Annotated in this window: 58 protein-coding genes and 2 pseudogenes (1 of these 60 only partly in view); 29 read left to right on the plus strand and 31 right to left on the minus strand. The window is 64.5% G+C overall.

The annotated features are described in order from the left end of the window. Positions 1–297: pseudogene (locus tag QJT78_RS08910) on the plus strand (hypothetical protein); the annotation flags it as partial. A 48-nt stretch (positions 298–345) separates the two neighbouring features. On the opposite strand, the gene QJT78_RS08915 reads toward QJT78_RS08910, so the two are convergent. The 6 genes from QJT78_RS08915 to QJT78_RS08940 all read right to left on the minus strand — a co-directional run bounded on the left by QJT78_RS08915 (position 346) and on the right by QJT78_RS08940 (position 5,316). Then, positions 346–720 carry a winged helix-turn-helix domain-containing protein gene (locus tag QJT78_RS08915; protein ID WP_028146721.1) on the minus strand — a complete coding sequence of 125 codons (375 nt, stop codon included), beginning with the start codon at positions 718–720 and terminating at the stop codon, positions 346–348. Between the two features lie 145 nt (positions 721–865). Further along, positions 866–2,077, minus strand: coding sequence for an MFS transporter (locus QJT78_RS08920; RefSeq protein WP_038952592.1), 1,212 nt, complete (start codon positions 2,075–2,077; stop codon positions 866–868). Between the two features lie 118 nt (positions 2,078–2,195). Beyond that, a complete protein-coding gene (locus QJT78_RS08925) occupies positions 2,196–2,639 on the minus strand; it encodes a cupin domain-containing protein (RefSeq protein WP_028159377.1) in 444 nt (147 codons plus the stop codon). 25 nt (positions 2,640–2,664) lie between these two features. Continuing rightward, positions 2,665–3,465, minus strand: a complete 801-nt coding sequence (locus QJT78_RS08930; protein ID WP_049807480.1) for an alpha/beta fold hydrolase — start codon at positions 3,463–3,465, stop codon at positions 2,665–2,667. 42 nt (positions 3,466–3,507) lie between these two features. Continuing rightward, on the minus strand, positions 3,508–4,056 hold the full coding sequence (locus QJT78_RS08935) for an NAD(P)H-dependent oxidoreductase (RefSeq protein WP_281460215.1): 549 nt from the start codon (positions 4,054–4,056) through the stop codon (positions 3,508–3,510). Positions 4,057–4,083: 27 nt separating this feature from the next. After that, a complete protein-coding gene (locus QJT78_RS08940) occupies positions 4,084–5,316 on the minus strand; it encodes an acyl-CoA dehydrogenase family protein (protein ID WP_038952593.1) in 1,233 nt (410 codons plus the stop codon). A 420-nt stretch (positions 5,317–5,736) separates the two neighbouring features. Here QJT78_RS08940 and QJT78_RS08945 point away from each other — a divergent pair, with 420 nt between their 5' ends. Then, the gene (locus QJT78_RS08945; RefSeq protein WP_135214413.1) at positions 5,737–6,528 is read left to right on the plus strand and encodes a LuxR C-terminal-related transcriptional regulator; all 792 of its coding nucleotides are present in this window, start codon (positions 5,737–5,739) and stop codon (positions 6,526–6,528) included. A gap of 14 nt (positions 6,529–6,542) precedes the next feature. Here QJT78_RS08945 and QJT78_RS08950 read toward each other — a convergent pair whose 3' ends face one another. The 4 genes from QJT78_RS08950 to QJT78_RS08965 all read right to left on the minus strand — a co-directional run bounded on the left by QJT78_RS08950 (position 6,543) and on the right by QJT78_RS08965 (position 10,734). Next, complete coding sequence (locus QJT78_RS08950) at positions 6,543–7,328, minus strand: methyltransferase domain-containing protein (protein WP_028146714.1); 786 nt, start codon at positions 7,326–7,328, stop codon at positions 6,543–6,545. Between the two features lie 8 nt (positions 7,329–7,336). Then, positions 7,337–8,764: an NAD-dependent succinate-semialdehyde dehydrogenase gene (locus QJT78_RS08955; protein WP_028146713.1), complete on the minus strand. Its 1,428-nt coding sequence runs from the start codon at positions 8,762–8,764 to the stop codon at positions 7,337–7,339. A gap of 6 nt (positions 8,765–8,770) precedes the next feature. Further along, the gene (locus QJT78_RS08960; protein WP_028146712.1) at positions 8,771–9,517 is read right to left on the minus strand and encodes a glutamine amidotransferase; all 747 of its coding nucleotides are present in this window, start codon (positions 9,515–9,517) and stop codon (positions 8,771–8,773) included. 134 nt (positions 9,518–9,651) lie between these two features. Continuing rightward, entirely contained in the window at positions 9,652–10,734 is a 1,083-nt protein-coding gene (locus QJT78_RS08965; RefSeq protein ID WP_028146711.1) for a substrate-binding domain-containing protein, read from the minus strand. A gap of 113 nt (positions 10,735–10,847) precedes the next feature. Between QJT78_RS08965 and QJT78_RS08970 the strand changes: the two genes are divergently transcribed. Together QJT78_RS08970 and QJT78_RS08975 are read left to right on the plus strand one after the other, a co-directional pair. Then, the gene (locus QJT78_RS08970) at positions 10,848–12,332 is read left to right on the plus strand and encodes an aldehyde dehydrogenase family protein (protein WP_028146710.1); all 1,485 of its coding nucleotides are present in this window, start codon (positions 10,848–10,850) and stop codon (positions 12,330–12,332) included. Between the two features lie 188 nt (positions 12,333–12,520). After that, positions 12,521–12,784 (plus strand): hypothetical protein, encoded by a 264-nt coding sequence (locus QJT78_RS08975; RefSeq protein ID WP_028146709.1) that lies wholly within the window; start codon positions 12,521–12,523, stop codon positions 12,782–12,784. Between the two features lie 4 nt (positions 12,785–12,788). Here the strand turns inward: QJT78_RS08975 and QJT78_RS08980 are convergent, their stop codons facing one another. After that, complete coding sequence (locus QJT78_RS08980) at positions 12,789–13,685, minus strand: alpha/beta fold hydrolase (RefSeq protein WP_028146708.1); 897 nt, start codon at positions 13,683–13,685, stop codon at positions 12,789–12,791. Positions 13,686–13,867: 182 nt separating this feature from the next. On the opposite strand from QJT78_RS08980, the gene QJT78_RS08985 reads away from it, so the two are divergent. The 3 genes from QJT78_RS08985 to QJT78_RS08995 are packed head-to-tail and all read left to right on the plus strand — an operon-like array spanning position 13,868 to position 17,389. Continuing rightward, on the plus strand, positions 13,868–15,256 hold the full coding sequence (locus tag QJT78_RS08985) for a 3-deoxy-7-phosphoheptulonate synthase class II (protein ID WP_028146707.1): 1,389 nt from the start codon (positions 13,868–13,870) through the stop codon (positions 15,254–15,256). A 4-nt stretch (positions 15,257–15,260) separates the two neighbouring features. Next, positions 15,261–15,614 (plus strand): diacylglycerol kinase, encoded by a 354-nt coding sequence (locus QJT78_RS08990; protein WP_014496149.1) that lies wholly within the window; start codon positions 15,261–15,263, stop codon positions 15,612–15,614. Between the two features lie 17 nt (positions 15,615–15,631). Beyond that, a complete protein-coding gene (locus tag QJT78_RS08995; RefSeq protein ID WP_028146706.1) occupies positions 15,632–17,389 on the plus strand; it encodes an NAD+ synthase in 1,758 nt (585 codons plus the stop codon). A 164-nt stretch (positions 17,390–17,553) separates the two neighbouring features. On the opposite strand, the gene QJT78_RS09000 is transcribed toward QJT78_RS08995, so the two are convergent. The 5 genes from QJT78_RS09000 to QJT78_RS09020 form a co-directional block, all read right to left on the minus strand. Beyond that, positions 17,554–17,946: a cytochrome C oxidase subunit IV family protein gene (locus QJT78_RS09000; RefSeq protein WP_028146705.1), complete on the minus strand. Its 393-nt coding sequence runs from the start codon at positions 17,944–17,946 to the stop codon at positions 17,554–17,556. Between the two features lie 9 nt (positions 17,947–17,955). Continuing rightward, a complete protein-coding gene (locus QJT78_RS09005; protein WP_028146704.1) occupies positions 17,956–18,678 on the minus strand; it encodes a heme-copper oxidase subunit III family protein in 723 nt (240 codons plus the stop codon). A 14-nt stretch (positions 18,679–18,692) separates the two neighbouring features. After that, on the minus strand, positions 18,693–19,397 hold the full coding sequence (locus QJT78_RS09010) for a cytochrome c oxidase subunit 3 (protein ID WP_028146703.1): 705 nt from the start codon (positions 19,395–19,397) through the stop codon (positions 18,693–18,695). Next, complete coding sequence (locus tag QJT78_RS09015) at positions 19,394–21,172, minus strand: cbb3-type cytochrome c oxidase subunit I (protein WP_028146702.1); 1,779 nt, start codon at positions 21,170–21,172, stop codon at positions 19,394–19,396. The genes QJT78_RS09010 and QJT78_RS09015 overlap by 4 nt, the downstream gene beginning before the upstream one ends. Before the next feature lie 78 nt (positions 21,173–21,250). Continuing rightward, the gene (locus tag QJT78_RS09020) at positions 21,251–22,084 is read right to left on the minus strand and encodes a cytochrome c oxidase subunit II (RefSeq protein WP_028146701.1); all 834 of its coding nucleotides are present in this window, start codon (positions 22,082–22,084) and stop codon (positions 21,251–21,253) included. A gap of 53 nt (positions 22,085–22,137) precedes the next feature. Between QJT78_RS09020 and QJT78_RS09025 the strand changes: the two genes are divergently transcribed. Continuing rightward, positions 22,138–22,389, plus strand: a complete 252-nt coding sequence (locus QJT78_RS09025; protein WP_028146700.1) for a hypothetical protein — start codon at positions 22,138–22,140, stop codon at positions 22,387–22,389. Positions 22,390–22,629: 240 nt separating this feature from the next. Then, positions 22,630–23,538, plus strand: coding sequence for a DUF2189 domain-containing protein (locus QJT78_RS09030; protein WP_028146699.1), 909 nt, complete (start codon positions 22,630–22,632; stop codon positions 23,536–23,538). A 54-nt stretch (positions 23,539–23,592) separates the two neighbouring features. Here the strand turns inward: QJT78_RS09030 and QJT78_RS09035 are convergent, their stop codons facing one another. Then, complete coding sequence (locus QJT78_RS09035) at positions 23,593–24,792, minus strand: DUF2865 domain-containing protein (RefSeq protein WP_028146698.1); 1,200 nt, start codon at positions 24,790–24,792, stop codon at positions 23,593–23,595. A 130-nt stretch (positions 24,793–24,922) separates the two neighbouring features. Beyond that, positions 24,923–25,228 carry a hypothetical protein gene (locus QJT78_RS09040; protein WP_028146697.1) on the minus strand — a complete coding sequence of 102 codons (306 nt, stop codon included), beginning with the start codon at positions 25,226–25,228 and terminating at the stop codon, positions 24,923–24,925. Between the two features lie 289 nt (positions 25,229–25,517). Here QJT78_RS09040 and cysS point away from each other — a divergent pair, with 289 nt between their 5' ends. The 4 genes from cysS to QJT78_RS09060 all read left to right on the plus strand — a co-directional run bounded on the left by cysS (position 25,518) and on the right by QJT78_RS09060 (position 29,638). Then, a complete protein-coding gene (gene cysS, locus QJT78_RS09045; RefSeq protein WP_028146696.1) occupies positions 25,518–26,900 on the plus strand; it encodes a cysteine--tRNA ligase in 1,383 nt (460 codons plus the stop codon). A gap of 115 nt (positions 26,901–27,015) precedes the next feature. After that, positions 27,016–27,507: a GNAT family N-acetyltransferase gene (locus tag QJT78_RS09050; RefSeq protein WP_028146695.1), complete on the plus strand. Its 492-nt coding sequence runs from the start codon at positions 27,016–27,018 to the stop codon at positions 27,505–27,507. Beyond that, positions 27,504–29,102: a citramalate synthase gene (gene cimA, locus QJT78_RS09055; RefSeq protein WP_028146694.1), complete on the plus strand. Its 1,599-nt coding sequence runs from the start codon at positions 27,504–27,506 to the stop codon at positions 29,100–29,102. Before QJT78_RS09050 ends, cimA begins: the two co-directional genes overlap by 4 nt. 158 nt (positions 29,103–29,260) lie before the next feature. After that, positions 29,261–29,638 (plus strand): VOC family protein, encoded by a 378-nt coding sequence (locus QJT78_RS09060; RefSeq protein WP_028146693.1) that lies wholly within the window; start codon positions 29,261–29,263, stop codon positions 29,636–29,638. Positions 29,639–29,642: 4 nt separating this feature from the next. Here QJT78_RS09060 and QJT78_RS09065 read toward each other — a convergent pair whose 3' ends face one another. Further along, on the minus strand, positions 29,643–30,248 hold the full coding sequence (locus tag QJT78_RS09065; RefSeq protein ID WP_028146692.1) for a TIGR00730 family Rossman fold protein: 606 nt from the start codon (positions 30,246–30,248) through the stop codon (positions 29,643–29,645). 201 nt (positions 30,249–30,449) lie between these two features. On the opposite strand from QJT78_RS09065, the gene QJT78_RS09070 reads away from it, so the two are divergent. The 4 genes and pseudogenes from QJT78_RS09070 (at position 30,450) to QJT78_RS09085 (ending at position 35,096) form a co-directional block, all read left to right on the plus strand. After that, positions 30,450–32,408: an ABC transporter ATP-binding protein/permease gene (locus QJT78_RS09070; protein WP_028146691.1), complete on the plus strand. Its 1,959-nt coding sequence runs from the start codon at positions 30,450–30,452 to the stop codon at positions 32,406–32,408. 77 nt (positions 32,409–32,485) lie between these two features. Then, positions 32,486–33,193: pseudogene (locus tag QJT78_RS09075) on the plus strand (phosphatidylserine decarboxylase); the annotation flags it as partial. Between the two features lie 80 nt (positions 33,194–33,273). Beyond that, a complete protein-coding gene (locus QJT78_RS09080) occupies positions 33,274–34,155 on the plus strand; it encodes a phosphatidylcholine/phosphatidylserine synthase (protein WP_028146689.1) in 882 nt (293 codons plus the stop codon). Positions 34,156–34,376: 221 nt separating this feature from the next. Further along, positions 34,377–35,096 (plus strand): RraA family protein, encoded by a 720-nt coding sequence (locus QJT78_RS09085; protein WP_028146688.1) that lies wholly within the window; start codon positions 34,377–34,379, stop codon positions 35,094–35,096. A gap of 16 nt (positions 35,097–35,112) precedes the next feature. Here the strand turns inward: QJT78_RS09085 and QJT78_RS09090 are convergent, their stop codons facing one another. Further along, entirely contained in the window at positions 35,113–35,406 is a 294-nt protein-coding gene (locus QJT78_RS09090) for a hypothetical protein (protein WP_028146687.1), read from the minus strand. A gap of 100 nt (positions 35,407–35,506) precedes the next feature. Here QJT78_RS09090 and QJT78_RS09095 point away from each other — a divergent pair, with 100 nt between their 5' ends. The 8 genes from QJT78_RS09095 to QJT78_RS09130 all read left to right on the plus strand — a co-directional run bounded on the left by QJT78_RS09095 (position 35,507) and on the right by QJT78_RS09130 (position 45,343). Further along, positions 35,507–36,292 carry an SDR family NAD(P)-dependent oxidoreductase gene (locus QJT78_RS09095; protein WP_049807478.1) on the plus strand — a complete coding sequence of 262 codons (786 nt, stop codon included), beginning with the start codon at positions 35,507–35,509 and terminating at the stop codon, positions 36,290–36,292. A 243-nt stretch (positions 36,293–36,535) separates the two neighbouring features. Next, positions 36,536–37,309, plus strand: a complete 774-nt coding sequence (locus QJT78_RS09100) for a MotA/TolQ/ExbB proton channel family protein (RefSeq protein WP_028146686.1) — start codon at positions 36,536–36,538, stop codon at positions 37,307–37,309. A 25-nt stretch (positions 37,310–37,334) separates the two neighbouring features. Continuing rightward, entirely contained in the window at positions 37,335–38,165 is an 831-nt protein-coding gene (locus QJT78_RS09105) for a flagellar motor protein MotB (RefSeq protein ID WP_014496126.1), read from the plus strand. Between the two features lie 273 nt (positions 38,166–38,438). Continuing rightward, positions 38,439–40,337, plus strand: coding sequence for a potassium transporter Kup (locus QJT78_RS09110; RefSeq protein ID WP_028146685.1), 1,899 nt, complete (start codon positions 38,439–38,441; stop codon positions 40,335–40,337). 140 nt (positions 40,338–40,477) lie between these two features. Then, positions 40,478–42,406 carry a potassium transporter Kup gene (locus QJT78_RS09115; protein WP_028146684.1) on the plus strand — a complete coding sequence of 643 codons (1,929 nt, stop codon included), beginning with the start codon at positions 40,478–40,480 and terminating at the stop codon, positions 42,404–42,406. A gap of 303 nt (positions 42,407–42,709) precedes the next feature. Further along, complete coding sequence (locus QJT78_RS09120) at positions 42,710–43,036, plus strand: rhodanese-like domain-containing protein (protein ID WP_008139644.1); 327 nt, start codon at positions 42,710–42,712, stop codon at positions 43,034–43,036. A gap of 7 nt (positions 43,037–43,043) precedes the next feature. Then, positions 43,044–44,225: an aminotransferase gene (locus QJT78_RS09125; protein ID WP_281460216.1), complete on the plus strand. Its 1,182-nt coding sequence runs from the start codon at positions 43,044–43,046 to the stop codon at positions 44,223–44,225. Positions 44,226–44,230: 5 nt separating this feature from the next. Beyond that, positions 44,231–45,343, plus strand: a complete 1,113-nt coding sequence (locus tag QJT78_RS09130) for a polyamine ABC transporter substrate-binding protein (protein ID WP_028146682.1) — start codon at positions 44,231–44,233, stop codon at positions 45,341–45,343. 101 nt (positions 45,344–45,444) lie between these two features. On the opposite strand, the gene QJT78_RS09135 is transcribed toward QJT78_RS09130, so the two are convergent. From QJT78_RS09135 to QJT78_RS09160, 6 genes are all read right to left on the minus strand, one after another. Further along, positions 45,445–46,377, minus strand: a complete 933-nt coding sequence (locus QJT78_RS09135) for a lipid A biosynthesis lauroyl acyltransferase (protein ID WP_028146681.1) — start codon at positions 46,375–46,377, stop codon at positions 45,445–45,447. A gap of 8 nt (positions 46,378–46,385) precedes the next feature. Then, the gene (locus tag QJT78_RS09140) at positions 46,386–47,663 is read right to left on the minus strand and encodes a beta-ketoacyl-ACP synthase (protein ID WP_028146680.1); all 1,278 of its coding nucleotides are present in this window, start codon (positions 47,661–47,663) and stop codon (positions 46,386–46,388) included. 47 nt (positions 47,664–47,710) lie between these two features. Further along, entirely contained in the window at positions 47,711–48,916 is a 1,206-nt protein-coding gene (locus QJT78_RS09145) for a beta-ketoacyl-ACP synthase (protein WP_028146679.1), read from the minus strand. Next, positions 48,913–49,383, minus strand: coding sequence for a 3-hydroxyacyl-ACP dehydratase FabZ family protein (locus QJT78_RS09150; RefSeq protein ID WP_028146678.1), 471 nt, complete (start codon positions 49,381–49,383; stop codon positions 48,913–48,915). Before QJT78_RS09150 ends, QJT78_RS09145 begins: the two co-directional genes overlap by 4 nt. 10 nt (positions 49,384–49,393) lie before the next feature. After that, complete coding sequence (locus tag QJT78_RS09155) at positions 49,394–49,681, minus strand: acyl carrier protein (protein ID WP_007592476.1); 288 nt, start codon at positions 49,679–49,681, stop codon at positions 49,394–49,396. Positions 49,682–49,890: 209 nt separating this feature from the next. Next, the gene (locus QJT78_RS09160) at positions 49,891–50,232 is read right to left on the minus strand and encodes a hypothetical protein (protein WP_028146677.1); all 342 of its coding nucleotides are present in this window, start codon (positions 50,230–50,232) and stop codon (positions 49,891–49,893) included. A gap of 338 nt (positions 50,233–50,570) precedes the next feature. Here QJT78_RS09160 and QJT78_RS09165 point away from each other — a divergent pair, with 338 nt between their 5' ends. After that, positions 50,571–51,200 (plus strand): ParB-like protein, encoded by a 630-nt coding sequence (locus tag QJT78_RS09165; RefSeq protein ID WP_028146676.1) that lies wholly within the window; start codon positions 50,571–50,573, stop codon positions 51,198–51,200. Positions 51,201–51,215: 15 nt separating this feature from the next. Here QJT78_RS09165 and QJT78_RS09170 read toward each other — a convergent pair whose 3' ends face one another. Beyond that, a complete protein-coding gene (locus QJT78_RS09170) occupies positions 51,216–51,371 on the minus strand; it encodes a hypothetical protein (RefSeq protein WP_193375912.1) in 156 nt (51 codons plus the stop codon). Between the two features lie 276 nt (positions 51,372–51,647). On the opposite strand from QJT78_RS09170, the gene QJT78_RS09175 reads away from it, so the two are divergent. Next, the gene (locus QJT78_RS09175; RefSeq protein WP_166094525.1) at positions 51,648–51,791 is read left to right on the plus strand and encodes a hypothetical protein; all 144 of its coding nucleotides are present in this window, start codon (positions 51,648–51,650) and stop codon (positions 51,789–51,791) included. Between the two features lie 43 nt (positions 51,792–51,834). Here QJT78_RS09175 and QJT78_RS09180 read toward each other — a convergent pair whose 3' ends face one another. Continuing rightward, entirely contained in the window at positions 51,835–52,038 is a 204-nt protein-coding gene (locus QJT78_RS09180; protein WP_028146675.1) for a hypothetical protein, read from the minus strand. 163 nt (positions 52,039–52,201) lie between these two features. Between QJT78_RS09180 and QJT78_RS09185 the strand changes: the two genes are divergently transcribed. Together QJT78_RS09185 and QJT78_RS09190 are read left to right on the plus strand one after the other, a co-directional pair. Continuing rightward, on the plus strand, positions 52,202–52,933 hold the full coding sequence (locus tag QJT78_RS09185; RefSeq protein ID WP_038942396.1) for a Crp/Fnr family transcriptional regulator: 732 nt from the start codon (positions 52,202–52,204) through the stop codon (positions 52,931–52,933). Between the two features lie 139 nt (positions 52,934–53,072). Further along, positions 53,073–53,240 (plus strand): hypothetical protein, encoded by a 168-nt coding sequence (locus tag QJT78_RS09190; protein ID WP_193375911.1) that lies wholly within the window; start codon positions 53,073–53,075, stop codon positions 53,238–53,240. A 32-nt stretch (positions 53,241–53,272) separates the two neighbouring features. Here the strand turns inward: QJT78_RS09190 and QJT78_RS09195 are convergent, their stop codons facing one another. The 3 genes from QJT78_RS09195 to QJT78_RS09205 all read right to left on the minus strand — a co-directional run. Further along, positions 53,273–53,770 carry an MgtC/SapB family protein gene (locus QJT78_RS09195; RefSeq protein WP_038952598.1) on the minus strand — a complete coding sequence of 166 codons (498 nt, stop codon included), beginning with the start codon at positions 53,768–53,770 and terminating at the stop codon, positions 53,273–53,275. Then, the gene (locus tag QJT78_RS09200) at positions 53,767–54,348 is read right to left on the minus strand and encodes a peroxidase-related enzyme (RefSeq protein ID WP_038942394.1); all 582 of its coding nucleotides are present in this window, start codon (positions 54,346–54,348) and stop codon (positions 53,767–53,769) included. The genes QJT78_RS09195 and QJT78_RS09200 overlap by 4 nt, the downstream gene beginning before the upstream one ends. A 114-nt stretch (positions 54,349–54,462) precedes the next feature. Then, on the minus strand, positions 54,463–55,236 hold the 3' end of the coding sequence (locus QJT78_RS09205) for a di-heme-cytochrome C peroxidase (RefSeq protein WP_281460217.1). 1,005 nt of this gene lie beyond the right edge of the window; the window shows 774 of its 1,779 coding nt (coding positions 1,006–1,779); its start codon lies beyond the right edge, outside the window; its stop codon occupies positions 54,463–54,465.

Here is a 55,236-nt window from a genome sequence, read left to right on the forward strand (position 1 = left end):
GTCCGGCGGCTCTTCTTCGTCATCTTCGCTCCTGATTCGCAGCAAGAATCCTCGCCGCTGTCAGGCAGAAAATCCACTCAAGCTACTGTCCGAATTTGCGGGGCCAGCTCTGGACTGGTGTTGGGAGGCTCAAGCGCGATCAATATCGTTGGAGCCATGCGACTTGCGCGCGACCTCGGTCCAGGCAAAACCATCGTGACCATCCTCGCGGATGGCGGACAGCGCTATCAATCCAAGCTGTTCAACCCGGAGTTCCTGCGCCAGAAAAATCTGCCCCTGCCACGCTGGATGCGCTAGCGAGCCGCCGGCGGCCGGGTTGCGACCCGTCCACGCGCGCTCGCTCGTTCACGATTTCCGCGAACGGCCGATGTCGCTCCTGAGCGCTTCCAGCTCCTTGTGCACCGCGCGGGCGGCGTCGCGCTCGATCTTGCGGTAGCGCGCAACAAGTTTCTCGCCGAAAGGCGTCAGCATCGCGCCGCCGCCGTTCTTGCCGCCAGCCTGCGGCTCGACCACGGGATGTCCGCAGATGCGGTTGATCTCGTCCACAAGATCCCAGGCGCGCTTGTAGGACATGTCCATGGCCCGGCCCGCCCCCGAGATCGAGCCTTGCTCGCGAATCTGCTCCAACAGCTCGATCTTGCCGGGCCCGATCCGATCCTCGCCGTCGAGGTCGATGCGAAGGCTCAGTTGGGGAAGGGATTTGGCGCTCACGCGCGACATGATGGGGTCTCTTGGGGCACTTGCATGCGAGATTGCCACTCTTGCCCGTCGCGGACAAGGTGAGGGCGCCTGATTTCCCAAAAGATGGACCTTTGTCGAGGTCCCCAGGGCACGGGCTTCAGCCCGTGCCCTTGATCGCTGCATCTTATTCCGCGGGGCTTCCGACCACCGCGCCTTGACTGACGTCCTCGCGGGCGAGGATCATCAAAAGGCCGACGATGATGAGCTCGACCACCGCGAAAGCAATGAAGGCGCCGGTGAACGAGCCGGCCGAGGCGTTGATGATGGCGCCCATCATCCAGGGCGCCACGAAGGCCGAGAAGATGCCAAATACCTCGGCGTATCCAATCGCGGCCGGTGCGAGCGCGTCGGAGTATTTTTCGCTGAGCAGGGCGAAGATAGCGCCGCCGCCGAGCAGCGCGATACCGCTGAGTGCTGCAAACAGCACCAGCATCGAGAACGACATCGGTGTGACCACGCTCCACAGGAACATCAGCGCGGTCAGGAAAGCGAGACATGCGGTGAGTTTGATCATGAAGGGCTTGCCGAGCCGATCGGACATGTAGCCGCCAATTACCAGGAACAGCACCTGCGACAACCCCATGACGGTGCCGATGACAGCGCCGGCTTCCGGCTGCATGTGCTGTACTGTGATGAAGGCCGGCACCACCCAGGTGGCGGTGCCGGCGATCGCGAAGGTGCAGGCCACGATGCCGAAGCCGCCGACCGCGATCCATTTCGAGCGGAAGATCTCGCCGAGCGGCAGGTGCTCCTGCGGTGTTTCGTTGCCCCAGGTGAAACCGTCGATACCGAGCTCGCGCGGATTGTTGCGGACGACGAGTGCGTCGACCGCCGCGACGAACAGCGTGCCGATTGCCAGCACGGCGAAGAAGGTCCGCCAACCGGTCGCAATCGTCAGGGGAATGCCGAGCGCGAAATCCATGGTGATGGCGAGGCTGTAGGCGGCGAGGATGATGCCTACCACCGAGCCACGCCGACTTTGCGGAAACCAGCCGAAGATCAGCTTCATGTTGCCGATGAAGATGCCGGCGTCGAAGAAGCCGATCACGAGCCGGAGCATCACGAGCTGCGTGTAACTTTGCACGAACACCTGGAGCACCATGCCAATACCAGTGCCCGCAAGCCCGATCAGCAGCATATTGCGCGCCGTCATCGACCGGCTGACCGGAGACCACACCACCATGCCGATGCCGTAGGTCAGCGCAAAGATGCCTTGGGCGAGTCCCGCCTCGGCGGGATTGAGCTTGAGGCTCTCGGAGACGAATGGCAGTACGGCCGCGAAGGCATACCAGTCGGCGGCGAGAAAGATCTCGCAGAGGATGGCGAGCGCCAGCATCCCTTTTTGCCACCGGGCTATCCGACGGCGGTCGTTCTCGGAGATGGACGTCCAAGTTATTGTCAGCATGGTCATCATCGGTTCTCGCGGTTTGCGTGTCGACGGAATCGGCGTGGCCTCAGGCGGGCGGCGGCAGGAAGTTGACCTCGTGTTCGGCGGCACGTCGCACGACCTCCTGCGGATCGGGGAGATTGTGGATGCGCTCGAACAGCTCTTTCAGCGACCGCGTCGGTGCGACCCAGAACAGGCTGGTGGCGGTTTCACCCGACTTGTTGAAAATGCCGTGGGGGATGCCCTTGGGCATGCGGACGAGGTCGCCGGCCTTGGCGACAAAGTCCTTGCCGTCGAGCCAGAGGTCGTAGCGGCCGCTCAGCACATAGACGAATTCATCCTGGGTCGGATGCACGTGCGGCGGCACGAAGGTGCCATCCGGAAACACGGCATGCCAGGCCATCGACGCCTCGGAATGCTGCTTCAGCGTGTAGGTCTGGCCCAGAATGTTCCAGATGACGTTGCCAAAGCCTTCTTTGGCAGGGGTCACGCCCGGAGGCATCTCGATCATGGTGGTGTCCTCTGTTGTGTACGGATCAATCGGCGAGAAAATCGGTGACGTAGTGTGCAGAAGACGGCGTTTCCTCGAACACGAGATGACCGGTCGCCGGCACCAGCGTCACGCGTGCGTCGGGGAGCCCTGCTTTCCAGGCATCTGCCTGGGCGGTCGGGCGCAAGCGATCTGCGGCTCCCCACAGCACCAGCGTCGGCATCGTGATCCGATGCAGCCAGTGCGCGAGCTTGGGATTGCCCTGCGGTTCGCTGCGGATCAGCTTGGCAAAGCCCGTGACCTCGCGTCCAAGCTGGGCGTCGAAGGCCGGATCGGGTGCCTTGGGAAAGTAACGGAGTGCCGCGGCCGGATCGTGCGCGAGATAGGCTGGCAGTTCTTGCGGTGCGATCTCGAACAATCCGGGCGCAGGCGCGTTTCCGACCACAAGACCGGCGGGCGCAACCAGCACCAGCTTGCGGACCCGATGCGGCTGACGGATCGCGAACTCCGCGGCAAGCCATCCGCCGAGCGAGAACCCGGCGAGGTCGAACTGCTCAAGGCCGAGCTTGTCGAACAGATCCATGTAGTGAAGGACGTGATCCTCGACGGTGTCGATCGTCTCGGCGTCGCCGGAGGCGCCAAAGCCTGCATGATAGGGGATGATGACCGTGTGCCGCTTCGCCCAATCGCGCGCCATCTCGAAGCCGGTGAAGGTGCCGGTGCCGTGTAGGAACACCAGCGCCGGGCCGCTTCCGATGCTATGGACGACGGTCCGCACGCGGTTGATCGTATATTCCGCGCGGGAGAAGCCGGTCAGATCCGGCGAGGGTTTGACGGTATCAAGCATGGTCATCTCCGGTTGAAGGCGGCAGAGCCGGGCGTTGGTGAGTCATGCGGCGGCTTCCTGGCGACCGCTGAGAAGTGAGGCGAATTGTTCGACGGCGTTGGCGAGCCGCGCGGCCGTCATTGGTGCGAGCGGCTCGCCCGGTACGATCTCGCCGCTGCTGGCGTAGATTGCCGTCGAAACCGTGCAGGCTTCGAAGAAGCCGAACAGTGGGCGGAGCTGGTGCTCGACCACCAGCGAGTGGCGCAGGCCGCCGCCGACAGCGGTGAGCAGCACCGGGCGATTGCGCAGCACGCTGGGTTCGATCAAGTCGAATACGCGCTTGAACAATCCGGGATAAGAGCCCTGGAACACCGGGCATCCGATCACGAGGCCATCGGCCTGTTCGATGGCGTCGACGACGGCGCGCGCATTGTCATCGAGTGCGGTCCGGGTGAAGCCGGCGATGCCGCAACCGGCATCGACAAGGTCGAGGACGGTGGTCTTCAGTCCATGCTGCGCCTGAAGATCGGCAGCGACGGCTTCCACCAGCATGCGCGACTTCGCCGGGCGCCAACTATTGCCGCAGAAGCCAACGATGCGGGATGTCCTCACCTCGACGCCCTCGTGTCTGGTAGCTGCTCAGCCCGTCACCCCGAAGACCGTCCATTGCGCACCAGGGCCGGGGAGGCCGAGCAGCGCACGGCCGCACTCTTCGACGATCTGGTCGGCCATCAGGATGTGCTGCGTGCCCGAATGGATGTCGCGATAGAACCGCTGCATCGGCGTGTTGTGCAGCGAGGCGCCGCGGGCGGCGCGATGCGCGAAGGTGGCGACGTCCGACAGAACGTCGTGGACGTGGCGCAATGACAGCTTGATCATCGTCATCTGCTCCAGCGACGGACTTTCACCGCCGGCACAAGTCTCCGAGACGTCCTTCCAGGTTTCGTGGACCAACGCACGTGCTGCGCGGAAACGAGCTTCGGCCTGCGCGAACTGGAACTTGAAGCTCGCGCTGTCGCGCGACTTGCCGAATGGATCCTGGCGCTGGACGATCACCTTGACGAGTTCGTCGAGCATGCGGCGGCCGACACCGACGGCCCAGGCGGAATGCGCCCAGGCGCTGTAGCCTGCCAGCCCCAGTGCACCCTGCACACCACCTCGGCGCGGCGCATCAATGTCAAAATCGTAGGTCATGTGCGTGGGCACGAACAACTCGTCGCCCTCGCTCAAAGTGTAGTCGAAACTTCCCGTCGCGCGCAGGCCGAGCACGTCCCAATTGCCCATCAACTTGATGGTCGCGCGCGGATGGTGGGTGACGACGATCTTGGGCTGGCCGTTCGGGCCGAACACCATGTCTTTGCCGGATGCGTCGGTGACGAAGCAGCCTGAATGGACCCACTCGGCGTGCTGAATGCCGCTGCCATAGGCCCAGTTACCGCGGATCATGTAACCGCCATCGACCGGTCGGGCGAAGCCGCGCGGCACGCCGTTGCCGGCAATCGTGATGTCGGGCCCGCCCGCGAAGACTTTCTTGATGCCTTCGTCCTCGATGTAGATGGCGAGCGTCGTGCCTTCCATGTTGTTGCCGATGACGCACCAGCCGGCGGAGGCGTGTGCGTAAGCGAGCCGTTCGATCACGGTCATGGCGTCGTAAGGCAGAAGCTCGGCGCCGCCGACCTCCTTCGGGAACAGCATGGTGTAGATGCCGGCCTTGCGCAGCGCCGCCACCACGTCGTCAGTCAGATAGCCCTGTGCCTCGGCCTCCGCGGCCCTGGATTCGACCAGCGGTAGCAGCGCGTCGAGGCGCGCATGGAACTCGGCCACCGTCGGGGTCGCGGAAGGTTTTACGGCGAGTTGCACGGAAGGGCTCATGGTCGGTGTCTCCACGTCGGGCTGTTGGTTCTTCGCGCAACGCTGCTGGACGCGAAGATCTGGGTCGGGCGGAACAGACGCCGGTCGCGGGCAAGACTCCGCCCACACGCGCCAATGACTGTTGGTGCGCGCGACGAACGGCTCGCGTTGGTGTCGAGATGTCCCCGTCGGAACCGCGCGAACGTCGTTACGCGATCCCGATGACCGGGATGCTAGAGATGAGGCGGCCGAACCAGCAATCCCCCATCATGGGGGGTGTTGGCTATGCTGCTCTGCCGCAAAGCTGGGCCGGGAGAGCAGTGTTTTGCCGCTTCTTTTCGCTTGACCAAAGATCAGGCGAGGCAGAAATTTTAAGCCTATAACAATCGGCAATGACGCGCGTGTGTCCGAGGACACCCCGCGTTCGCGCGAGGAGTGGCGGTGAGAGCCGAGCAGGAGCATTTGGATGGTCTGCCCGAGCGCCAGCTCGCAGATCGGCTGATGTCCATCGCCGAGAGCCGCTCGGTGCGCGCGCTTGGCATTGCCTGCTGCTCGGCGATCACGGAATTGACGGGATCGCCGACCGTCGGCCTCTATTTGCTCGACGGGCTCGAACCGGAACTGGTCTACAGCCGGCACGTCGCAGAAGGCCTGCTCGACAATTACAGGGCCGGCTTCTGGAAGCGCGACCCCGTGCTCGACTGCATCATGACCCAAGGCCGCGCGGTCGACGGCGAAACGGTGATCGGTCCGCAGCAATGGCGGCACAGTCCGTCCTTCGAGATGCTGCACGAGTGGGGCTTTGCATACAACATGGGCGGCCCGTTGTGGTGCGGGCAGAAGATCGTCGGCGTGCTGTTTACGGCGACGACTGATACGGACGCGCCGTACACGATGCGGTCGCGGCAGCGCATGGAGATGCTGTGTCGGGCCGGCTCGCTCGCTTTGACCAACATGACGAACGCGGGCGCGATCGACGCCCATCCTGCCGCAATCCGGGTCCCCGAGCCGGCAACGACGCCGGTGGCGACGCTCTCGGCATCGCTTCCGCCAAGGTCCGCGGACGTCGCCATCCGGGTCTGCCGCGGCCAGACCAACAAGGAAATCGCCCGCGAGATGGGGATTTCCGATCAGACCGTGAAGGAGCACGTCGCGAACCTGTGCCGACGCTTCGGCGTGCACAACCGCACCGAGCTTGCGGCCTGCCTGCTGAGTCCGAGCGCTCGGCAATAAGGTGCCGCGCCGGGTCAGATGTGGTTGACGATCAGCTTGAGCGAGCCGAGGAAGGTCGGGTGCTGCCGATAGTGCCCGTACCGCGCGTCCCAGCGGCCCGACACGAGATCATTGCTGAGACGGTCCTCGAAACGCCGTACGACGTCGTCGGCGACAAAGCTCCAGGCCGAGCAGGCGAGCCTCGCGGCCGGATCGAGCAGCATCTCGGGGCGGCCGTAATAGGCCTCGTTGAAACCGTCGGTGCAGTCGAGCGGGATCGGGACGGGCAGGACGTCGGTCGTGCCGCCGAGCCCCTCGGCGATATCCCTGATGGCTGGATATCTGACAGCCTCGACCGCGATCACCTCCGCGCAATAGGCGTTGAGCCAGAAGTGATCGAGCTCGTCGGGGGCGCAGGTCATGATCGCGATCGGGCCGCGCGTCACCCGCCGCATCTCGGAGAGGCCGGCGTTCAGGTTCTTCCACTGATGCACCGAGAAGGTCGACATTGCCGCGCCGAACGTGGCGTCCTCGAAGGGAAGCTTCTCCGCAACCGCGTCGATCGCGGCGGGAAGATGCGCCGGCCGCAGCGCCCGCATCGATTGCGACGGCTCGACCGGCGTCACGGTGCGGCCGACCGGCTCGTAGGAGCCGGCGCCCGCACCGCCATTGAGGATGGTGCGGGCCTCGCTGAGCGCCGCGTCGATCAGCTCGGCGATGCGTGGGTCCGGGCGGCGGAAATTCACATAGCCCTTGCCGATGGCGCCGTAATTGGCGTCACCGGCGCTGCCGTCCTGGTGGCGTGGTGCGGTGTCCTGCATGAACGATCCTACAGCGTCTTATGCGACACGTTCTTGACGACGGTGTAGCACTGCAAGCCCTCGGTGCCGCCTTCACGCCCGTAACCGCTGTCCTTCACCCCGCCGAACGGCGTCTCCGCCACTGAGGCGACGAAATGGTTGATCGAGAGGTTGCCGACCTCGATGCTCTCGGCGAGACGCTCGGCATTGCTCGCCGAGCGCGTGAAGGCGTAGGCGGCAAGGCCGTAGGGAAGAGCGTTGGCCTTCTCGATCGCCTCGTCCAGCGTCTTGACCGGATTGACCAGCGCGAGCGGGCCGAACGGCTCCTCGTTCATGGCGCGGGCATCGTCGGGGAGGTCAGCGAGCACGGTGAGCGGGAAGAAATAGCCGCGATTGCCGATGCGCTGCCCGCCGGCAAGCACCCGCGCGCCCTTGGCCTTGGCGTCGGCGACCAGCGTTTCCATCGCGTCGATCCGGCGTGAATTGGCAAGCGGTCCGAGCTGCGTCGAGGGATCGAGACCGTTGCCGACCTTGAGCTGGCTGGCGCGCTCGGCGAAGGATTGCGCGAACTGCTCGTAGATATTCTCCTGCACGAAGAACCGCGTCGGAGCGACGCAGACCTGACCGGCATTGCGCGATTTGCCGATGACAGAGGCGGCGCCGGTTGCGACGGGATCGACGTCGTCGCAGACGATCACAGGCGCGTGGCCGCCAAGCTCCATGATCGCCGGCTTCATGTAGCGGCCGGCCATCTCGGCGAGATGCTTTCCGACGGGAATGGAGCCGGTGAAGGTGACCAGCCGGATACGCGATTGCGGGATGAGGTATTCCGAGATCTCGGCGGGATTGCCGAACACGAGATTGAGCACGCCGGCTGGCAGGCCCGCGTCATGGAAGGCGCGCACGAGCTGGAATGCACCGGCGGGCGTTTCTTCGGAGGCCTTGAGGATGATCGAGCAGCCGGCGGAGAGGGCGCCGGCCACTTTTCGGGCCGGCGAGCTCATCGGGAAATTCCACGGCGAGAACGCCGCGACCGGGCCGATCGGCTGCCGCAGCACGGTGTGGCGCATTCCGGGCTCGCTCGGGATCACGCGGCCATAGAGCCGCAGGCCTTCGGTCGCATCCCATTCGATGATGTCGCAGCCGCGCAGGATTTCGAGTTTGGCCTGTTCGAGCGGCTTGCCCTGTTCGAGCGTCATCGCGGCGGCCATCACATCGACGCGTTCGCGGATGAGGGCGGCCGCCTTCAGGATGATCTGCGCGCGCTTGGCGGGTGCGGTGCTGCGCCAGATCGCAAAACCTTTCTCTGCGGCGGCGAGCGCGTCGTCGAGATCGGCCTTGGTGGCGGTGGGGACGGTGCCCAGCACGCTCTCGTCGGCGGGATTGATGATCGGCTGTCCGCTGGCGCGCTTCCATTGTCCGTCGATGTAGAGTTCGATCAGAGGATATTCCGCCATCGTTCTTCACCTTGCTTGTGCCGTTTTGCCTGCGGCGTTTCCGTGGCCGAGCCGGCCGAGCCATGTCGTGAAGACGCGGTCGGCGGCGCGTGCGACGGTCTTTGAGACCTCGGCCGTCCTGGCGCGAAGCTCCTGCACCGAAATCTTGGCAGACGCGAGCTCGACGGCGTGGCCGACATACCATTCCTCGAGCTGCCGTGGATCGGCTTCGAGGTGAAATTGCAACGCCAGCGCATTGTTGCCGAACGCGAACGCTTGGTTCTTGTAATTTTCGTTCGAGGCGAGCCGCGCGGCGTTGTCAGGAAGATCGAACGTGTCGCCGTGCCAGTGCAGAACCGGCGCGCCCTGGGCGAGCGGTTCCAGGCTGGAGGCATGGCCGGCGTCCGTCAGTGTGACCGACCCCCAGCCGATCTCTTTCACACCGCCGGCATAGACGCGCGCGCCGAGCGCTTTTGCCATCAGCTGCGCGCCAAGGCAGATGCCGAGCGTCGGCAGGCGTTGCGCAAGGCGGCGCTCCAGCAGGTCGATTTCCCTTGTGAGGAACGGATAGCTCTCGGTCTCGTAGACGCCGATCGGGCCGCCGAGCACGATCAGCAGGTCGGCATCGCCAATCGAGGAATGGCTGAGATCGTCGACCGGCGCCTCGCAGAACGACACGTTCCAGCCCTCGCGCTCCATGATCGGCGCCAGCAGGCCGAGATCCTCGAAGGCCACGTGACGGAGCGCGACGGCAGATCGGCGGCGTTGAAACATCCACAAAACCCTGTTGCGCGGGGGCTTTCGACGACATCCGTTATATCCGTTTAGATATAATGTATGCCGGGGCCTCGTCCAGACCGTTCCGGGCCGGATCTGCCGCGCGCATGGCCTTCATGCGGCATGCGGCATCACCGCACGGCGTGCATCTCCAGAAACGCCTTCACGCCGGTCACGTTGCCGGTATCCGACGGCACGTAGCCGGGCAGGGTGGCGACGGCGGCGCGGAAATCGGCGCTGCGCATGATCTCCAGGATGCGCTGCATCGGCCCGGTATCGAGGAAGGCACGCTTGCAGACGAAGAAATAATCCTCGGTGAGGATGCGGATGAAATCGAGGCCGAAGTGGCGGGCGGCCGCCTCGACGCCAAAACTCGCATCCGCCATGCCGCTCGCGACATAGGCCGCGACGGCGGCGTGGGTGAACTCGATCTGCTGCGCGCCGTTGATCTTGCTCTCGTCGATGCCGTTCGCGGCAAGCAGCTGGTCGAACAACAGCCGCGTGCCGGAATCATGGTCGCGGTTGACGAAGCGGACTTTTGGACCGGTGAGATCCTGAAGCGAAGCGATGCGCAGCGGATTGCCGCGCGCGACCATCAGCCCCATTTCGCGCGTGACGAAACTGATGATGCGATCCTCGCGCGGATCCAGCCATTCGCGCGCCGCCTTGATGCCCTGGGCCCGCAAGGCGCCGTGCGGCAGGTGCAGGCCCGAGAGGTCGCAGGCGCCTTGCGCCAGCGCGACCAGCGAATGCTGGTTGCTGACATAGCGCAGATCGACGCCGATGCCGGGCTCGCGATCGAGGAATTCGCGCAGTTTTGCTACGGCAAAGCCGTGGCTGGCATGAACGCGGATCACCGAAGGGCGCTGTTCGAGGAACGGCTTGATCTCGCTCGCCAGCTCCTGCGCCAGGTTTTCGAGCTGCGGCCCGAGCCGGGCCTGCATGCGTTCGCCGGCCCATACCAGCCGCTCGCCAAACGGGGTGAGTTTCGAGCCCTTGCCGCGCTGGGTTTCGACCAGAGGGGTTCCGAAGAACTCCGACCATTGCTCGATCAGATTCCAGACGTGCCGGTAGGACAGGTGCGCATCGCTGGCCGCGCTCGTGATCTTTCCGGTCTTCCTGATTTCGTTGAGCACGCCGAGCATGACGACTGCGGTGCGCGGGCTGCCCTCGTGGCGAAATCGCCAGACGGCCTCGATCTCGATCTGAAGCATCTGAAATCCTTATGAACTGCGCTTCATATGTGAGGCGTCCATTTGCAAACCATATCATATTTACTCCGGGCAATAGGCGCCTAGTCTGGTATACCAGAACAGGAGGAAATATGATGTCTGTTGCATATGACTTTGCGCATTCGCCGGCCACCGAATTCATGGCCCGGCCGCAGCATCTGCTCATCGACGGCCGCCGCGTCCCCGCCAGCTCCGGCCGTAGCTTCAAATCCCTCAATCCCGCCACCGGGCAGGTCATCGCCGTCGTGGCCGAAGGCGGCGAGGCCGATGTCGAGCACGCCGTGGCAGCCGCGCGCCGGGCATTCGAAGGTCCGTGGCGCACGATGCGTGCCTCCGAGCGCGGCCAGATCCTGCTGCGCTGGGCGGACCTGCTCAAGCAGCACTCGGAAGAAATCATCGAGCTCGAGTCGATCGATGCCGGCAAGCCGATCTCCGCGACGACGCGCCAGGATTTTCCGGCCGCGGTCGACACGCTGATCTACTACGCCGGCTGGGCCGACAAGATCAGCGGCGACGTCGTGCCGGTACGTGACGATGCGTTGACTTATACCGTGCGTGAGCCGGTCGGCGTGGTCGCGGCGATCGTGCCCTGGAATTTCCCGCTGATGATCGGCATGTGGAAGCTCGCGCCGGCGCTGGCCTGTGGCTGCACCATCGTGATGAAACCTGCCGAGCTGACCTCGCTGTCGGCGCTGCGCATCGCCGAGCTTGCGCTCGAGGCGGGCCTGCCGCCGGGCGTCTTCAACGTCGTCACCGGTCCGGGCCGGGTCGTCGGCGACGCGCTGGTCAATCACCCCGATGTGGACAAGGTCACCTTCACCGGCTCGCCCGGCGTCGGCCGTGGAATCATGAAGGGCGCGGCCAGCAACTTCAAGCGCGTCTCGCTCGAGCTCGGCGGCAAGTCGGCCAACGTCATCTTCGACGATGCCGATCTCGAAGCGGCGTCCAAGGCAGCTGCTTCCGGCATCTTCTTCAATGCCGGCCAAGTGTGCTCGGCCGGCTCCCGCGTGCTGGTGCAGGAGAAGGCCTATGACGAGGTCGTCGAGCGCCTCGCCGCGCGCGCAAAGTCGCTCAGGATCGGCGATCCGCTCGATCGCAAGACGGCGCTCGGCCCCGTCATCTCCGAGAAGCAGATGAAGTCGATCCTCGACTATGTCGACATCGGCCAGAAGGAGGGCGCGACCCTCGTCACCGGCGGCGAGAAAGTCGGTGATCGCGGCTATTTTATCAGCCCCGCGGTGTTCGCAGGCGTCGCACACGAAATGCGGATCTCGCAGGAGGAGATCTTTGGCCCCGTCGTCAGCGTCATCAAGTTCAAGGACGAGGCCGACGCGCTCAGGATCGCCAACGGCACGGCCTACAGCCTCGCCGCCGGCGTCTGGAGCCGCGACATCGGCAAGCTCCAGCGCTTCGCCAAGTGGGCGCGCGCGGGCACGGTCTGGATGAACACCTATGGCTACACCGACGTGCGCCTGCCCTGGGGCGGCGAGCGCGACTCCGGCCTCGGCCGTGAGCACGGCACCGCCGCGCTCGACAATTTCACTGAGCCCAAGGCTGTCTGGATGAATCTGGCCGTCTGATTAACCTCCCGATCGGCCAATCCTGGGCCCGCCTGATCATCCGGTCAGGCGGGTCCCCTTTTCGACATCGATAAAATTGTCTGCATTCCGCTCAGTGGCGGAAAACCCTGCGGACAAGAAGGCTGCTGCCTTAAACCTCCGCTTTGGAACCGGCGTGCATCCTGCCTGCCAAAGGTTGGGGCATCGGCATGTCTGTTCTCAGGGAGATCGTTGCGGCGGTTGCGGGAGTCTACGCGCTCCTGTTCGTCTGCGACGCATTGTTCGGCGTCGGCGAGGCGCGTTTCGACGACGCCTATTACAGCGCCAGCTTCTACGCGCCGAAGCCGAAGGAATTCCGCTTCGCCAGCGACACGCCGCCGGCGGTCCGCGTCAGCGAGGCCTTCGCGCAGTTTGCACCGGGCGAGGCCAAGCCGAACCGGCGCTACTCGTCTCTGACGACGATCATCCGCTAACGTTTCACTCCCCCTGGATCCATTCCGCCACGCCGCGCCACAGCGTGTCGCGGTGCTCGGGGCGGAAGAAGCCGAAATGGCCGATCGCCTTGGCGCCGACGTCGGACGGCTTCACCGTCAGTACCTCCGGCTTGATCGCGGTGAAGCCGCTCGCGAGCAGCTCGACCGCGGGTCGCGTCGCCCAGGGATCGTCGGAGAAGCAGAGCGCACGCAGCTCGCCCTTGAACTTTGCGAAGTTCTCCAGCGCCGGTAATTTGGAGTCGAACAGATAGCGCGGGCTGGAGACCCAATCGGCCCATTGCAGGAAGACGCCCTTGGGCAGATCCTCGCCGATGCCGGCCCAGGCCGGCGCGTAGCCGAGCGCGTGGACGAGCGGCACACCGACGAAATTCATGAAGGCGTAGACGCGATATTTTTCCGGCGACGCCATCAGCCGCCAGGTCGCGGCCTGCGAGGCCACGAAGGCGGCGCGCGAGATGTCGCTGTTGTTTTCGATCAACCCCAGCGCCTGGCCGCCGAAGGAGTGGCCGACATAGGCGAGCGTCAGGGTGGTGTAGCGCTCGCGCATCCAGCGCACCGCGGCGGTGACGTCCTGCGCGGCCCAGTCCGACATCGAGGCCCTGAATCCGACCAGCGATTTCGGCTGGTTGTAGCCGACCATCGCCGGCTGCCGGGAATCGCCGATGCCGCGATAATCGTAGGTCAAGACCGCGCAGCCGCGATGGGCGAGGTAGGAGGCAAAGCCGCGGTAGATTTTTCGCGGGACGGCGGTGGCGGAGTTGATCAGCACGGCATGGCGCTTGGTACCGCGCGGCAGGAACAGCGTGCCTGCCAGCGGATACCCGTCCGTCGCCGGGAAGGTGATCTCGTCGATGAAAACGTCGTCGCGCGCCGCGCCCATGGGCAGCCAATGTCCTGCCGGTTTCCTTGCCGGCCCTCAGCAAATGCGAATTCGGCTTTCCCCGCAAGGGTTTGCAGTGCGAAATGGATTTACAACTGGCGGCGGGGGACCGGGCTGTGTATAAGGCGGCCCTCGCAACCCACAGATCAGGTTGTGCTTTTTTACTTCACGGAGAGATTGCGATGTCCGAGCGGTGGACGCCCGAGTCCTGGCGCAGCAAGCCGGTGCTACAGGTGCCCGATTATCCCGACGCCAAGGCCTTGGCCGACGTCGAGGCGCAGCTTGCGACCTTTCCGCCGCTGGTGTTCGCGGGCGAGGCGCGCAATCTGAAGAAGGCGCTGGGGCGCGTTGCGGCCGGCGAGGCCTTCCTGCTCCAGGGCGGCGATTGCGCCGAGAGCTTTGCCGAGCACGGCGCCAACAACATCCGCGATTTCTTCCGCGTGCTGCTCCAGATGGCGGTGGTGCTGACCTATGCCGGCGCGGTGCCGGTGGTGAAGGTTGGCCGCATTGCCGGCCAATTCGCAAAACCGCGGTCGTCGCCGACCGAGAAGATGAACGGCGTCGAGCTGCCGAGCTATCGCGGCGACATCGTCAACGACATCGCCTTCACCAGGGAAGCGCGCGTGCCGGACCCGCAGCGCCAGCTGATGGCCTATCGCCAGTCGGCTGCGACGCTCAACCTGCTCCGTGCGTTCGCGACCGGTGGTTACGCCAATCTCGGCAGCGTGCATGAGTGGATGCTCGGCTTCCTCAAGGATAGCCCGCAGTCCCGCCGCTACAAGGAGCTGGCCGACCGCATCTCGGACGCGCTCAATTTCATGCGCGCCTGTGGCCTCGATCTCGAGGCCCATCCCGAGCTGCGCTCCACCGATTTCTACACCAGCCACGAGGCACTGCTGCTCGGCTACGAGCAGGCCATGACCCGCGTCGATTCCACCACCGGCGACTGGTACGCGACCTCGGGCCACATGATCTGGATCGGCGACCGCACCCGGCAGCTCGACCACGGCCATGTCGAATATTTCCGCGGCATCAAGAACCCGATCGGCCTGAAGTGCGGCCCGTCGCTCAAGCCCGACGAGCTCTTGAAGCTGATCGACGTGCTCAACCCCGACAATGAGCCGGGTCGGCTGACGCTGATCAACCGTTTCGGCTCCGACAAGGTCGCCGACCATCTGCCGGGACTGATCCGCGCCGTGAAGCGCGAGGGCAGGGTTGTGGTGTGGTCGTGCGATCCGATGCACGGCAACACCATCACCTCGACGTCGGGCTACAAGACACGCCCGTTCGACCGCGTCCTGTCGGAGGTGAAGTCGTTCTTCACTATCCACGCGGCGGAAGGCACGCACGCCGGCGGCGTGCATCTGGAGATGACCGGTCAGGACGTCACCGAGTGCATCGGCGGCGCCCGCGCGATCACCGACGAGGATCTCAACGACCGCTACCACACGGTCTGCGATCCCCGCCTCAATGCCGAGCAATCGATCGACATGGCTTTCCTGATCGCGGAGCTCCTCAAGCAGGAACGCGCCGGCAAGGCCAGGCCGATGCCGGTCGCCGCGGGGCTCTAACACCTTGCTGCGGATCTGGAAGGCGACGATCAATTCACGCAACGGTCTGGCCTTCGCGTTCCGGTCGGAGCAGGCCGTTCGCGAGGAGATTTTTGCGCTCATCCTGTCGGTGCCGCTGGCATGGTTCGTCGCCGCGACGGCGCTGCGGGCGGTCGAGCTGGTCTGTTCGGTTGCGTTCGTGCTGACGGTCGAGCTGCTCAACACCGCGATCGAGAAGCTTGCCGACCGGCTGACCATGGATCACGACAAGCAGATCGGCCGGGTCAAGGACATGGGCTCGGCCGCGGTCGGCGTTGCGCTGCTGATGGCCGGCGCGTTCTGGATCATCGCCATCGTCGAGCGATTGGGGTTCCTCTGAAGCGGAGTGCGGCGGCCATGACCGAACGTCTCAACGTATTCGCGGTCACGCTCGCCCAGCTCAATCCGACCATGGGCGACATCGAGGGCAATGCCGCGAAGGTGCGTGCCGCGCGCGTGCAAGCCAGGTCCGACGGCGCCGATCTCGTGCTGTTTCCGGAATTGTTCATCGCGGGCTACCCGCCGGAAGATCTGGTGCAGAAGCCGGCGTTCCAGGACGCCTGCCGCGCCGCGATCGAGGCGCTCGCGCGCGAGACCGCCGACGGCGGCCCGGCGCTGCTGGTCGGCACGCCCTGGATCGAGGACGGCAGGCTCCATAATGCCTGCGCGCTGCTCGATGGCGGAAAAATCGCCGCCTTGCGCTTCAAGTGCAATCTGCCGAATTACGGCGTGTTCGACGAGAAGCGGCTGTTTTCGCGCGGCCCTGCCGCAGGTCCCGTGACCGTGCGCGGCGTGCGCATCGGCGTGCCGATCTGCGAGGACATCTGGCTGGAGGAGTCCGAGGACTACGAGAACGTGGTCGAGACGCTGGCGGAGACCGGCGCCGAGATCATCCTGGTGCCGAACGGCTCGCCCTACGCCCGCGACAAGAGCGACGTGCGCCTCTCGGTCGCCGTGGCGCGCGTCACCGAGAGCGGTCTGCCGCTGGTCTATCTCAACCAGGTTTGCGGCCAGGACGAGCTGGTGTTCGACGGCGGTTCCTTCGCGCTCAACGGCGATCTCTCGCTTGCGGCGCAATTGCCGGCGTTCGAAGAGAGCGTCACCACATTGCGCTTCACCAGGAACGGCGACGACTGGCGCTGCGCCGGGCCGATTGCTGCGCAGCCCGAGGGCGACCACGCCGACTATGCGGCTTGCGTGTTGGGCTTGCGCGACTATGTCGCCAAGAACGGCTTTCCCGGCGTGCTGCTCGGCATTTCCGGCGGCATCGACTCCGCTCTCTGCGCGGCGATCGCGGTCGATGCGCTCGGTGCCGACCAGGTGCACGGCGTGATGCTGCCTTATCGCTACACCGCGGCGAGCTCGATCGCGGACGCGGGCGAGCTCGCCGGGCATCTCGGAATCCGCTACGAGGTGCTGCCGATCGCTGAAGCCGTGACCGGCTTCGAAACCATCCTGTCCGGCATCTTCAAGAATCTGCCGCCCGATATCACCGAGGAAAACCTGCAGGCCCGCACCCGCGGCACGCTGCTGATGGCGATCTCCAACAAGACCGGGCTGATGGTGGTGACAACAGGCAACAAGTCGGAAATGTCGGTCGGCTACGCCACGCTCTATGGCGACATGAACGGCGGCTTCAATCCGATCAAGGACATCTACAAGACGCAGGTGTTTCGGCTGGCCGCGCTGCGCAACCACTGGAAGCCCGACGGCGCGCTCGGACCTGCGGGCGAGGTCATTCCTCCCGATATCATCACGCGCCCGCCGACGGCGGAGCTGCGCGAGAACCAGACCGACCAGGACTCGCTGCCGCCTTATGACGTGCTCGACGCCATCCTGGAGCGTCTCATCGAGCGCGAGGAGCCGCTCGACAAGATCATCGCCGCCGGCTTCGACCGCGAGACGGTCACCCGCATCGATCATCTGCTCAACGTCGCCGAATACAAGCGCCGCCAGGCCGCACCGGGCGTGAAGGTGACGGCCAGGAATTTCGGCCGCGACCGCCGCTATCCCATCACCAACCGCTTTCGCGACAAGGGCGAGCCGTCGCCCGCGGCGGACGAGACGCTGGTCTCGCGCGGCAGCACGGCGTCGATCGACGCGTTCGAGGGCTGATGCGAGCCGTGCAGCGGGGCAGGCGATGGCGCCCCACCGCTGTCATCATCCGCGAAGGCGGATGATCCAGTACTCCGTGGCGGGCATTGTAGGAACCGACTGCTGACACGGGTTACTCGATGCCCCGCCTTCGCGGGGCATGACATTGCGAAATCAGCTTGCTGCTACGACGGGGTTGCGAAGAACAGCACCCGAAGCAAGTGGGTGTATTCGGATTCGAGCACCATGATGGCCACAAACACCAGCACCGCGATCGGCGGCAGCAGGATGGCATAGGCGAGGGCCAGTCGCTCCCAGGCCATGTGCATGAAGACGGCGACGATCAGGCCGGCCTTCAACACCATGAACAACAGGATCAGCGACCATCTGAGGTAGCCGTGTAGGCCAAAGTAGTCGACGAGGTAGGAGCACGTGCTGAGGACGAACAGCCAGCCCCAGACCACGAGGTAGAGCCTGATCGGGTGCTGTTGCCCCTTGGCGTGCACGGCTGCGGTTGCGACTGCGCCGTGCGCCGGAGCGTGGAGCTGGCCTTCCATGTGTACCGCCGCGTTTGTCATGCGCCGACCTCACCAAAGATAGAAGAACGCAAAGATGAATACCCACACGAGATCGACGAAGTGCCAGTACAGGCCCGTGATCTCGACGATCTCGTAATAGCCCTTGCGGCTTGTGAAGAAGCCGCGCCTCTCGACGTCGAAGTCTCCACGCCAGACCTTTCGCGCGATCGCGATCAGGAAGATCACGCCGATCGTCACGTGGGTGCCGTGGAAGCCGGTGATCATGAAAAAGCTTGAGCCAAACTGCGCCGCGCCCCATGGATTGCCCCAGGGTCGAACGCCCTCCATGATCAGCTTGGTCCATTCGAACGCCTGCATTCCGACGAAGGTTGCGCCGAAGGCCGCCGTGACCAGCATGAGGATTGCTGTTCTCACGCGATCGCGGCGGTAGCCGAAATTGACGGCCATCGCCATTGTTCCGCTGCTGCTGATCAGGACGAAGGTCATGATGGCGATCAGGATCAGCGGGATGTGGTGGCCCCCGATATTGAGGGCGAAGACTTCGCTGGGATTCGGCCACGGCACGGTCGTCGACATGCGCGCCGTCATGTAGGAGAGCAGGAAGCAACTGAAGATGAAGGTGTCGCTGAGGAGGAAGATCCACATCATGGCCTTGCCCCAGGACACGTTCTTGAAGGCGCGCTGATCGGACGCCCAGTCGGCGGCGATGCCGCGCCAGCCTTCAAGCCGCGCAGGCGATTGGCCCGAATGTGTCAGCACGGTCTCGGCCATCTGGTCTCGCCTCCCTAGCTCAGCAATTGACGGCAGATGTTGACGAAATCGTCGGTCCAGCCCGTGAGAAGTCCGAGCAGGACAAGCCAGACCAGCAGCAGGAAGTGCCAGTAGATGGCGCACAGCTCCACGCTCAAGCGCATGTCGGCGATCTCGGTGCCGCGCCACACCTTGGCCGAGGTTCGCCCGAGGGCCACCAGTCCGCCCGTCAGATGCAGCCCGTGCACCGCAGTCAACAGGTAGAAGAAGGAATTGGCCGGATTGGACGCCACGAAATATCCGGCAGCCCCGAGCCGTTGCCAGGCCAGGAGCTGTCCGGCGAGGAAGATCACGGCAGATGCTCCGCCAGCGAGCAGACCGATCTTGACGCTCTCGGTATCGTGTCGCCCGGCAGCCACGTACGACCATTGCAGCGCGACACTGCTCAGGACCAGGACGCCCGTGTTGACCCACAGCAGCCGCGGGACCGGCAGCGGCCGCCAGTCCACCACGCTCATGCGCATCGAGTAGGCGCTGATGAAGAGGACGAACAGTGCGCTCGCGACAGCGAGAAACACGCCAAGTCCGACCTTCGCTGCCGGCCAGGTCATGCTATCGCCGCCGGGGAAGTCACCGACCGAGCCTTCCTCCAGCCAGGGCTTGGCCATCAGCCGCTGCTGCGACAGCCACCATCCGGCGATCACCGCAAGCACAGCCAGGAACAGGATGATGGCGCTCACGAAGCAGCTCCCTGAACGAGCTGCGTCGCGCGTGGCGGCTGGTTCTGCGGAATGAAGTCCTCCGCGGCGCCGGGCACACTGTAGTCATAGGCCCAGCGGTACACGACCGGGAGCTCCTTGCCCCAATTGCCGTGCCCTGGGGGCGTCTCCGGCGTCTGCCACTCCAGCGTCGTCGCCCGCCACGGATTGCCGCCCGAGGCCTCACCCTTGAACAGGCTCCAGGCAAGATTGAACAGGAACACCATCTGGCTGAAGCCGACGGTCAGGGCCACCACGGAGATGAAGGCGTTCAGTGTATGGGCCGAGGACGGGATGAACGCCGTGTCGCCGAGTTCGAAATACCGGCGCGGAACCCCGAGCAGTCCAAGATAGTGCATGGGGAAGAAGATCAGGTAGGCGCCGAGGAAGGTGACCCAGAAGTGAAACTTGCCCAGGACGTCGTTCAGCATCCGCCCCGTGACCTTGGGGTACCAATGATAGATCGCGCCGAGCACGACCATGATCGGTGCCACGCCCATCACCATGTGGAAATGCGCGACCACGAACATGGTGTCCGAGAGGGGCACGTCCACGACGACGTTGCCGAGGAAGAGGCCGGTGAGGCCGCCATTCACGAAGGTGATGATGAAGCCGAGGGCGAACAGCATCGGCACCCTGAGATGAATGTCGCCGCGCCACAGGGTCAGCACCCAGTTATAGACCTTGATCGCGGTGGGGATCGCGATGATGAGCGTCGTGGTGGCGAAGAAGTACCCGAATTGCGGGAACATGCCGCTCACATACATGTGGTGCGCCCACACGACGAAGCTGAGCGCACCAATCCCCACGATGGCCCAGACCATCATGCGGTAACCAAAGATGTTCTTGCGCGCATGCGTGCTGATTAGATCCGAGACGATGCCGAAGGCGGGCAGGGCAACGATGTAGACCTCGGGGTGGCCGAAGAACCAGAACAGGTGCTGGAAGAGCAGCGGGCTGCCGCCGCCATATTTCGAAAGCGTGCCCATCTCGACGAGGGAGGGCATGAAGAAGCTGGTTCCCAGGAGACGGTCGAGCAGCAGCATGACCGAGGCAACGAAGAGTGCAGGGAATGCCAGCAGCGCCATGACGGTCGCCGTGAAAATGCCCCACACCGTCAGGGGCAGGCGCATCAATGTCATGCCGCGGGTGCGCGCCTGGAGCACCGTGACCACGTAATTCAGCCCGCCCATGGTGAAGCCGATGATGAACAGGATCAGGGACGACATCATGAGAATGATGCCCCAATCCTGCCCGGGCGTTCCGGAGAGGATGGCTTGCGGCGGGTATAGCGTCCAGCCGGCGCCGGTGGGGCCGCCCGGCACGAAGAATGTCGAGGCCAGCACCAGGACTGCGAGCAGGTAGACCCAGTAGCTCAGCATGTTCACATAAGGGAAGACCATGTCCCGGGCGCCGACCATCAGCGGGATCAGGTAGTTGCCGAAGCCGCCTAGGAACAATGCGGTGAGCAGATAGATTACCATGATCATGCCGTGCATGGTGATGAACTGGAGGTACTGGTTGGCATCGATGAAAGAGAAGGTGCCGGGGAATCCCAGTTGCAGTCGCATCAGCCACGACAGCGCCAGGGCCACCAGCCCGATGGCCGAGGCCGTCAGCGAATACTGAATGGCGATGACCTTGGCGTCCTGCGAGAAGACATATCGTGTCCACCAGCTCCTTGGATGATAGAGCTCGACATCAGGTACTTCGGCAGGCGGGATGCCTGCGATCCCTTCATATGGAATATCGACCATAGAAACCTCCTCGGTCGTTTCCATCGGGGGTGAGGCGTTGGCCTCGAGCACCCGATCCATCTTCGCAGCGGCAGCCTGCTACTTGCCGCCGGATTGGTACGTCGCCCTCACGACAGCTCTTGCCGGCGACAATTCGGCAAACGTCTTTTGTTGCTCCAGCCAAGCGTGATATTCGCGCTCTTCGTCGACGATGACCTTGGCCCGCATCTGATAATGAGCAGCGCCACAAAGCTCCGCACATAGAACATCGAACGTTCCGGTTCGGATCGGCGTTATCCAGAAATAGGTCACCATGCCAGGGACCATGTCCATCTTGGCGCGGAATTCGGGCACGTAGAAATCGTGCAGGACATCAACCGAGCGGAGCAGAACCTTGACCGGCTTTCCCATTTGAAGGTGCAGGTCGCCGTTCTCGATCACGACGTCGTCCTGCGCGTGCGGGTCGTCACGATTGAGCCCCATCGGATTGTCGGAAGCGATGTTGCGGACATCGGATGTGCCCAGCCGCCCATCCTTGCCCGGAAGGCGGAAGCTCCATTGCCATTGCTGGCCCATGACCTCGACCTCGGTGGCATCCGCAGGCACCGTCACGAACTGGTGCCAGACCACGAGGCCAGGCGCCAGCATGGCCGCGACGCCGACGCCGGTTCCGACGCTGAGCCACCATTCGAGCTTTTTGTTTTCCGGATTGTAGTCAGCCCGTCTTCCCTCCTTGTGGTGAAAGCGGAAGACGCAATAGGCCATGAAGGCGATGACCGCGACGAAAACGAAGCCCGTGATCCAGAACGTGATGCTGATGGTGTGGTCGATATAGGCCCAGTTCGTGGCGATCGGCGTCCACCACCACGGGCTGTAGAGGTGAAACAGCACCGAGCCGATCGCGACCAGAAGCAGTATCAGAGCGACAGCCATCCTGATCCATCCTTGCCATCGAAGGCTACGGATACGAATCCAGGGCGGAGCTCATGTCTGTCGCGATGGCGGACTTTCTCTACGCGGACATCTATGCCGACATATGCGCCATCGCGGCGCCTCTTGCCTCGCCCATTCAACCAGTCGCGATGTTCAAGAAGAAGACCGCGACCGCTGGGGGCGTCCAGACTTTTAAAATGATCCCCCGCGAACCCGGCGTCAATAGCATGTCAACACGCTTAGGCGGCGTGGGCGATCCACGTTGCCGTGCAAGCTGGCGAGCGTCGGTCGCATTCTCGATGTGATGCATCGCACAAAATATGCGACGCACAATTCACCCAGCCGGGAGCGCTGGTCATTCCAGATCGCGCACGCTAAGCTCGGAGCGCAGGTCGCGACGAGTTTCGTCCGGCTAAGCTCCTTCCTCGTTGAGCCTGGAACTGCCGTACTCGGCTCGATCGCGTCTCCCGCACATAAGGGCGGATACGCGCGGCCGGAAAGCGCGCCGTTTGCCGCCGCGACTTTCAGCAGAGGAGGGTGTGTCCATGGCCACTCTTTATTCCGACAACATCGTAAAGCGGCACCTGTTCGGCGAAGCGGCCTCCTATCCCATTCGCAAGATCAGCTTGTCCGACCTGACCGAGGCCCTACGCCTGGGTTGGGAGGATTTCCAGGCGATGCCGAGCCACGCGATCGTCGTGTGCGTGATTTATCCCGTTCTCGGTCTCGTCCTGTTCAGGATGGTTCTCGGCTATTCGGTGCTGCCGCTCCTGTTTCCGCTGGCTGCCGGCTTTGCCTTGATCGGCCCCTTTGCCGCGATCGGTCTCTACGAACTCAGCCGGCGTCGCGAGCGCGGCGAGGAGGTCGATGCATGGGATGCGATCAAGGTGCTGCGCGCGCCGTCGTTCGGCGCCATGGTCGAGCTCGGCGTGCTCCTGCTGGTCCTGTTCGGGGCCTGGATCGGTGTCGCGAACGCAATCTATGTCACGATCTTCGGTCACGCGGCAGCCGCAAGCATTCCCGACTTCGCAACGCGGGTGCTGACGACGCCGGAAGGCTGGTCGCTCATCATCGTCGGTTGCGGTTGTGGCTTCCTGTTTGCGGTCGTGGCCTTGTGCGTCAGCGTCGTGTCGTTTCCGTTGATGCTGGACCGGCATGCGACTGCGATCGACGCGATCCGCACGTCGCTCCGGGCGGTGGCGGCGAATCCGGTTGCGATGGCCGGATGGGGCCTCATCGTCGCGGCGCTGCTCGTGATCGGCTCGCTGCCGCTCTTCGTCGGTCTCGCCGTCGTCCTGCCGGTGCTCGGTCACGCCACCTGGCACCTCTATCGGCGGGTGGTCGAGCCGAACCCGAATCCACCGGACGAGCCGCCGCCGCCCCCGAAGGGAAAGCGCTACGCAGCGGACTTTCCGGCCAATCTCTTCCCGTGGAGCCGCGAGGGTAAGCAGTAACAGCGAAACGGCCGCACCTGGCGGCCGCCTTCGCGGGGCATGACGGGTTAGGGCCTACTTCTGCTGCTGCGGCAGGAACGTCGGACCGACAGAGCGGATCGGCTTGTTTTCCGACGGCGGGGTGGCCGTGCCGGTATCCGCGGGCGCGGCCGCAGCCGGTGCGCTGGCCGTCGTCGGCGCGGGGGCCGCGCCCTTCTTGGCAGTCGCAGGCGTGCCCTTGTTGAGCCGCTGCTGCTGCATCTTCTTGGCGCTCTCCTCGGTGACGATGATGTCACCCTGCTGCTCGGCCGCAGCCTTGTCGTCGGCCGATTTCAGCGCGTCGGCCCAGGTCTGGCCCGCGGCCTTGCAGGAGCAGGACGGATTGAACTCGCTGCGGAATTTGAACGCGGTCGGCAGCGCCGTGTAGGGCTGGCCGCTGATGGAGACCGCGGAGTTCATGTCCTCGCCGGGATTGCGATGGGTGTAGAGCACGGCTTCCGCGGCCGGGCACAGCGCCTTGCAGGTCTTCTCGTCGTCGGGGAAGCGCGCCGGCACGGTGGCAAACGAGACCGGGAAATAGGCGCCGTCGCAGGTGCGCACGCACACGGTGCGGTAGGTGCCGGATTGCGGTCCGAGATCGGAGGGCGGCACGCTTTGCGGATTGTTGGGGTTGTTGCCGCCACCGCCGAACAGATTGTTCAGGAAGTTGCCGCCGCCTTGCGATTGCGCGGCGTTGGCATATTGCGGGCCGCAATTGTTCTGCGCCAGCGCCGCCAGCACCGAGCGACGCTGGTTGTCGCGCTCCGGGCTGAAGCCGCCGGGGCCGCCGCCGCGCAGGCGTTCGAGATTGCCGGTGATCTGGTCCAGATTGGCGCGCATCTGCTGGATCTGGGTGTTGACCGGGCCGCATTGCGCCGACTGGCCGTTGAACAGCGAGAAGAAGCCGGAGGAATCGCAGCCCATGCGCTTGGCCTGCATGGTGACGCGGTCGAGCTCGGCCTGCTGCTTGGCCTGGGAATCCTGATAGCGGCGGATCTGGTCTTCGCGCGCGGGGTCGCCACCGCCGCCGCCACGATCGAGCCCGGCGAGCTGGCCTTCCAGCCGCACGCACATCGGATTTGGTCCGAGCCCGTTCTGGCCAGGCTGAGGCGGCGGGCCGGGCGGGCCGGCTTGCGCGAAAGCGCCGTTGGCGAGCACGACCGTGCTCAGAAGCACGGTGCAGGCAAGGATGGAGCGAGCACGGGAGAGAGACAAAAATTCAGGCATATCCGCCATTCTAGCGAGGTCACGGCCCAGCGTGATTTTGGGGGCCGACGCGCGCCCTCCAATAGCCGCTTCCTGCGGCATCGTCACGTCGTTTCAGGGGCCGAAAACTGGTCCTAAGGTCCGCCAGCTCCGACGGAATTCAGCGCTGGCAGGTGATTGCGACATATTCGTCGCAACGGCCATGGGAGCAGTTTGCGCCGGTTTTGGGGACAGAGCCGGTAATTTCGTCGGGATCGACCCGGCGATAGGCCGACGCCTGGGCAAAATCGCGTGACTGGCAATAGGTACGCGCGACCTGTGCGCCGCATTTCTCACCCTTGGCGAGGCACTGGTCGACACCGTAGCCGTCCGCCTGGTTGGCGATGATGAAGACGCGGGTCTCGGCGAACGCGCTGGATGCCGCGATGATGGAGGCACAGGAGACGAGCGCGAGCAGGGATCGCATGGGTGCACCGGGGCTTTAGGGAACCGCCGGGTTCCAAGTAAACTCAAAAGGTTAAGGATGATGAACCATCAAGGCGGGGCGGCCGTGCTTTGCGGAGATAGAACGGCGTTTTCGCGGCTGTCTTGACGCGGGGGCGCCTGATAGCCCATATGTGGCCGCATGTACGGTCTCCTCGCCATTTGTGGCATTTGCCGCGAGATTACGAGCTAGCGATTCGCTGGCTGGAGCCGTCTTTTCTCAAAAACATTGAGAGCCTCGGACGCCCGGCCAACAGCCGACGGGTATCCATATGGAATTGCGCCTTTACGATACGCTGAGCCGGGACAAGCGCACCTTCGTGCCGCTCGATGCAAAGAACGTCCGCATGTATGTCTGCGGACCGACCGTCTACGACTTCGCCCATATCGGCAATGCGCGGCCGGTGATCGTGTTCGACGTGCTGTTTCGGCTGCTGCGCCATCTCTATGGCGCGGCGCACGTGACGTATGTCCGCAACATCACCGACGTCGACGACAAGATCAACGACCGCGCCGCGCGCGATTTTCCGGGGCTCCCGCTCAACGAGGCGATCCGCAAGGTCACCGAGCAGACCGGCAAGCAGTTTCACGCCGACGTCGACGCGCTCGGAGCGCTTCGGCCGACCGTCGAGCCGCGCGCGACCGAGCATATCGGCGAGATGCGCGAGATCATCGAGAGGCTGATCGCCGGTGGCTTTGCCTATGCAGCCGAGGATCACGTGCTGTTCTCGCCGCAGGCGATGAACGCGGCCAATTCCGGCCTGCCGCGCTATGGCGCGCTGTCCAATCGCTCGCTGGACGAGATGGTCGCCGGCGCCCGCGTCGACGTCGCGCCCTACAAGAAGGACAATACCGACTTCGTGCTGTGGAAGCCGTCCAAGCCGGGCGAGCCGTCATGGCCGTCGCCGGCCGGCATCGCTGCGCAGGGTCGCCCGGGCTGGCATATCGAGTGTTCGGCCATGGCCTGGAAGCATCTCGGCGAATATTTCGACATCCATGGCGGCGGTATCGACCTCGTGTTTCCGCATCACGAGAACGAGGTCGCGCAAACCTGCTGCGCCTTCGACCAGCAGCGCATGGCGAACTACTGGATGCACAACGGCTTCCTCCAGGTCGAGAGCGAGAAGATGTCGAAGTCGCTCGGCAACTTCGTCACCATCCACGAACTGCTCGCGGACTGGCCGGGGGAGGTGCTGCGCCTGAACATGCTGAAGACGCATTACCGCTCGCCGATCGACTGGACCCTGAAGTCGCTGGAGGAGAGCGCCAGGACGCTCGACGACTGGTATCGGGTCGCGGCCGACGCCGAGCCCGGCCAGCCGGCCGCGTCCGTGGTCGAGCCGCTGCTCGATGATCTCAACACGCCGCTGGCGATCGCGGCGCTGCACGGCCTGCGTGGCAGCGACGCGAGCGCGCTGGCGGGCTCGTTGCGCCTGCTCGGCTTCCTCTCCGAAAGCGCTGCGCAGTGGGAAGGGCGCAAGCAGCAGGCCAGCGGGGTCGATGCCAAGGAAGTCGAACGCCTGATCTCGGAGCGGACGGCCGCCCGTAGCCGCAAGGACTTTAAAGAATCCGACCGCATTCGCGATCTGCTTGCCGCGATGGGCGTTGCGATCAAGGACTCCAAGGACGGGACGACCTGGGAGGTCGCGCGATGAAGCGGCCCGACACGCCTTTCCCAAGACATTGGCTCTATTACATCGCGCTGAAGATCCTGCTGCTCGCGGCCGCTGTGGCGCTGGCGTTGAAACTCTATGGGATGTGGTGAAGACGATGGGACAGACTTTGCCAAAACCCGGCTTGCGGCCGTTCCTGCCTGATGACGTGCCGGTCCTCGCCGCGATCTTCACGGCAAGCATCGAGGAGCTGACCGGCGAAGACTACAACGAGGCGCAGCAGCAGGCCTGGATGGAAGCGGCGGAAACCGAGGAGTTCGGCAAGCGGCTCGCGGCCGACCTGACGCTGGTCGCCACGTTGGAGGGCTCGCCCGTCGGCTTCGCCTCGCTGCGCGGGGCCGATCACATCCGCATGCTCTATGTGCATCCCGCCGTGACCGGTCAGGGCATCGCGACCATGCTGGTGGACGCGCTGGAAAAGCTCGCCGGCGGCCGCGGGGCGACCAGCCTGTCGGTCGATGCCAGCGACACCGCGCAAAACTTCTTCGCCAAGCGCGGCTATGTCGCCATGCAGCGTAACAGCATTACCATCAACGACGAGTGGCTCGCCAACACCACGATGAAGAAGACGCTCGGAGCCGCGCAATGAGCAAGGAGCGTCTCTATCTGTTCGACACCACGCTGCGCGACGGGGCGCAGACCAACGGCGTCGATTTCACCCTGACCGACAAGCAGGTCATCGCGGCGATGCTCGACGATCTCGGCATCGACTATGTCGAGGGCGGCTATCCCGGCGCCAATCCGACCGACACCGAGTTCTTCGGCACCAAGCCCAAACTCAAGCATGCGCGCTTCACCGCCTTCGGCATGACGCGCCGGGCGGGGCGCTCGGTCTCCAACGATCCCGGCGTGGCCGGGCTCCTCGAAGCGAAGGCCGATGCGATCTGCTTCGTAGCGAAGTCCTCGGCCTATCAGGTGCGCGTCGCGCTGGAGACGACGAAGGAAGAAAATCTGGCGTCGATCCGCGACAGCGTCGCGGCGGCGAAGGCCGCGGGCCGCGAGGTCATGCTCGACTGCGAGCATTTTTTCGACGGCTACAAGGAGGATTCAACCTTCGCGCTCGCCTGCGCCAAGGCCGCCTATGAGGCCGGCGCGCGCTGGGTGGTGCTGTGCGACACCAATGGCGGCACCATGCCGAACGAGATCGAAGCCATCGTCACCGAGGTGACGAAGCACATCCCGGGCGACCATGTCGGCATCCACGCCCATAACGACACCGAGCAGGCCGTGGCCAATTCGCTCGCCGCGGTGCGCGCCGGCGCGCGGCAGATCCAGGGCACCTTGAACGGTCTCGGCGAGCGCTGCGGCAACGCCAATCTGTGCTCGCTGATCCCGACGCTGAAGCTCAAGAAGGAGTTTTCCGACGCCTTCGAGATCAGCGTCACGTCCGAAAAGCTCGCTACTCTCGTCAAGGTCTCGCGCACCCTCGACGACATGCTCAATCGCGTGCCGAACCGGCATGCGGCCTATGTCGGCGAGAGCGCCTTCGTCACCAAGACCGGCATTCATGCTTCCGCCGTGCTGAAGGACCCGCAGACCTACGAGCATGTGCTGCCGGAATTGGTCGGCAATCATCGCAAGGTGCTGGTGTCAGACCAGGCCGGACGCTCCAACGTCATCGCGGAGCTGGACCGGGCCGGCATTGCCTACGAGAAGAGCGATCCCAAGCTGACGCGGCTGGTCGAGGAATTGAAGGAGCGCGAGGCGGCCGGCTACGCCTATGAATCCGCCAACGCCTCGTTCGACCTCTTGGCGCGCCGGACGCTCGGCAAGGTGCCGCATTACTTCGAGGTCGAGCAGTTCGACGTCAACGTCGAGCAGCGCTACAATTCGCACGGCGAGCGCGTCACCGTCGCGCTTGCAGTGGTCAAGGTCGACGTCGCCGGCGAGCGCTTGATCTCGGCCGCCGAAGGCAACGGCCCCGTCAACGCGCTCGACGTCGCGCTGCGCAAGGATCTCGGCAAGTACCAGAAGTACATCGAGGGCCTGACGCTGATCGACTACCGCGTCCGTATCCTCAACGGCGGCACCGGCGCGGTCACGCGCGTGCTGATCGAGAGCGAGGACGAGAACGGCGATCGCTGGACCACGGTCGGCGTGTCCCCGAACATCATCGACGCCTCGTTCCAGGCGCTGATGGACTCGGTGATCTACAAGCTCGTGAAGTCGGGGGCGCCGGCGTAAGACCCGCAACGGCTGTCATACCCCGCGAAGGCGGGGTATCCAGTACGCCGTGGCTTCTCCGTAACGCCGCGGCGTCTCGGAGTACTGGATCGCCCGCCTTCGCGGGCGATGACAGCGGAGAGTGGGGAGAGGCCGGCAACGATGGATGGGGGTATTATATGATCGACCACATCTCCGTCGGCGTCACCGATCTCGATCGCTCCGCAAAATTCTACGAAGCCACACTCGCCGCCCTCGGCCTCGCGCGCCTCGTCGTGCGGCCGCGGACGATCGGCTTCGGCAAGGCCTATCCGGAATTCTGGATCAATTTGCGCGAGGGGATGCCACACGTCCCACCGGGAAGCGGCGTGCACATCTGCCTGCGGGCGAAGACGACGGCCGAGGTCGATGCGTTTCACGCCGCGGCGCTGTCCGCCGGCGGTGCGTCCGACGGCGCGCCGGGCCTCCGTCCGCATGACCGCGTGCGCTACTACGCGGCCTTCGTGATCGACCCCGATGGCAACCGGATCGAGGCTGTGACGTTTCCGGCGGAGTAAGGCGCTAGAGCTTGCGCGCCACTTCCGGGGCGAGCTGCGTTTCAGATTCGGCGATCTGTGCCGCTGCCGCCTTCAGCTTCGGCAGAATATCCTCGACGCGATCGGCCTTGAGGATGTCGACCGAAAGGCCGGCGCGGATGAACTCGGTCTGGCGCATGTGCGACAGCAGCGAGAACAGCGGCTCCCAGAAATTGTCGAAGTTGGCGAGCAGCACCGGCTTGGCGTGACGGCCGAGCTGTTTCCAGGTCAGCTGCTCCACCAGCTCTTCGAGCGTGCCGACGCCGCCCGGCAGCGCCACGAAGGCGTCGGAGCGCTCGAACATCAGCCGCTTGCGCTCGTGCATGTCGGGGGTGACGATCATCTCCTGCACGCGGGTCAGCGCGTTCTCGCGCTTCCGCAGGAATTCGGGAATGATGCCGGTGACGGTGCCGCCGTGATCGAGCACGGAGGTCGCGACCGAGCCCATCAGGCCGAGCGAGCCGCCGCCATAGACCAGGCGGATGCTGTTCTCGGCGAGGGCCTTGCCGAACGCCTTGGCGCCTTCGGTGAAGCTGGGATTGGTTCCTGGGCCGGAGCCGCAATAGACACAGACAGTTTTGATCGTGCTCATTGGTGCCATGATGCATTGCAGCGAAGGGGCGTCAAGCCCAATCGGTGATTCGGATCCCCCGGAAATCTACCGGTAAATGGCGACAAACAATCAAAGATTCGCCATCTGGCGGGGTGCGCTGGCATCGGGAAGGCTTTATATGACGGGCGAAAATCGCAAATCGTAACGCTGCCCGCACCCGGCGGGCTTTCAGGCTTCTTGATGGACCAACCTCAATCGTTCGACGGCGCAGACGTTCCCGATCCTCCCGCCGGGGGACCGCTGGAGCGGGCCACGCTGATGGGCACGCTGGCGCATCTGTGGCCCTATATCTGGCCGGGCGACCGTGTCGACCTGAAGATGCGGGTGGTCTGGTCGATGGTGCTGCTGCTCGTGGCCAAGCTGGTCACGCTGACCGTGCCGTTCAGCTTTAAATGGGCGACGGATGCGCTGACCGGCGCCAATACCGCGCCGGTGCAGCCCGACAACTGGCACCTCTGGGTGATCGCCTCGCCATTGCTGCTGACCGCAAGCTATGGCGTGACGCGCATCCTGATGGCGGTGCTGACGCAATGGCGCGACGGCATCTTCGCCCGCGTCGCCATGCATGCGGTGCGCAAGCTCGCCACCATCACCTTCATCCACATGCACGAGCTGTCGCTGCGCTTTCACCTCGAGCGCAAGACCGGCGGCCTGACGCGCGTGCTCGAGCGCGGCCGCGAGGGCATCGAGGTCATCGTGCGCATGGTGATCCTGCAGCTGATCCCGACCATCGTCGAGGTCACGCTGCTGCTGGCGGTGCTGCTGTGGCAGTTCGACTGGCGCTACGTCGTGGCGACGCTGATCACGGTCGCGGTCTACATGTACTACACCTACATCGCGACCGAGTGGCGGATCGGCATCCGCCGCAAGATGAACGATTCCGACACCGAGGCGAACACCAAGGCGATCGACTCGCTGCTCAACTACGAGACCGTGAAATATTTCAGCGCGGAGACGCGCGAGGCGCAGCGTTACGACAAGTCGGTCGCGCGCTACGAGGAGTCGAGCGTTCAAGCCTATACCTCGCTCGCGGTGCTCAACACCGGCCAGGCCGTGATCTTCACGCTCGGGCTGACCGCGACCATGCTGATGTGCGCGATCGGCGTGCGCAACGGCACCAACACGGTCGGCGATTTCGTGCTGGTCAATGCCATGATGATCCAGCTCTACCAGCCGCTGAATTTCATGGGCATGGTCTATCGCGAGATCAAGCAGGCGATCATCGACATCGAGAAGATGTTTGGCGTGATCGGACGCGAGGCCGAGATCAAGGACATGCCCGATGCGCAGCCGCTGGTGGTCTCGGCCGGCAATCTGCGTTTCGAGGACGTGCGCTTTGCCTATGAGCCGACGCGGCCGATCCTCAAGGGCATCAGCTTCGAGGTGCCCGCCGGCAAGACGGTCGCGATCGTCGGCCCGTCCGGTGCGGGCAAGTCGACGATTTCGCGTCTGTTGTTCCGCCTCTACGACGTCTCCGGCGGCAAGATCCTGATCGACGGCCAGGACATCCGCGAGGTCACGCAGGATTCACTGCGGGCCTCGATCGGCATGGTGCCGCAGGATACGGTGCTGTTCAACGATACCATTCGCTACAACATCCGCTACGGCCGCTGGGATGCCGATGATGCCGAGGTCGAAGAGGCGGCGCGGCTGGCGCAGATCGACCATTTCATCCGCATGGCGCCGATGGGTTACGAGACCCAGGTCGGCGAGCGCGGCCTGAAGCTCTCGGGCGGCGAGAAGCAGCGCGTCGCCATCGCGCGCACCGTGCTCAAGGCGCCGCCGATCCTGGTGCTGGACGAGGCGACCTCGGCGCTCGACACCCACACCGAGCACGAGATCCAGGGCGCGCTCGACCGCGTGGCGAAGAACCGCACCTCGCTGGTGATCGCACACCGGCTTTCCACCATCGTCGGCGCCGACGAGATCATCGTGCTGGAGCAGGGCCGCGTCGCCGAGCGGGGCACCCACGCCAAGCTGCTCGCGCAGGGCGGCCTCTATGCCAGCATGTGGAACAGGCAGCGCGAGGCCGAGGCGGCACGCGAGAAACTGGCCAAGATGGCGGATTCCAGCGAGGCGCCCAACCGGGAGCCGCCGCCGGTCGACGACGCCCTCGCGGCATCAGCGGCCGCGGAGTGACCTTGTCTCGGGTCCCAACTCTGGCCTAAACAACTCCACCGCGCGGGGGCGACCCGGCGCCATCAACTTCCAGGCGGCAGATAGCGATGTCCATCCTCGATTCGATCCAGCGTCAGATCCCGCCGATCCACAAGGAAGGCTATCCCTTCATTGGCGGCTTTGCGCTGGCAAGCCTGATCCTGTTCTGGCTGTGGTCGCCGCTCGGGTGGATCGGCACGATCCTGACCGTGTGGTGCGCGCTGTTCTTCCGCGACCCCGTGCGCGTGACGCCGGTGCGCGAGGGGCTCGTGGTGTCGCCGGCCGACGGTCGCGTCTCGATGATCACCATGGCGCTGCCGCCGGCCGAGCTCGGGCTCGGCGACCGGCCGCTGCCGCGCATCTCGGTGTTCATGAGCGTGTTCAACTGCCATGTGAACCGCAGCCCGATCGCGGGCAGGGTGGACCGCATCGCCTACCGGCCGGGCCTGTTCATCAACGCCGAGCTCGACAAGGCGAGTGAGGATAATGAGCGCAACTCGCTCGTGATCACGACGCCGACGGCCAAGATCGGCGTGATCCAGATCGCGGGGCTCGTCGCCAAGCGCATCGTCTGCTTCGTCAGGGAAGGGCAGGCGATCGGGGCGGGCGAGCGGTTTGGCCTGATCCGGTTCGGCTCGCGCCTCGACGTCTACCTGCCGCTGGGCACCAAGGCGCTGGTGTCGGAAGGGCAGACCGCGATCGCCGGAGAGACGATTTTGGCCGATCTTGCCGGGGACGACCCAAGCCGCGCCTACCGCGCCAATTAACCATTGGTCGGTGCATCAGGGCCTTCCGCCGCAATGGCGGAGGGGGACGGGGCTTGCTATATCTCGCCTTGAGGTAAGCCATGACCCCCTACGATTTCAAAGATCCTGACGTACGCCGCCGGCGGTTCCGCCCGATCCCGGTGCGGATGCTGGTGCCCAACGTCATCACGCTGCTGGCGATCTGCGCCGGCCTGACCTCGATCCGGCTGTCGATCGAGGGGCGGATGACGCTCGCGGTCTACGCCATCGTGTTCGCGGCCGCGCTCGACGGCATCGATGGTCGCGTCGCGCGCATGATCAAAGGCCAGTCCAAGTTCGGCGCCGAGCTCGACAGCCTCGCCGACTTCGTCAATTTCGGCGTGGCTCCCGGCCTGATGCTGTACTTCTGGCAGCTGCATGAGCTCGGCAATGCCGGCTGGATCGCTGCCATGGTGTTCGCGATCTCCGGGGGCTTGAGGCTCGCGCGCTTCAACGCCACCATGGACGATCCGAACAAGCCCGCCTTCGCCGCCAATTTCTTCACCGGTGTGCCGGCGCCGGCCGGCGCGATCACGGTGCTGCTGCCGATCTACGTCGCGTTTCTCGATCTCGGTCGGCTGCCCGCAGCGGTGACGGCGGCCTATACGCTCTTGATCGCCTTCCTGATGGTGTCGCGCCTGCCGGTATTCTCCGGCAAGACCAAGCGTATGCGCGTGCCGCCCGAACTGGTGCTGCCGGCGTTCGTCGCGGTGATCGTCTTCATCGCTATCCTGATCGCCTATCCCTGGCACGTGCTGTCGATCGGCACGGTGCTGTATCTGCTCGGTTTGCCGCTCGGCTACAAATCCTACCGCGACCAGGCGCGCGCGATGGCAGCCACCGCGCCGTCGGGAGGCGAGGTCCCGTCGCCGCCTTCGGCGCCGACGCTGGCCAATTTGTCGGAGCCGCCGCTCGACGACGACCGGCCCGGACGGCTGCACTAAAGCGCGATGAGATTTGGCTGATCGTCATCGCGCTTTAGGTCGTTGTTTGAGCATGATCTTTTCGGAAAACCGCTGCGCACTTTTCCGGATCATGCACTGAGCGGTTTTCGCGGATATCTGCCATGAAGGCGGCCGAGTTGGGTTGAAGCCCGATCTCGGCTATATCGCCCTGTGCCGGCGGCACCGCGCCAACAGCGGCCGCCAATCTGGGAGAGAACGCCGTGACTGATACCGCGACCGGGCCGCTGCCCGCTGCCGTCCTCGAAGCGCTGGGCCGCTATGACACCCCGACGATCTGCAATGCCATGGAGATCGTGGCGCCGGAGCGCCGGTTGATCGGCTACACCACCAAGCAACTGGTCTGCCCATTTCCCGACCTTCCGCCCATCGTCGGCTACGCCCGCACGGTTGCGATCCGCTCGGTGCTGAAGTCCTCGCTGCCGGCCGAAGAGCAGTCCAAGCGCCGCATCGAATATTACGAATATGTCGGCACCGGCCACGGTCCGCGCATCTCGGTGATCCAGGACATCGACGGTCCCGACGTCGGCTACGGCGCGTTCTGGGGCGAGGTGCAGAGCAACGTGCACAAGGCGCTCGGCTGCCTCGGCGTCATCACCGATGGCTCGATCCGCGACATCCCGCAATGGGCCCCGGGCTTCCAGGCGCTGGCCGGCTCGATCGGCCCGTCGCATGCCTGGGTGCATGCGGAAAGTTTTGGTGGCGAGGTCCGCGTTGCCGGCATGACCGTGAAATCCGACGATCTGATCCATGCTGACCAGCACGGCGCCATCGTGATCCCGCTCGACATCGCGGCAAAGCTTCCTGAGGCTGCCGAACTCTGCGGCCGCCGCGAGACGCCGATCCTGGAGATCGCGCGCAGCCCTGACTTCTCGCTGGAGAAGCTGAAGGCCGCGTTGAAGCGCTCGGCGGAGATTCACTAAGGGGCGACTGAACGACTTAGGGCCGCGTTGCCGGCCGCGGGCCGCCCTGTTCCGTCAAAAACAGGGCGGCCTGATCCGGCTCGCCGAAGACTGCGGCGGCGCATCCGATCAAGGTGAAGCCGCCGGCGAGATCCCAGAGGGTGATGTTGTCGGCATTATCAGGGACGTGAATCAAGCGCGCTGCGATCACGGCAAAGCCCGCCTCGACAAACAGCAAGACGCTGAATGCCGGCAGGACGAGCCCTGGCTCGAGCAGGTGGAGCGCCAGTACCGCGGGCAGCGCGGTGAGAAGACCGAACAGCGTCAACATGGCAAAACGGCTCCTGCGATGGAGCATGCCGCCCGGCGACAGAATACTGCATGATCTGTCGTCGCGGATGTGGCGCAGGGCCGCAGTCGGAGGACGCTCAATGAAGATGACTGGCAAAACCGTCCTGATCACCGGTTCGACGGACGGCGTCGGCCGCTACGTCGCGCACCGACTGGCCGAAGCAGGTGCGAGGGTCCTGATCCACGGCCGCGATGCCGTGCGCGCGAAGGCGCTGATCGACCAGATCGTGCAGGCCGGCCACGCTGCGCCGACATTCTACCAGGCCGACTTGTCGTCGATGTCAGGCACGCGAGAGCTCGCCGCCGCCGTTATCCGCGATCACCAGCGTCTCGATGTCTTCGTCAGCAATGCTGGCATCGGCTCGCAGAACGACGGACCGCAACGGCAGGAGAGTCCGGACGGCTATGAACTGCGCTTTGCCGTGAATTACCTCTCGGGCTTCCTGCTTGCGCACTTGCTGCTGCCGCTGTTGACGTCCGCAGCACCTTCGCGCGTCGTCAATGTTGCCTCCCTCGGTCAGCATCCGATCGACTTCGACGACGTCATGATCAGCAAGGGCTACAGCGGCTCGCGCGCCTACGCCCAGAGCAAGCTCGCGCAGATCATGTTCACCATCGATTTCGCGGAGGAATTGAAGCGCATGGGCATCACCGTCAACGCGCTGCATCCGGCGACCTACATGAACACCACGATGGTGCGCGCCGGCGGCATCACGCCGATCTCGACGGTGGAGCAGGGCGGAGCGGCGATCCTGCACCTCGTCGAAGGCGACGATGTCGCCGGCAAGAGCGGGCTGTTCTTCAACGGCATGAACGAGACGCGCGCCAATCCGCAGGCCTACGATGCCGGTGCGCGATCGAGCTGACCGGGCTCTCGTCCTGAGCTGCCGTCCTGGCGCGCCGCAATCATGGTTAGCGAAGTGTTGAGATTCCTGCCGGTCGCGGGCAAAGCCGGCGTCCTGTCAGCGCGCTGCGCCGGTCTGGCGCCCCGGCTCAACTTAACCTTTACGCGGCTTTAAGGGCGTCGCTCTAGGGTTTCCGATGCGGTTCGGGGTTGGGCCGCGCCAGCGGCCAGGACGGCCGTTGTTGCGTTCGCGTTGGAGTGTCCCATGGATATCATGACGAGCGTCGGGCTCATTGCGGGCATCATCGTCATTACGGCGATGATCTTCATGGGCGGCGACCTCCACATGTTCATCTCCGAACATGCCATGATCATCATCTTCGGCGGCTCGGTCTCGGCCACCATGATCCGCTTTCCGCTCAGCGCGCTCCTGCACGGCCTTCCGCTCGGCGCCAAGTTCGCTTTCACCATGAGCCGCCTGTCGGCGCACGACCTCGTCGACGAGCTCGCCCGCATCGCCGAGATAGCCCGCAAGCAGGGCCCGGTCGGCCTCGAAAAGGTCGAGACCGACGAGCCCTTCCTGGCCAAGGGCATCCGCTACGTCGCCGACGGCTACGACCTCGACTTCATCCGCGACAATCTCGAGCGCGACCGCGACAACTTCCTCATGCACCTCGACGAAGGCAGCAAGATCTACCGCGCCATCGGCGATTGCGCCCCGGCCTTCGGCATGATCGGCACCCTGATCGGCATGGTGCAGATGTTCGCGAACATGACCGATCCCTCCAAGCTCGGCCCGTTCATGGCGACCGCGCTGCTCGCAACCCTGTACGGTGCGCTCGTCGCGAACCTGTTCTGTCTGCCGATCGCCGACAAGCTGCACGGCAAGCTGCTCGACGAGGAAACCAACCGCACGCTGATCATCGACGGCATCCTGATGATCCGCGACTCCAAGAGCCCGACGCTCGTGCGCGAAATGCTGCTGGCCTATTTGCCGGAGAAGCATCGTCACGCCGAAGGCGAGCCGGTGCCGGCGTAAAAGCCGCCGCCCGGGATCTCGAGAGATGGCCAAGAAGAAGCGCGGCGATGCTCACGGTGGCGGTCACGGCTGGTTCGTGACCTTCGCCGACCTGATGGGCCTGATGATGAGCTTCTTCGTGATGCTCGTCGCGTTCTCGACGCAGGACGCCAACAAGCTGAAGATCGTCGCCGGCTCCATGCGCGACGCATTCGGTGTGCAGAGCGAGGCGCGCTACGCCGGTATCGTCGAGTCTGACGGCCTGCCGACGCGCCCGCGGCTGAAGAACGTCGACCACATCCAGCCCGAGGACGCCTCCAACACGCCGACGCCGGATCAGGAGGACCGCGACCGCACCTCGGGCGCGAAGATCAAGGTCGACCGCAATTTCGCGCTTGCCGCCGCCTCGCTGCGCCAGGCGCTGCAGGACATGCCGGAACTGACCGAGATGTCCAAGCACATCATGTTCGAGGAGACCAAGCAGGGCCTCAACCTGGAGATCGTCGACCAGGATGGCCGCTCGATGTTCGCCGACGGCTCCAAGGTGCCGTATGACCGCACCCGCCGCCTGATCGAGAAGCTCGCGATCCCGCTGAAGGCAACACCACTCCGTGTCTCCATCGCCGGCCACACCGCGGCCGGATTCGTGCCGACCCGCAGCGACTATGGCGCCTTCGACCTGTCGGCCGATCGCGCCAATGCCGTGCGTCAGATCCTCGAACGCGAGGGCCTGCCGCCGTCCCACATCTTCGCCGTCGCCGGCAAGGCGGACACCCAGCCGCTGTTTCCGGACGATCCCTCGCTCGCGGCCAACCGGCGGGTGACGATTACGCTGATGCGCGAGGATCCGCCGCTGCCGCCGAATTTGAAGCCGTAGAGCGTTTCGCGCGAAGCGGCCGCCGGTTTCGCGTGAAGAAAACGCGTCGAACCTGGAATCTCGAGGCCCGCTTCGCTTCCCGCAGAGCGGAAGGCTCTAGGCACTTGCGCTACCATCTTACCTGAGGCATGTCGTCGCGCTAACAACGATCGTTGCTACGCCGTCACAGCATCCGCCCCGGCGGCTGCTATGGTGGTGTGCCGATTGACAGGCGCGCCGGAACGGTCAAAAGGCGCCGGATCAATTCTCGGGAAGAAGCGTTTCTCATCTCACATGACGGCGAGCATCACATCGACCGACGCTCAGGACGGGCCGGTCACCTCGGGTTTCTGGGGCCTGGCGCTCGGAAGCATCGGCGTTGTCTTCGGCGATATCGGCACCTCGCCGCTGTACGCATTCCACGAGGCGGTCAAGGCCGCGGCCCATGGCGAGCCGGTCTCGCGGGTCATGGTGCTCGGCGTGCTTTCGCTGATCCTTTGGGCGCTCTTTATCGTCGTCACCGCCAAATACGTTCTGCTGCTGCTGCGCGCCGACAATAACGGGGAGGGCGGCACGCTCTCGCTGATGGCACTCGGCCAGCGCGCGCTCGGGCGGCGAAGCTGGTTTCTGATGGCGCTCGGCGTGGTCGGCGCCTCCATGTTCATCGGCGATTCCATGATCACGCCGGCCATCTCGGTGCTCTCGGCGGTCGAGGGTCTGAAACTCGTGACCCCCGCCTTCGAACACTATGTCGTGCCGCTCACCGTCATCATCCTGGTGCTGCTGTTCGCGGTCCAGAGCAAGGGGACGGCGCTGGTGGCCTCGGCCTTCGGGCCGGTGATGGTAGTCTGGTTCACCGTTCTAGCGGTGATGGGTGCCGTGCACATCGCCGACGATCCGTCGGTGCTGGCAGCGATCAATCCCTATTACGCGCTGCAATTCCTGCTGTCGCACGGCACGATCGGCCTGGTGACGCTCGGCGCCGTGTTCCTGGCGGTGACGGGCGGCGAGGCGCTCTACGCCGATCTCGGCCATTTCGGCCGCAAGCCGATCCAGTCGGCCTGGATGTTCTTCGTGCTGCCCGCGCTCCTGATCAACTATTTCGGGCAGGGCGCGCTGGTGCTGTCCGATCCCAGCGCGATCGAGCATTCGTTCTATCGCATGGTGCCCGAGAGTCTGGTGCTGCCGCTGGTTGGACTTGCGACCGCGGCGACCGTGATCGCGAGCCAGGCCGTGATCACGGGCGCCTATTCGCTGGTTTATCAGGCGGTGCAGCTTGGCCTCCTGCCGCGCTTCGAGGTGCGCTACACCTCCGAGACCCATGCCGGCCAGATCTATCTGCCGCGTGTGAACCGGCTGCTGCTGATCGGCGTGATGCTGCTGGTGCTGTTGTTCCACACCCCCAGCAATCTGGCTTCGGCTTACGGCATCGCGGTCTCCACCACCATGGTCGCCGACGGCGTCATGGGCTTCGTCGTGATCTGGAAGCTGTGGAACTGGCGCGCTGCGACGGCTGCGGCGGTGATCGTGCCCTTCGTCGTGGTCGACATCAGCTTCTTCAGCGCCAATCTGCTCAAGCTGCTCGAGGGCGCCTGGGTGCCGCTGCTGTTCGGCGTCGTCATGGCGGGAACGATCTGGACCTGGCGCAAAGGGACCGGCATCCTGCTCCAGAAGACCCGCCGGATCGAGGTGCCGCTCGACGACCTGATCCGCAGCCTCGAAAAGCGCCCGCCGCACATCGTCAAGGGCACCGCGGTGTTCCTCACGAGCGATCCCGCCTTCGTGCCGACCGCGCTGCTGCATAATCTCAAGCACAACAAGGTGCTGCACGAGCACAACGTGGTCCTGACCATCGAGACCGCGCACACGCCGCGGGTCGACCTGTCCGAGCGGTTCCGCATGGAGAAGATCAGCGACAAGTTCTCCAAGGTCAGGCTGCGCTTCGGCTACATGGAGCAGCCGAACGTCCCGAAAGCGCTGGCGATCGCGCGCAAGCAGGGCTGGCAGTTCGACATCATGTCGACCTCGTTCTTCGTGTCGCGAAGATCGCTCAAGGCCTCGGCCCAGTCGGGCATGCCGCTGTGGCAGGATCACCTCTTCATCGCGCTGAGCCGGTCCGCCAACGACGCCACCGACTATTTCCAGATTCCGACCGGGCGGGTGGTTGAAGTCGGCACCCAAGTCACCATCTGAACGCAATTGGCCAACTCATGCAAATTTTGCATGGCAAGGGCCCAAAATCGGGCTAGGCTATGCCGGCAGCGCAGGACTATAAGCCGCGCGCTCTTCCGCCGTTGTGCAGTGAAGCATTCTAGAGGCCACTGGGCTCTCCCATGACAAGTGACGTAGCGATTTCCGCCCCGGAAACGGCGGCGGCCAATGGGCATGGCGAAGCCCACACCACCGCCCGTTTCGGTGCGCTGACGCTCGGCAGCATCGGCGTCGTCTACGGCGATATCGGCACCAGCCCGCTCTACGCGTTCCGCGAGGCGGTGATGGCGGCCTCGGGCGCGGAGGGGGTGCCGACGCCGGCGGCCGTGCTCGGCGTGCTCTCGCTGATCCTGTGGGCGCTCATCGTCGTGGTGACGCTCAAATACGTCGTGATTCTGCTCCGTGCCGACAACAATGGCGAGGGCGGCACGCTGGCGCTGATGGCGCTGGCCCAGCGCGCGGTCGGCACCGGCGGGGCGACCATCGTCCTGCTCGGCATCATTTCCGGCGCCCTGTTCTACGGCGACGCCGTGATCACGCCGGCGCTTTCGGTGCTGTCGGCCATCGAAGGCATGAAGGACGTCACCCTGCACTTCGAGCCCTACATCGTTCCGTTGACCGTGATCATCCTGGTCGGCCTGTTCGCCGTGCAGTCGCGCGGCACCGCCCGCGTCGCCGCGTTCTTCGGTCCCGTGATGTGCGTCTGGTTCGCGGTGATCGCGATCGCGGCCATCCACCCGATCATCGAGCAGCCGCAGGTGCTGTTCGCGCTGAACCCGCTCTACGCCGTGTCCTTCATGTTCCACCACGGCATCATCGGTTTCGTGACGCTGGGCGCCGTGTTCCTGGCGGTCACCGGTGCCGAGGCGCTCTATGCCGACCTCGGCCATTTCGGCAAGCGGCCGATCCAGACCGCTTGGCTGTTCATCGTGCTGCCGTCGCTGGCGCTGAACTATCTGGGGCAGGGCGCTCTCGTCCTCGGCGATCCCGGCGCGATCGTGAGCCCGTTCTTCCAGCTGTTCCCGCAAGGCTTTTTCCGCGGCTGCATGGTCGTTCTCGCCACCGCCGCCACTGTTATCGCGAGCCAAGCCGTCATCACCGGTGCCTATTCGCTGACGCGTCAGGCGATTCAGCTCGGGTTGCTGCCGCGCTTCGAAATTCGCCATACCTCTGAAGCCCATTCGGGCCAGATCTTCATCCCACGCATCAACCAGCTTCTGCTGGTCGCGGTGGTGCTGCTGGTGCTGCTGTTCCGTTCCTCCAGCGCGCTGGCATCGGCCTATGGCATCTCCGTTACCGGGACCATGGTGGTCACGGCGATGATGGGTTTCGTCGTGATCTGGAAGGTCTGGAAGTGGTCGCCGTTCGCTGCCGCCGCCCTGATCGTGCCGTTCCTGTTCCTCGACCTGACCTTCCTCGCTGCCAACCTGCTCAAGGTGTTCGAGGGCGGGTGGGTGCCGCTCGCGCTCGGCGCGCTCATGATCATCCTGATGTACACGTGGCGGCGCGGCAGCCGCCTGCTGTTCGAGAAGTCGCGCAAGCTCGAATTCCCGCTCGCCGATCTCGTGGCGATGCTGGAGAAGCGGCCGCCGCAGCGCGTGCCCGGCACCGCGGTGTTCCTGACCTCGGACCCGCTCAGCGCCCCGACCGCGCTGATGCATAGTCTGAAACACTACAAAGTTCTGCATGAGAAGAATGTCATTCTCACCATCGAGACCGCGCAGACCCCGCGGATCGATCCAGCCGAGCGGGTGAGGCTGGAGCAGATCTCGCCGACCTTCTCCAAGGTGACGCTGAAGTTCGGCTTCATGGAATCGCCCAATGTGCCGAAGGCGCTGGCGATCGCCCGCAAGCTCGGCTGGCAGTTCGACATCATGTCGACCTCGTTCTTCCTGTCGCGCAGGGCGCTCAAGCCCGCCGCTCATTCCGGCATGCCGCGCTGGCAGGACCGGCTGTTCATCTCGCTCAGCCGCTCCGCCAACGACGCCACCGACTATTTCCAGATCCCCTCCGGCCGCGTGGTCGAGGTCGGTACCCAGGTGACGATCTAGAGCCACCGCCGTCGTCGCCCGGCTTGACCGGGCGACCCAGTGTTCCAGAAACGGCGCGGCTAGAACCGAGGAGCCGCGGCGCACTGGATTCCCCGCTTTCGCGGGGAATGACACCGGATGCGGGGCGAGGTGCGAAGCAGGAGTTTCAGGCATCCTGAAAGCCGCACTTCAAGTCGCTGCGATTTAGCTTTAACTTGCGGCATGCAGCTCAAGCCTTTGTCGCGCTTGATTTTCGCCTGCCGAGAGGCGAGGTTGCCGGCCGCCGGGATCGACCCGGCGCAGGCTCGGACGTTGGAGGATGATGTGGCAAATCAGGTACAGGATCTGACCCCGGACGAGGTCTCCAAGGGTGTCGCGGAAGGGCGCTATCTCCTCGTCGACGTGCGCGAGCCGAACGAGGTCGAGGCCGAGGCCTATCCCTATGGCGTCGTCGTGCCGCTCTCGACCTTCGATCCCAAGGCGATCCCCGATCCCCAGGGCAAGGAGGTCGTGTTCGCCTGCCGCTCCGGAAAACGCTCGGTGACGGCCTCGCTCGCGGCGCAGGCCGCGGGCCTGCCTTACGACAAGCATCTGGCCGGTGGCATGCTCGGCTGGAAGGCGGCGGGTCTTCCCAGCAAGGTCGGTGGCTGACCTCGCGATGACGACCAAGAGCTCCTCGCTGAACAAGGTCTTCTCCGACCTTCCCGTCACCATTTTCGAGGCGATGTCGCAGGCCGCCCGCGACAACAACGCCATCAATCTCGGCCAGGGCTTTCCCGACGATCCCGGGCCTGAGGACATCCGCCGCGCCGCGGCCGATGCCTCGTTGAACGGCTACAATCAGTACCCCTCGATGATGGGCCTGCCGGAGCTGCGCCAGGCGATCGCGACCCATTACGGCCACTGGCACGGCCTCAAGCTCGATCCGATGAGCGAGGTGATGGTGACCTCCGGCGGCACCGAGGCGCTGACCTCGGCGATCCTCGCGGTGGTCCAGCCCGGCGACGAGGTGGTCTGCTTCCAGCCGGTCTATGATTCCTACCTGCCGATCATCCGCCAGGCCGGCGGCATTCCGCGGCTCGTCCGCCTCGAGCCGCCGCACTGGCGGCTCAATGAGGACATGCTGAAAAGCGTCTTCAATTCAAAGACCAAGGCGGTGCTCTTCAACAATCCCCTGAATCCCTCCGCGGTGGTCTATCCGCGCGAGGACCTCGAGCTGCTTGCCCGCTACTGCCAGGAGTTCGACGTCATCGCGATTTGCGACGAGGTCTGGGAGCACGTCACGTTCGACGAGCACAAGCACATCCCCCTGATCACCATCCCCGGCATGCGCGATCGCACCATAAAGGTCGGCTCGGCCGGCAAGATCTTCTCGCTGACCGGCTGGAAGATCGGCTTCGTCTGCGCCGCGCCGCCGCTGCTGCGGGTGGCAGCCAAGGTGCACCAGTTCCTGACCTTCACCACCGCACCGAACCTCCAGGCCGCCGTCGCCTATGGGCTCGGCAAGTCCGACGACTACTTCCTGTCGATGCGCAAGGACCTGACGCGAAGCAGGGACCGCCTGACCAGGGGACTGGAGAGCCTCGGCTTCCCCGTGCTGAGGTCGCAGGGCACCTACTTCCTCACCGTCGACCTGTCGCCGCTCGGGCTCAACGAGAGCGATACCGAGTTCTGCTGGCGGATCGTGAAAGACTACAAGGTCGCGGCGATCCCGGTGTCGGCCTTCTACGAGCAGGACGCGGTGACCTCCGTGGTCCGCTTCTGCTTTGCCAAGAAGGACGAGACTCTCGACACCGCACTGGAGCGGTTGTCGGACGCGGTGCGCGGTCGCAAGAGGTAGGAAAGATGACGAACGTCGGCCGCTCCAGGCTTTGCCTTGGTTTTGCAATCGCCGCGGCGCTGACGTTGCTTTCCGCCCCCGCAGGGGCCGAGGAGCGGGTCGTCAACTTCTACAACTGGTCCAACTACATGGCGCCTGATGTTCTTGAGGCCTTCACCAAGGAGACCGGCATCAAGGTGGTCTACGACACGTTCGATGCCAACGAGACGCTGGAGACGCGCCTGATGGCCGGTAAGTCCGGCTACGACGTCGTGGTGCCCACGGCCTATTTCCTCCAGCGCCAGATCAAGGCCAACATCTTCCAGAAGCTCGACAAGTCGAAGCTGCCGAACCTCGCCAATGCGTGGGGCGTGGTGACCGAGCGCCTCGGCATTTACGACCCCGGCAATGTCTACGCCGCCAACTACATGTGGGGCACGACGGGCATCGGCTACAACGTCGCCAAGCTGAAGCAGATCCTCGGGGCCGACGCGAAGATCGACAGCTGGGACATCGTCTTCAAGCCGGAGAATTTGGCGAAGTTTAAGGACTGCGGCGTCCACATGCTCGACTCCGCCGACGACATCTTTCCGGCGGCGCTGAACTATCTCGGGCTCGATCCGAACTCGACCAGGCAGGCGGACCTGGAGAAGGCCGCCGACATCGTCGCCAAGGTCCGCCCCTCGGTGCGAAAATTTCACTCGTCCGAATATCTGAGCGCGCTCGCCACCGGCGAGATCTGCTTCGTGGTCGGCTGGTCCGGCGACATCATGCAGGCCCGCGCCCGCGCGGCCGAAGCCAAGAGCGGGGTCGAGATCGGCTACACTATTCCGAAGGAGGGCGCGCAGATGTTCTTCGACAATCTCGCGATCCCCGCGGACGCCAAGAACGTCAAGGAGGCCTACGAGCTGATCAACTATCTCTACCGCCCGGACGTCGCGGCCAAGAATTCGGACTTCCTGTCCTACGCCAACGGCAACCTCGCCAGCCAGAAGCTGGTCGACCCGAAGATCCTGAACGACAAGAACATCTATCCGGACGAGGCGACGCTGGCAAAACTGTTCGTCATCACGGCGCGTGAGCCTGCGACGCAGCGGGTGATCAATCGGCTGTGGACCAAGGTGAAGACGGGAAGGTAATAGCGCCCGTCATTGCGAGGAGCGAAGCGACGAAGCAATCCAGACTGTTTCCGCGGAAGGATTCTGGATTGCTTCGCTCCGCTCGCAATGACGGAGCAAGATCAGCGCCACCTTCTGTGGAGCCACAACCATTGCTCGGGATGCTCGCGCACCCAGCCTTCCACCACGCTTGTGATCGCCTGCGTCGTGCCCTGGATGTCGATCTTGCCGTCGGCATCGCGCACCGGCGGGATCTCCTCAGTCAGCTCGCCGCGGAAACGGTTGCCGGGCAGGCGGATGATGCGGACGCCGTGGATCGGGCATTCGACCTGACGCAGCAGGCGGGCCAGCATCGGATTGGCGCGGGTCTTGCGGCCGAAGAAGGTGACCTCGACGCCGCCGGTCAGATACTGGTCGATCAGCATGGCGACGTGCTTGCCGTCCTTCAGCGCCTGCGCGAGCCGCAACGGCGCATCGCGCCCCGCAGGGATCAGCGTGCCCATGTTGACCTGGCGCATCTCCTGGATGATGCGATCGGCAGAGGCGATGTTCGGCCGGCGATAGAGGATCGCAGTGTCCAGCCCATGCGCGACGGCGGCGAGCGCCGGCAGTTCCCAGTTGGCGAGATGGGCAGCGAAGATCAGCGCGGGCTTGCCGTCGTCGCGGATCTGGTCGAACAGCTCGATGCCGCGCGCCGGCAATTCGATCTTGCTCTTTTCCGGATGATCGCGGTCGTAATCCCAGACCTGGTCCATATGGGCGAATTCGGCGCCGACGCGGCCGAGATTGTCCCACACGCCCATCAGGATCTGTTCGATCTCTTCCGGTGACTTCTCGGGAAACGCCGCGGTGAGATTGGCGCGGCCGATGCGGTGCTCGCGCAGGCGCGGGCCGATTGTCTTCACCACGCGGGAGAAGAAGTCCGAGGTCTTGGCCGGATCGAAATAGCGCGTGGTGCGCAGCATGCCGACAGTGGCGGCCCCGATCAGGCTTCCGCCGAGCGATTTGCCAGCCTCCCGCGCGCGGGCCTTGATGCTCGCAGGTAACAGCGCCATGCGTCCGGTCAGGCCGGTTCGCGGGTCAGGATCAGCGAGGCGTTCTGGCCGCCGAAGCCGAACGAGTTCGACATCACCGCGGTGACGCGGGCGTCGCGCGCCGTGTTGCCGACGACGTCGAACAGGATCGTGGGATCCGGATTGTCGTAGTTGATCGTCGGCGGGATGCGCTGATGCTCGAGGGTGAGCAGCGAGAAGATCGCCTCCACCGCGCCGGCGGCGGAGATGGTGTGGCCGACCATCGACTTGTTGGAGGTGACCGGAATCTTCTGCGCGAGCTCGCCGAACACGGCCGACGTCGTGTTGAATTCCATCTTGTCGTTTTCGGGCGTCGCGGTGCCGTGCGCGTTGATGTGGTCGATCTGGTCCGGCGTCATGCCGGCATCGGCCAGCGTCTTGTTCATGCAGCCGATGATCGGCTTGCCGTCGGGCGAAGAGCGGGTGCGGTGGAAGGAATCGGTGAGCTCGCCGCAGCCGGCGATCACGCCGAGGATTTTTGCGCCGCGCGCGGTAGCGGCCTCGTAGCTCTCCAGGACGAGCGCGCCAGCGCCCTCGGCCATGACGAAACCGTCGCGGTTCTTGGAGAAGGGGCGGGAGGCCGCCTGCGGCGGATCGTTCTGGGTCGACAGCGCCGAGAGTAGCGAGAAACGCACGAGAGCTTCGGGGTTTACGGTGCCGTCGGTTGCCACGCACAGCGCGGCATCGGTCTCGCCGCGGCGGATCGCCTCGACGCCGAGCTGGATCGAGGTCGCGCCGGAGGCGCAGGCCGTCGACAGCGAGATCGGCGAGCCCTTGGTGCCAAAGGTCTCGGCGAGATATGCGGCCACCGAGCCGAACATGAAGCGGTGGTGATAGGCGCTGTACTTGCCACCGCCGGAGATGCGCAGCAGATCGTCATAGGTGATATCCTGCGCGCCGACGGCGCGGCCGAGCTCACGGCGCTGCGGCCACTCGACTTCGACCGGTGCAACCGCAAGGAAGAGCGGACCGGGGAAATCGGCCTTGGCGCCGATGCCGGCCTGCGCGAGCGCTTCCTGCGTGACGAGCTCAGCCATCCGCTCGGACAGGCCGGTGGAGGAGAACGGATCGACGCTGACGAAATCGACCGTGCCGGCCATCGTCGTCCTCAGGCCGTCGACCGGAAAGCGCGTGATGGTGCGGATGCCGGATTCGCCGGCCACGAGCTTCGCCCAATTGTCGGCCTTGCCGTTGCCGAGCGAGGTCATGATGCCCATGCCGGTGACGACGACGACGGGACGCCCGAGTTTGTCGCGTGGTGCAGTCATGTCGATCCCCCGATTCAGCTAGAGCATCCGCCAAAGCGCGACGCGCTTCAGCTTACGGCCTCGACCAGAGCCATGCCCTCGCCGCGCCAGTGTCCGGCCCCCACCACCACAATCTGGGTGGGCGCGCCCTGCATTTCAATCTCGGTCCCGGTGGAATCGTTCGGCGGGAACAGCGCACCGCGCGAGATCGACAGCGCCGCGAGCGCGATGCCGAGCGGGAATTGCGTTTCCATGGTGTGGCCGAACATCGTGCCGGTCGAACGCACCGGGAAGTCAGCATGGCCCTTCAGGAAGCCGCGCTCCTCTGACGTCGCGGGCTCCACGCCGGTCGCGCCCGATATGATCGCGCCCTTGCCCTCGCGCCTGGGCAGCTTTTCCCAAAGCTTCTCCAGCGTCGCCGCCATGTCGCCGGGCTGCTTGCGCCGGGCGAGGTCGGCAACGACGCTCGACAGCTTTGCGAACGGCTTTGCGCCGCGCGCTTCCGCGTGCGCCTTCGATTCCAGCACCAGGAACGCGCCGGCAGATCCCAACGCGAAACCGGGGTGATCCTTGCGCGCCCACACCGGAGCAAACTTGTCCTTAAGATTGAAGTCGCCGAATTCGTAGAGGACCATCAGGTCCTTGCGCTCGCCATTGTGGGAGCCGCCGATCAGCGCGATGTCGCTCTCGCCCGAGGCGATGCGCGCGAGCGCAATGCGCGCCGCATCGGCACCCGCGACCTCTTCGCCCATGAAAGTGCGCGAGGTGCCGCCGAGACCGTGCACGATGGCGATGTTGCCGGCGAGCAGGTTCGAGAGCTGGGCGAGGAACAGCGTCGGCCTGAGATCGCTCATCAGCCGTTCGTTGAGGAAGCCCGGCGCATTGGCGCCCTTGACCTCGGCCGTGAGCACGCCGGAGTCGACATTGAGGTCGCGCTCGCCGCCGCCGGCGGCCACCACCATGTCGATCTTCGACAGGATGTCCTTGTTGCCCTTGATCCCGGCGGAATCGAGCGCAAGGCCCGCGGCATAGGTGCCGATGCGCTGCCAGGCTTCCATCTGGCGCTGGTCGCCCTTCTTCGGGATCTGGCTGTCGAAGCTAACAGGCATCAGGGGATGCACGATGCAGGGCGCAAAGCCCTTTTCGTCGACATTGATGCGCTTGTCCTGAAGCGCGGCCCAGTTGGCGTCCAGGCCTTCGCCAAGCGAGGTGGCAAGGCCAATGCCGGTGATCCAGACTTCCGTCTGGCCGGGCTTCGAAGCAGTGTCAGTCATGGCGATCCGGCCTGTTGCGGGAAGCCGACGCGTTTGGCGACCGCGTCCATGAAGCCGCGCATATCCGCATTGGGGAAGGGGATCTGCGTGAAGGTGAGCGTCGAATTCGCGCGCAGCTTGCCGCCGACCCGGATCTTCGCGTCGGTCACCGCATAGCCCGAGCCCTGATGCGACAGGGTCGCCTCGATGGTCATGAGATCGCCGGGGAAGACCGAGCCGCGGACCTTGGCCTCCTTGACGGCCGCCAGGATCGGCATGCGCTCGAACTTGAGCACGCCGAGCTGAAGCCAGCCCGAGGCCTGGGCCATCGATTCGATCAGGAGCACGCCGGGCATCAGGGGATAGCCCGGGAAGTGCCCCTCGAAGATCGTGCTCTCCTTGGGGACCAGGGCTTCGACGACAATCGTCTTCGCGTCGACATTGAGGTCGACGACGCGATCGATCATGTGGAAGTATTCGAGTTGCATGACCGCGCGCTTAGGCGCTCGCGCCCTTGGCCGCAACCAGTTCGTCGATGCGGGCGCACAGATTTTTCAGCACGAAATACTGCTCGGTGGTCGCCTTGCCGTCGTTGACCTCCTGGGTCCACTTTTCCAGCGGCAGCTTGATGCCGAACTGCTTGTCGATCGCGAACGCGATGTCCAGGAAATCGAGGCTGTCGATGCCGAGGTCATCGATGGCGTGGCTATCCGGCGTGATCGTGTCGCGCGGGATGTCGCAGGTTTCAGCGATGATCGTAGCGACCTGATCGAATGTGGAGGACATCACTAAGCCTTTGATATATTGCTGATATTTGTCTGAAGTTCCAGAGTGGAACGGTGGGTGGGCATCGCGCCCCGATGACGCCCTCAAACCCCCCTCTGGCCGGGTCGAAAGCCCGTATATCGGAGCGCCGCCCTGAGTTCAATGGAGCCGGGCGGCCCCGGCGACAGGGCTGGGGATGCCGTCGGCGGGCCTTTTGACCCGGGGGGTGCCTAGATATGGGGCGTCGTGATCTTGGCGCAGTCGCGGCGGCCCATCAGCACGCAATCCTGGGTGCGGCGCAGGTCGGCAATGCTCACCGCGAGCCAGATCCCGATTGCGGTCAGCGCGATGGTGAAGGCGAGCGCCGCAATATTGGCGAGCATGCGGTGGCGGAAATTGTCCGGTTCCGGCCGGGGTTTCTCATAGCGCGATAGGTCAAGCGGCTCGGGCGCGACGCGCAACGGCTGCACCGTGCCGCTGCCCCGTTGGGCCGGCGGGGGAGACGCGTTGCGCGGCCTGAACTGGAGCACCCGGTGCTCGTCATCCGAGCTGATGGGCCGCTGTGTTTTCATGGTGAGGGGATCACTCCGAAGCAGCGGTTTTTAGATAGCATACGTCGTGAATGCCTTGCAGAAAATCTTCTCAACGCGCACGTGCATTGCGCTTTCGCACTATCTTGCATGGCATATTTCCGGAGCGGCTCGCGAGCGAACGCGGCGCCGGCTGTCAGGTCGGTGACAGGAAGCGGAGGTTGCGTTGCAGCAACAACCCCGAAGCACGCATCGCCGACTCTCGTGAACATCTGCTTGTGATCTCCGCGGCCGGATCGAACGCATTTTGCCGCCGCGGGGCCCGTGGCATAATCAAGGGAACTGGACCACCGGTTGCAACCATGTGAGGGGCCTTCATCATGACCACCACCAACGCGCGCGAACCGAGAGTGCATCCGGTGCCGATCCTGTCGCTCCGGCCGACGCAGATGACGGTCGGCATGCGCGAGGTCAAGGAGAAGCGCAAGCGCTGGCGCGAGCACGGCAAGAAGAAGCAGGCCGACCTGCTCGGCAATCACATGATCCCCGTCGTCTACGGACCGGACCAGCGCTACTACGTGATCGACCATCATCATCTCGGCCGTGCATTGCACGACGAGGGCGTCAAGGAAGTGCTGGTGACCGTGGTCGGTGACCTCAGAATGGTCGAGCGCGAGGCTTTCTGGGGCGTGATGGACAACAAGCGCTGGGTCTACCCTTACGATTCCAAGGGTGAGCGGCGGCCGTTCCGCGATCTGCCGAGATCGGTTGTCGATCTCAAGGACGATCCGTTCCGAAGCCTTGCCGGCGAGCTCCGCCGCATGGGCGGCTTCGCCAAGGATACCACGCCGTTCTCGGAATTCCTGTGGGCCGACTTTCTGCGCCGTAAACTGACGCGCAAGGCAGTCGATGCCAATTTCGATAAGGCGCTCGAGAAGGCCCTGTCCGCGGCCAAGAGCAAGGACGCTATCTATCTGCCCGGCTGGTGCGGGCCGGCGGATGACGATTAGGCGTCACCGCTCACATCAGTCGCGCTGAAAGATCTTGGCGCCGGGGTAGACGCGCCGGGCGTAGCTCACGACCAGCGCGCGGTCCTGGGTTGCCAGGAAGGGCGTTCGGATCTGGCACGAGCCGACGACGAGATGCCATAGACCATTGAGCTCCCGGATGACGACGTTCATTTGAGCAATCCTCGATGACTCCGCATTTCTGCGGATACAGCTTATCGCGGCAGTCTTGCGATGCATGATCGTGATCGCCGGCGTGACATTCCCGGTACCGCTCGCGACCGTCGCAAGACAACGACGATGATTGTTAGTTGGTTACGGCGCGGCGGCCCGAGAAGCCGGATCTCATCACAGCCGCTTGAGCGAAGTCATTTTCCGCAGGGATGAAACCGTCCTGAAACAGAGCCGCCCCATCTCTGTGGGGCAGTCGAGCTCACACAGGAGGCCAAAATGCGCCGTCTGGTTTTCGTAATCGCCTTGCTCGCAGTCGCCACAGCAGGAATCTCGGCATCGTTTGCCGCAGTTCGCCACGCGAAGACGCTGACATTCTCCGAGCGCTTTGCTCCGGCGCTCGAGTTGATGGCGCAGCGCTAGCTACGTAGCGCCTCGCGGTCGCAGCTACGCACCGGTGGGACGATCACTTCTGGTGCTGCGGGCCAGGTGAGGACAGAAGGCGTTCGATCTCGGCGGCTGCCTCGCCGTCGCGCGCCTTCTGCAACAATGTGTGGCGTTCGGTGCCGGCTGGCAGCTTCTTGGCCGCGGCGCGGGCGTTCCGTGTGAACTTGTTCAGGCGCTCCTGGAGTGGCAGGGTCGGTCGCGTGCGGTTGCGCTTCTTGGTCATGGCTGCACCTTATCCCGCGCAAAGCCAACCATGGGAAGGCGAGTGGCGTCCTTAACTTTTGTTGGAACCGGGGACGTGGATCGCGGGTTTTTCATTGCAGCGGCGCCTCGGCGCCAGGGATTGCAATACAGATCCCACCTCATACCAACCGGAGCTAGCTCGCGTGCCTAGCGATACGATCCGTGCTGCGCTTGTCAGGCGTTTGCGTACATCTTCAGGCATCTCGGACGACGACGTGAAGGAGATCGAGGCGCTCCCAATTGCGGTTCGTCAATATCCGGCGGATACGCCCGTGGTGCGCGACGGCGAGCGCGCAACCAATTGCTGCCTGATCGCAGACGGCTTCTGTGCGCGTTCCAAGACGATTTCAAGCGGCAGGCGTCAGATCCTCTCCATCCACATCCCCGGCGAGATCCCCGACCTGATGAGCCTGTTCCTGCACGTGATGGACCACGACCTTTCGACGCTGGCGCCGTGCACGCTCGGCTTCATCAGTCACGAAACGCTGCGAAAATTGCACCAGCGCAGTCCAAGCGTTGCCGAGATGTTCTGGCGGGACACGCTGATCGACGCCGCCATGTTTCGCGAATGGATCGTCAATGTCGGCCAGCGTCCCGCGCCCGCAAGGCTTGCCCATGTCATGATCGAGCTGCGCGAACGCCTCCGGGTCATCGGGCGTCTTGACGGCAACAGCTTCGAGATGCCGCTGACCCAGGAGCAGATCGGCGAAGCCCTGGGAATCACCGGGGTGCACGCCAACCGCGTGATCAAGCAGTTGCGGCAGGAGGGCATCGTCGAGCTGCACCGCGGCCGCGTCACGGTGCTGGACGAGCGGAAATTTCTGGACCTTGCGGATTTCGACGGCCGTTACCTGCATCAGTCGCCGACGCTTTGAGGCGCGCAGGCGACTTGACCTACCGCAAATTCGTATCGGTGCAGGGCGCTATGGTTCGTCGGCATGATTGCCGAACCGGTGTTGCCTGAATGTCGAGGGCGCAGGTGGCTTCGAGTCATGCTGACCCGGAGGCATCACCGTGAGCGCAATCTTTCGCATTCTCTTCGTCGTTGCCGGTGCCATCACCGCGCTGTTCGTCGCGCGCGATGCCCTGAATTTCACGATCATCCAGACCTTCGTTGCCGTTCTGCTCGTCACCGCCATCGTCGGTGTCGGAAGCTTCTGGAGCCAACGACGGAAAACGTGACGGATGTGAGAGCCGCGTGCTGGCGCAGCCGGCTAGGTCCGCGGCGGCGCGTCCGGAGACGTCTCCGCGGTGTGCGCATCCTGCTTGCCGCCGAGCATGCGGTGCAACCGTCGCTCGATGTGGCGGCCCACCGTCAGCAGCACGAAGGCGAGCGCCAGCGCGACGGCGACGATCTTCCACTGTCCGGCGCCGCAGACGATGCCGATGCAGGCCGCGAGAAAGGTGCAGGCGGCGCTGGTCAGCCCGCGGACGCGAAATCCCATGCTCTGATGCACGATGACGCCGGCACCGAGAAAGCCGATGCCGGTGAGGATGCCCTGGATGACGCGGCTGGCGGCATCGGCGACCTTGGTTGGCTCGGCGAGCTGCAGGGCGAGCAGAACCACGGTCGCCGTGGAGAGCCCGACGATGCCGAGCGTCTTCAGCCCGATCGGCTTGCCGTGCAGGTCGCGGTCGAGGCCGATCGCGCCGGCGGCGACGGTCGCGGCACCGAGACGAGCAAGGATTTCGGGCCAGTCGAGCTCCGTCATTTTTTCGGCAAGCGCCCCATAAGGTAAAACTCCTCGTTCGGCTTCATGCCGGTGAAGTTTGCCAGCCGATTGGACAGCGCGAAGAAGGCGGAGATCGCGGCGATGTCCCAGATGTCGTCGTCGCTGAAGCCGTGCGGTGCAAGCGTCGCGAAGTCCTCGTCGGAGACGCGCTGCGCGTCGGCCGAGACCATCATCGCGAAATCGAGCATCGCCTTTTGCCGCGGCGTGATGTCGGCCTTGCGGTAGTTCACGGCGATCTGGTCGGCGATCACAGGGTTCTTGGCGCGAATGCGCAGGATCGCGCCGTGCGCGATCACGCAATACTGGCACTGGTTGGCCGCCGAGGTCGCGACCACGATCATCTCGCGTTCGGCCTTGGTGAGGCCGCCGTCCTTCTCCATCAGCGCGTCGTGATAGGCGAAGAACGCGCGGAACTCGTCGGGCCGGTAGGCCAGCGTCAGGAACACGTTCGGCACGAAGCCGCTCTTCTCCTGCACGGCGAGCAGGCGCGTGCGGATGTCGTCGGGGAGCGTGTCGAGGGCGGGTGCGGGGAAGCGTTGTGAAGGAGGAGGGGACATGACGATGTTCCGGATGGGGCTCTCGGGGAAACGCGGAACATAGTCGATCGCAGTCATTCGCGCAAAGCGCTTGCGCGGACTACATCCTGGCTGGTGCAGACAGAGCCGAGGCTCTCAAAGGGTCTTCAAATATTCGAGGAGTGCCTTCTTTTCGTCGTCGCTCAAGCGCGTGCCATAGTCATGCCCGCATCGGCTGTTTCCTGAATTAAGGTCATTGCAATCGGTGACTGGACGAGTTGGCCCCTCCTGTGTGACGTCAAGACCAACATTCTTGGTGTCGTATCTGGCGCCAACTTTGAATTGTGACGTACGCTTCGCAGGCGGTACGAGCAATTCCGCCAATGTCGGCACCGAGCCGTTGTGCAAGTAAGGCGCCGCGGCCCAAATTCCCTCCAACACGCGAGCTTCATACTCGCCTCTGTTGAGGGTGCGCTCAAGAAGCGTCCCAGGTTCGATCGTCAGGCTTTCTGGCTGGTTCGGAGGTTGCGCGCTGCTGGGCGGCGCGATGGACGCCTTGACCGGAGCCGGTGACAGAGAGAGGGATGTGGAGGGCGCCTTTTGGGCGTTGGGAGGCAACGAGGAGCCAAAGCCGTCACCGGAGCCGACGTCGCTCCCCAGATACAGCTTATTGTCGAGGATCGCTCCGGCGACTGCGCTGAACATCATGTGGGCGGCATAATCCTCCTCCTCGAGGTGCCTGGCGATCAACGGGATACCTGCTCCCTTCAGCGCGCCGGTCTTCACCGTCCAACCAAGCTCGTCGAATTGACGTGTGTCGGTGCCGACGTTCTGAACCGGCGTCACCCACGTCGTAACAAACAGGTCGCGCAGGGCACGGACTTCCTTCTTCTCGTGACACCCCTTGCTGCACTGCCTCTCGAAGATTTT

The sequence above is a fragment of the Bradyrhizobium sp. Mp27 genome, assembly GCF_029953005.1.
In the GTDB taxonomy this organism is placed as follows: domain Bacteria; phylum Pseudomonadota; class Alphaproteobacteria; order Rhizobiales; family Xanthobacteraceae; genus Bradyrhizobium; species Bradyrhizobium barranii.

Bases quoted from the DNA above. Each gene is read 5' to 3' on its own strand.
- QJT78_RS09150 (WP_028146678.1), bottom strand. From the start codon at position 49,383: ATGCAACTCGAATACTTCCACATGATCGATCGCGTCGTCGACCTCAAT.
- QJT78_RS08995 (WP_028146706.1), top strand. From the start codon at position 15,632: ATGACCGAACGTCTCAACGTATTCGCGGTCACGCTCGCCCAGCTCAAT.
- QJT78_RS08960 (WP_028146712.1), bottom strand. From the start codon at position 9,517: ATGTTTCAACGCCGCCGATCTGCCGTCGCGCTCCGTCACGTGGCCTTC.
- QJT78_RS08950 (WP_028146714.1), bottom strand. From the start codon at position 7,328: ATGCAGGACACCGCACCACGCCACCAGGACGGCAGCGCCGGTGACGCC.
- QJT78_RS09080 (WP_028146689.1), top strand. From the start codon at position 33,274: ATGACCCCCTACGATTTCAAAGATCCTGACGTACGCCGCCGGCGGTTC.
- QJT78_RS09180 (WP_028146675.1), bottom strand. From the start codon at position 52,038: ATGACCAAGAAGCGCAACCGCACGCGACCGACCCTGCCACTCCAGGAG.
- QJT78_RS09040 (WP_028146697.1), bottom strand. From the start codon at position 25,228: ATGCGATCCCTGCTCGCGCTCGTCTCCTGTGCCTCCATCATCGCGGCA.
- QJT78_RS08955 (WP_028146713.1), bottom strand. From the start codon at position 8,764: ATGGCGGAATATCCTCTGATCGAACTCTACATCGACGGACAATGGAAG.
- QJT78_RS09130 (WP_028146682.1), top strand. From the start codon at position 44,231: ATGACGAACGTCGGCCGCTCCAGGCTTTGCCTTGGTTTTGCAATCGCC.
- QJT78_RS09020 (WP_028146701.1), bottom strand. From the start codon at position 22,084: ATGGCTGTCGCTCTGATACTGCTTCTGGTCGCGATCGGCTCGGTGCTG.
- QJT78_RS09005 (WP_028146704.1), bottom strand. From the start codon at position 18,678: ATGGCCGAGACCGTGCTGACACATTCGGGCCAATCGCCTGCGCGGCTT.
- QJT78_RS08980 (WP_028146708.1), bottom strand. From the start codon at position 13,685: ATGGGCGCGGCGCGCGACGACGTTTTCATCGACGAGATCACCTTCCCG.
- QJT78_RS09105 (WP_014496126.1), top strand. From the start codon at position 37,335: ATGGCCAAGAAGAAGCGCGGCGATGCTCACGGTGGCGGTCACGGCTGG.
- QJT78_RS09030 (WP_028146699.1), top strand. From the start codon at position 22,630: ATGGCCACTCTTTATTCCGACAACATCGTAAAGCGGCACCTGTTCGGC.
- QJT78_RS09060 (WP_028146693.1), top strand. From the start codon at position 29,261: ATGATCGACCACATCTCCGTCGGCGTCACCGATCTCGATCGCTCCGCA.
- QJT78_RS09095 (WP_049807478.1), top strand. From the start codon at position 35,507: ATGAAGATGACTGGCAAAACCGTCCTGATCACCGGTTCGACGGACGGC.
- QJT78_RS08920 (WP_038952592.1), bottom strand. From the start codon at position 2,077: ATGCTGGCGCTCGCCATCCTCTGCGAGATCTTTCTCGCCGCCGACTGG.
- QJT78_RS09140 (WP_028146680.1), bottom strand. From the start codon at position 47,663: ATGACTGCACCACGCGACAAACTCGGGCGTCCCGTCGTCGTCGTCACC.
- QJT78_RS08915 (WP_028146721.1), bottom strand. From the start codon at position 720: ATGTCGCGCGTGAGCGCCAAATCCCTTCCCCAACTGAGCCTTCGCATC.
- QJT78_RS09170 (WP_193375912.1), bottom strand. From the start codon at position 51,371: ATGAACGTCGTCATCCGGGAGCTCAATGGTCTATGGCATCTCGTCGTC.
- cimA (WP_028146694.1), top strand. From the start codon at position 27,504: ATGAGCAAGGAGCGTCTCTATCTGTTCGACACCACGCTGCGCGACGGG.
- cysS (WP_028146696.1), top strand. From the start codon at position 25,518: ATGGAATTGCGCCTTTACGATACGCTGAGCCGGGACAAGCGCACCTTC.
- QJT78_RS09035 (WP_028146698.1), bottom strand. From the start codon at position 24,792: ATGGCGGATATGCCTGAATTTTTGTCTCTCTCCCGTGCTCGCTCCATC.
- QJT78_RS09165 (WP_028146676.1), top strand. From the start codon at position 50,571: ATGACCACCACCAACGCGCGCGAACCGAGAGTGCATCCGGTGCCGATC.
- QJT78_RS09070 (WP_028146691.1), top strand. From the start codon at position 30,450: ATGGACCAACCTCAATCGTTCGACGGCGCAGACGTTCCCGATCCTCCC.
- QJT78_RS08970 (WP_028146710.1), top strand. From the start codon at position 10,848: ATGTCTGTTGCATATGACTTTGCGCATTCGCCGGCCACCGAATTCATG.
- QJT78_RS09160 (WP_028146677.1), bottom strand. From the start codon at position 50,232: ATGAAAACACAGCGGCCCATCAGCTCGGATGACGAGCACCGGGTGCTC.
- QJT78_RS09065 (WP_028146692.1), bottom strand. From the start codon at position 30,248: ATGAGCACGATCAAAACTGTCTGTGTCTATTGCGGCTCCGGCCCAGGA.
- QJT78_RS09125 (WP_281460216.1), top strand. From the start codon at position 43,044: ATGACGACCAAGAGCTCCTCGCTGAACAAGGTCTTCTCCGACCTTCCC.
- QJT78_RS08925 (WP_028159377.1), bottom strand. From the start codon at position 2,639: ATGATCGAGATGCCTCCGGGCGTGACCCCTGCCAAAGAAGGCTTTGGC.
- QJT78_RS09100 (WP_028146686.1), top strand. From the start codon at position 36,536: ATGGATATCATGACGAGCGTCGGGCTCATTGCGGGCATCATCGTCATT.
- QJT78_RS08985 (WP_028146707.1), top strand. From the start codon at position 13,868: ATGTCCGAGCGGTGGACGCCCGAGTCCTGGCGCAGCAAGCCGGTGCTA.
- QJT78_RS09135 (WP_028146681.1), bottom strand. From the start codon at position 46,377: ATGGCGCTGTTACCTGCGAGCATCAAGGCCCGCGCGCGGGAGGCTGGC.
- QJT78_RS09115 (WP_028146684.1), top strand. From the start codon at position 40,478: ATGACAAGTGACGTAGCGATTTCCGCCCCGGAAACGGCGGCGGCCAAT.
- QJT78_RS09175 (WP_166094525.1), top strand. From the start codon at position 51,648: ATGCGCCGTCTGGTTTTCGTAATCGCCTTGCTCGCAGTCGCCACAGCA.
- QJT78_RS08965 (WP_028146711.1), bottom strand. From the start codon at position 10,734: ATGCTTCAGATCGAGATCGAGGCCGTCTGGCGATTTCGCCACGAGGGC.
- QJT78_RS09155 (WP_007592476.1), bottom strand. From the start codon at position 49,681: ATGTCCTCCACATTCGATCAGGTCGCTACGATCATCGCTGAAACCTGC.
- QJT78_RS09145 (WP_028146679.1), bottom strand. From the start codon at position 48,916: ATGACTGACACTGCTTCGAAGCCCGGCCAGACGGAAGTCTGGATCACC.
- QJT78_RS09050 (WP_028146695.1), top strand. From the start codon at position 27,016: ATGGGACAGACTTTGCCAAAACCCGGCTTGCGGCCGTTCCTGCCTGAT.
- QJT78_RS09000 (WP_028146705.1), bottom strand. From the start codon at position 17,946: ATGACAAACGCGGCGGTACACATGGAAGGCCAGCTCCACGCTCCGGCG.
- QJT78_RS09090 (WP_028146687.1), bottom strand. From the start codon at position 35,406: ATGTTGACGCTGTTCGGTCTTCTCACCGCGCTGCCCGCGGTACTGGCG.
- QJT78_RS09200 (WP_038942394.1), bottom strand. From the start codon at position 54,348: ATGTCCCCTCCTCCTTCACAACGCTTCCCCGCACCCGCCCTCGACACG.
- QJT78_RS08930 (WP_049807480.1), bottom strand. From the start codon at position 3,465: ATGCTTGATACCGTCAAACCCTCGCCGGATCTGACCGGCTTCTCCCGC.
- QJT78_RS09015 (WP_028146702.1), bottom strand. From the start codon at position 21,172: ATGGTCGATATTCCATATGAAGGGATCGCAGGCATCCCGCCTGCCGAA.
- QJT78_RS08940 (WP_038952593.1), bottom strand. From the start codon at position 5,316: ATGAGCCCTTCCGTGCAACTCGCCGTAAAACCTTCCGCGACCCCGACG.
- QJT78_RS08975 (WP_028146709.1), top strand. From the start codon at position 12,521: ATGTCTGTTCTCAGGGAGATCGTTGCGGCGGTTGCGGGAGTCTACGCG.
- QJT78_RS09110 (WP_028146685.1), top strand. From the start codon at position 38,439: ATGACGGCGAGCATCACATCGACCGACGCTCAGGACGGGCCGGTCACC.
- QJT78_RS09025 (WP_028146700.1), top strand. From the start codon at position 22,138: ATGTCTGTCGCGATGGCGGACTTTCTCTACGCGGACATCTATGCCGAC.
- QJT78_RS09195 (WP_038952598.1), bottom strand. From the start codon at position 53,770: ATGACGGAGCTCGACTGGCCCGAAATCCTTGCTCGTCTCGGTGCCGCG.